This is a genomic window from Cellulosimicrobium sp. CUA-896 (assembly GCF_001942335.1).
Taxonomy (GTDB): Bacteria; Actinomycetota; Actinomycetes; order Actinomycetales; family Cellulomonadaceae; genus Cellulosimicrobium.
In genome coordinates this window covers 114,748-172,113 of sequence record NZ_MKKH01000011.1, presented here as the reverse complement: position 1 = coordinate 172,113, position 57,366 = coordinate 114,748, and the positions used below count along the sequence as shown (strand labels likewise).

The window sequence follows — 57,366 nt, the reverse complement described above, 5'->3', positions numbered from 1 at the left end:
AGACTCCGGCCGCACGGCCGCGACGGCCGCCGCACGACGCCGGCCGGCGGAGGAGCTCGCCACGCGCGGCCTCGACGACGCGCAGGTCGGTGCGCTGCGCGAGGCGCTCCTCGCGATGCTCGAGCACCTGCCCCGCGACCCGGACGCGCCCGGCGAGGGCTAGCCTGGCCCGGTGGACGTGCACACCCTGCCGGGCCTGACGGAGTACCACGACGCGTGGGCGCTCCAGCGCTCGACGCACGAGGCGGTCGCGGCCGGTACGCGCGAGGACACGCTGCTCCTCGTCGAGCACCCGGACGTGTACACCGCCGGGCGGCGGACCAACCGGACCGAGCGGCCGCACGACGGCACACCCGTCGTGGACGTCGACCGCGGCGGCAGGATCACGTGGCACGGGCCCGGACAGCTCGTCGCCTACCCGGTGCTGCGCCTCGCGGAGCCGGTGGACGTCGTGGCCTACGTCCGCGCGCTCGAGGACGCGGTCATGGCCGTGTGCGGCGGGCTCGGGCTCGCGACGGTGCGGGTCGAGGGGCGCAGCGGCGTCTGGCTGGAGGCCGACGCCACGCGGCGCGAGCGCAAGGTGTGCGCGATCGGCGTGCGCGTCGCCCGCGGCGTGACCATGCACGGTCTCGCCCTGAACTGCTGCCCCAACCTGTCGCGCTTCGAGCGCATCGTCCCGTGCGGCATCGACGACGCCGACGTGACGTCGCTCTCCGCCGAGCTGGGCCGGACCGTGTCGCCCGACGAGGTCGCCGCGTCCCTCGTCGCGGCGCTGGAGGCCGCGCTGGCACCGCTGCGCGCGGCGCCCGCTCCGGCGGCGACGGGGTAGCGCCGCACCGCGCGCTACGCTGGAGGCTCAGGGACGTCGCGCGCGCCGGAGTACGGGAGGGTCGGTGCGCGACCTGCCGACCCCTGGACCACGCATGACACCGACGACCTCCTCCTCCCCTGCCCCGGCGCCCACGGTGCCGCCGCACGACGCACCCGGCCCGCGCGCGGGCGCGCCGACGCCCTCGCCCGCACGGGCCGGCGTCTACGCCCGCCTCCCCCGTCTCGCCGGGCGGTGGTTCCTCCCGGTGGCGTTCCTCGCACGCCTGCCGTTCTCGATGCTGACGATCGGCACGCTGCTGCTCGTCACGTCCTCGACAGGGTCCGTCGCCCTCGGCGGACTCGCCTCGGCGGCGGCCGCGCTCGGCACGGCGGTCGGCGGGCCGGCCCAGGGTGCCGTCGCCGACCGGGTCGGCCAGCGGCGCGTCGTGCTCGTCTGCGCGCCGGCGTCGGCCCTCGCCGTCCTGGGCCTGCTCGCGGCGAGCACCGGGTCGTCGACCGCCGCGACGCTCGCCGCCGCCGCGGCGGTCGGCGCGAGCGTGCCGCAGGTGGGGCCCCTCGCCCGGGTGCGCTGGCTCGCCATGGCCCGCGACGAGCCGCGGACGCTCTTCGCCGCGATGAGCTACGAGAGCACCGCCGACGAGGTGAGCTTCGTGCTCGGACCGGCGCTCGTCGGGGTGCTCGCCGCCGCCGGGTCGCCCCAGGTGGCCGTGCTGGTGGCCGCCGCGCTGCTGGCGACCGCCGGCACCGCGTTCGCGCTCCACCCGAGCGCACGGGTCACGAGCCGCCCCGGCACCCCCGGCGCGGCGTCGACAGCGCCGACGGCGCCCGGCGGGCTGCGCGCGACGTGGCGGCTCGCGCGTCGCGAGGCGGTGACGGTCGTCGGCATGCTCGCCATGGGGCTGCTCTTCGGCGGCACCCAGGCCGCGCTGACGGCCCTGACGCGCGACGCGGGCGTCCCGGACCTCGCAGGACTCGTGTACGCGGTGATGGGCGTCGGCTCGGCGGCGACCGCGCTCGCCGTCGTCGCGCTGCCGGACCGCTGGTCCCTCGGCGCCCGCTGGACGACGTTCGCCGGGGGGCTCCTCGTCAGCACGGCGGCGCTCGTCGGCGCCGCCTCGACCGGATCGGTCGCGGCCGTGGTCGCGGCCGTCGCGGTCGCGGGCCTGTTCGTGGGCCCGGTCATGGTCACCGTGTTCACCGTGGCGGGCGAGCGGGCGCCCGCCGGCCGCACCGCCGCCGCGATGACCCTCGTCGCCAGCGCGAACGTCGTCGGCGTCGCGCTCGGCGCCTCGGGTGCGGGCCAGCTCGGGCAAGGGGTGTCGGCCGCCGCGTCGTTCGCGGTGCCCGTCGTCGCCGCCGCGGTGCTGCTCGCCGCCGGGGTGTCGCTGACGTCACGTCCACGGGCTGGTCGCCGCCCGGAGCGGGGCGCGCGCGCTGCCGTACGCTGACCGTAGTCCGGCGTCGTACCGGGCGCCCCGCCACCTGGCCGGACGCCCGCGGACCGCTCCCGCGGTCGGGCGTCGGCGACCAGCAGGCCACGACGACCGGGAGACCCCGTGACGATCGCACCAGAAGGCCGGCGCATGCTGCGCGTCGAGGCTCGCAACGCGGCGACGCCCATCGAGAAGAAGCCCGAGTGGATCAAGACCCGCGCGTCGATGGGCCCGGAGTACTCCGAGCTCAAGGGTCTCGTGCGGCGCGAGGGCCTGCACACGGTCTGCGAGGAGGCGGGCTGCCCCAACATCTTCGAGTGCTGGGAGGACCGCGAGGCGACGTTCCTCATCGGCGGCGACCAGTGCACGCGCCGCTGCGACTTCTGCCAGATCGACACGGGCAAGCCGGCGGACTTCGACGCCGACGAGCCGCGTCGCGTCGCCGAGTCCGTCCAGGCGATGGGCCTGCGCTACTCGACCGTCACCGGGGTCGCGCGCGACGACCTGGCCGACGGCGGCGCCTGGCTGTACGCCGAGACCGTGCGGCAGATCCACGCGCTGAACCCGGGCACCGGCGCGAGCTGCTCATCCCCGACTTCAACGCCGTCCCCGAGCTGCTCGACCAGGTGAACGCGTCGCGCCCGGAGGTCCTGGCGCACAACCTCGAGACCGTGCCGCGCATCTTCAAGCAGATCCGGCCGGGCTTCCGGTACGAGCGCTCCCTGTCGGTGCTCACCCGCGCGCGCGAGGCGGGGCTGGTCACGAAGTCGAACCTCATCCTCGGCATGGGCGAGACGACCGACGAGGCGCGCGCGGCCCTGCAGGACCTGCACGACGCGGGCTGCGACCTCGTGACGATCACGCAGTACCTGCGCCCGTCGCTGCGCCACCACCCCGTGGACCGCTGGGTCAAGCCGGAGGAGTTCGTCGAGCTGTCGGACGCGGCGGAGGAGATCGGCTTCCTCGGTGTCATGTCCGGGCCGCTCGTGCGCTCCTCCTACCGGGCGGGCCGCCTGTGGGGCCAGGCGATGACCCGCCGCGGCCTGCCCGTGCCGCCCGCGCTCGCCCACCTCGCGGAGCCGACGACGTCCCGGCAGGAGGCCGCAAGCCTGCTGGCCCGCGCGCCCTACTAGACTGACGACCATGGCCCGCAAGAACTCTGGCACCACCGGCGCGCCCGCCGCCGGCGAGCAGGTCGCCACGCAGAAGAAGCCCAAGAAGCAGCGCTGGTACCACCAGGTGTGGGCCGCCTACCAGATGACCCGCAAGCAGGACCCCGCGGTCACGTGGGTCATGCTCGGCGTGTTCGTCGGGATCCTCGTCGTCGCCCTCGCGATCGGCCTGTGGTGGGGCCAGTGGGTCTACACGCTCATCGTGGGCCTGCCGTTCGCCGCGCTGGGCGCCATGTTCGTGCTCACGCGTCGCGCCGAGCGCGCCGCGTACCAGCAGATCGAGGGCCAGCCCGGCGCCGCGCGCGCCGCGCTCGGCACCATCCGACGTGGCTGGACCTTCGACGAGGAGCCCGTCGCGGTCGACCCCCGCACCCAGGACCTCGTGTTCCGCGGCGTCGGCCGCGCGGGCGTCGTCCTCGTGAGCGAGGGACCGCCGCACCGGGCGAAGCGGCTGCTCGACAGCGAGCGCAAGCGTGTGACGCGCGTGCTGCCGAACGTGCCCGTCACGCTCGTGCAGGTCGGCAACGACGAGGGCCAGGTCGCTCTCCCGAAGCTCCCGCGGACCGTCCAGAAGCTCAAGCCGACGCTCACCAAGCCCGAGACCGCCGAGGTCTCCAAGCGGCTGCGCGCGCTCGGCGCCGCCCGCCTGCCCATCCCCAAGGGCGTCGACCCGTCGCGCGCACGCCCCGACCGCAAGGGGCTCAAGGGCCGCTGACCGTCCGGGCCCCGGGCGACGGTCAGGTCCGCACGAGCACCGTGCCGGCGGCGCGGTCGTGCAGGCCGCGGCCGTCGGCGTCCCACACGACGGCGGGGACGACGAGCAGGAGCAGCGCGGTCCGTAGCAGGGCGCGCCCGACGCCGACCATCCGCCGCGGCTCGGCGACCCGGCGCACGCGCATCCCGAGCAGGCGGTGCCCGACGGTGAAGCCCAGCGTGCTGACGAGCAGCACGTTCTCGACCGCGAACACGAGCGGCTGGGACCACGCGGGCAGCGCGGAGACGCTCTCGAAGAAGCCGTCCGCCGCGGGACGGAAGAACAGGAACGCCACGAGCGTGGCGAGCGTCCAGTCGACGACCAGCGCGACGAGCCGGCGGCCGAGCGTGGCGAGGGAACCGGGCCCGTCGGGCGGGAGCCCGAGGCGCGCGCCGCGCCCCTCCGGGCGTCCCCCGGGGGTGCCCTCGAGCCACGAACCCATGTCCTCGCGCGATACCACGGCCCCAGCCTACGTGCCGGGACGTGGACACCCGCGCCCCGCGCGGGCCCGACGACGATAGGGTCGGCCCGGCGCACCCGAGCGCCGAGGGCTGAACGCGCCCCCGTGTAGCACGACCGTCACACGGGGACGCCGGACGTAACACGGCCGAAACAACGGGTACACGGCGAGGAAACCGCTGCGCCCTAGGTTCGTGGGCGCCACGTCAGCGGTTCGTCGCCGCGCAGCCCGACGGCACCACCCGATCAAGGAGCAACGGATGTTCAACAACGCGGAGGAGGCAATCGCCTTCACGCGGAACGAGGGCGTCGAGTTCGTCGACGTCCGCTTCTGCGACCTGCCCGGCATCATGCAGCACTTCAACATCCCCGTCGCACAGTTCGACGAGGCCGCCTTCGAGGACGGCCTGATGTTCGACGGATCGTCGATCCGCGGCTTCCAGGCGATCCACGAGTCGGACATGAAGCTCGTGCCGGACGTCAAGACCGCGTTCGTGGACCCGTTCCGCAAGCGCAAGACGCTCGTCGTGAACTTCTCGATCGTCGACCCGTTCACGGGCGAGCCGTACTCGCGCGACCCCCGCAACATCGCCGCCAAGGCCGAGGCGTACCTCGCGTCGACCGGCATCGCCGACACGGCGTACTTCGCCCCCGAGGCCGAGTTCTACGTCTTCGACGAGGCCCGCTTCGCGACGAACCAGCACTCGAGCTTCTACCACCTCGACTCGGTCGAGGCCGCGTGGAACACCGGTCGCGAGGAGGAGGGTGGCAACCTCGCGTACAAGACGCGCTACAAGGGTGGCTACTTCCCCGTCTCCCCGTCGGACCGCTTCGCCGACCTGCGCGACGACATGGTCGCCGTCCTCGGCCAGGTGGGTCTCGACGTCGAGCGCGCGCACCACGAGGTGGGCACCGCCGGCCAGCAGGAGATCAACTACCGCTTCAACACGCTGCTGCACGCGGCCGACGACCTGATGAAGTTCAAGTACGTCATCCGCAACGTGGGCTTCGAGGCCGGCAAGTCGGTGACGTTCATGCCGAAGCCGATCTTCGGCGACAACGGCTCGGGCATGCACTCGCACCAGTCGCTGTGGCTGAACGGCGAGCCGCTGTTCTTCGACGAGAAGGGCTACGGCGGCCTGTCCGACACGGCCCGCTGGTACATCGGCGGCCTCCTCAAGCACGCGCCGTCGCTGCTGGCGTTCACGAACCCGTCGGTGAACTCCTACCACCGCCTGGTCCCCGGCTACGAGGCCCCGGTCAACCTCGTGTACTCGGCGCGCAACCGCTCCGCGTGCATCCGCATCCCCGTCACGGCTCCTCCGCCAAGGCGAAGCGCGTCGAGTTCCGCGTGCCCGACCCGTCGGCCAACCCGTACCTCGCCTTCGCCGCGCAGCTGCTCGCCGGCATCGACGGCGTGCGGAACCGCATCGAGCCGCCGGAGCCGATCGACAAGGACCTCTACGAGCTGCCGCCCGAGGAGCACGCGCAGATCGCGCAGGTCCCGGCGTCGCTCGGCGAGGCGCTCGACGCGCTCGAGGCCGACCACGACTACCTGACGCAGGGCGACGTGTTCACGCCCGACCTCATCCAGACGTGGATCGACTACAAGCGCACCAACGAGATCGACCCGATCCGTCTGCGCCCGCACCCGCACGAGTTCGAGCTCTACTACGACATCTGATCGGTAGCAGACGCCGCACCGAGAGCCCCGGAGTCCGACGGACTCCGGGGCTCTCGCGGGTCCACAGCCGGATTCCTGGTCCGGGCGGTCCTCCCGCCGAGGAGGTCGCCCCCGCCCCTGTCGACGCCGAACCCCGGGTTGTGCGGCAGATCGAGAGTGGTCTGCCGCACAACCCGAGGTTCGGCACGTTGAACCGCGCGCAACCCGGGGTTCGGCTCAGTCCTCGCCGTAGAACAGCCGCTCCATGACGGTGCGTGCCCGCCGCGCGGTGCGCAGGTACAGCTCCTCGAGCTCCGCGCCGGTCGTGACGTCGGGTAGGTCGAGCACGCGCGCGAGGCCGTAGAGCGCCTGCCGGTCGTGCGGCAGGACGTCGGCGGTCGATCCGCCCGTGCGCCCGGACCACAGCACGAGCGCGCTGCGCAGCCGCGACGCGAGGTGCCAGGCCTCCCCGAGCACCGCCGCGTCCTCGCCATCCACGAGCCCGGCTCCCACGGCGGCGTCGAGCGCCTCGACGGTCGACGTCGTGCGCAGACCTTCGACCGCGTGGGCGTGCTCGAGCTGGAGGAGCTGGACGGTCCACTCGACGTCCGACACTCCCCCGCGCCCCAGCTTGAGGTGCCGCGACGCCTCGACCCCGCGCGGCAGCCGCTCGGACTCCACACGCGCCTTGATCCGGCGCACCTCGCGCAGCTGCGCCGCGTCCAGCCCGCCCGCGGGGTACCGCACACGGTCCACGACGGTCCGGAACTCCTCGCCCAGCCCACCGACGTCGCCGGCGACCGGCCGGGCGCGCAGCAGCGCCTGCGCCTCCCAGACGCTCGCCCAGCGCTGGTAGTACTCGGCGTAGGAGGCGAGCGAGCGCACGAGCGGGCCGTTGCGGCCCTCCGGTCGCAGGTCGGCGTCCACGGGCAGAGCCGGTTCCGGGCCGACGGCGGACAGCAGCTGGCGCATCCGCGTCGCGACGGCCGTGGCGTACGCCTGGGCGTCGCGCTCCGACGCGCCGGGAGCCGGGTCGTGGACGAACATCACGTCGGCGTCGGAGCCGTAGCCCATCTCGCACCCGCCGAGGCGGCCCATCGCGACCACGAGCATGCGCGCGGGCGCGGACGCCGGGTCCTGCTCGACGTACCCGAGCTCGCCCCGCGAGACGAACTCGGCGATCCGGAGCGCGCCGACGAGCACGACGTCGGCCGCCTCGGAGACGCTGCGCGCAGCCGTGACCGCGTCGACCACCCCGAGCAGCTCGGCCGCCCCGGTGCGGGCGAGCTCGCGGCGCCGCACGGCCCGCAGGCTGACGGTGGCGGGCTGGACCTGGTCGGCGCGGGTGAGGATCGCGTCCGTCTCCGACGCGAGCCGCTCCGCGCCGCGGGGCAGCAGGTCGGCGTCGTCGGCGAGCCAGCGCACCGACTCGGGCGACCGCGCGAGCGCGTCGGCGAGGTAGCGCGAGCTCGCGAGGATCTGGGCGAGCCGGTGCGCGGCGGACCCGGAGTCGCGCAGGAGCTTGAGGTACCAGTGGGTGGCGCCGAGCGTCTCGGACAGCGTGCGGAAGGCGAGCAGGCCGGCGTCCGGGTCGGCTCCCTCGGCGAACCAGCCGAGCATCACCGGCAGGAGCTGGCGCTGGATCGCCGCGCGCCGGCTCACGCCCTCGGTGAGGGCGTTGACGTGACGCATCGCGCCAGCGGGGTCGCGGTACCCGATCGCGGCGAAGCGTGCCTTCGCGGCCTCGGGCGCGAGGCTGACCTCGTCGGGCGACAGCTGCGCCGTCGCGGGCAGCAGCGGGCGGTAGTAGAGCTCCTCGTGCAGCCCCCGCACCTCGCGCCGCGTCGCACGCCACCGGTCCACGAGGCCCTGCGCGCCCTCGCTGCGCATGCCGAGGGAGCGCGCGAGGCGGCGCAGCTCGTCGTCGGCGGTCGGGACGAGGTGCGTGCGGCGGAGCCGGAAGAGCTGGATGCGGTGCTCGAGGGCGCGCAGGAAGCGGTAGCAGACGCCGAGGCGCGCGGCGTGCTCACGGCCGACGTACCCCGCGGCGGCGAGCTCGGCGAGCGCGGTGAGCGTGCTGCGGCTGCGGATCGTGTCATCGGACCGCCCGTGCACGAGCTGGAGGAGCTGCACGGTGAACTCGACGTCGCGCAGCCCGCCCTTGCCGAGCTTGAGCTGGCGGTCCGCCTCGGCGGCGGGCACGTGGTCCTCGACGCGGCGACGCATCGCCTGGGAGTCCTCGACGAAGTTCTCCCGGCCCGCGGCCGACCACACGAACGGCGCCACCGCCTCCTCGTACGCGCGGCCGAGCGCCCGGTCGCCCGCGACGGCGCGCGCCTTGAGCAGCGCCTGGAACTCCCACGTCTTGGCCCAGCGCTCGTAGTACGCGACGTGGCTCGCGAGCGTGCGCACGAGCGGGCCCTGCTTGCCCTCGGGACGCAGCGCGGCGTCCACGGTCCACAGCGCGGGCTCGCCCGAGGTCCCCGAGCACACGCGCGCGAGCGCCGTCGCGAGGCGGGCGCCCACCCCCGTCGCGTACTCCTCGTCGGCGCCCTCGGCGGGCTCGACGACGTAGACGACGTCGACGTCGGAGACGTAGTTGAGCTCGCGCGCACCGCACTTGCCCATGGCGATCACGGCGAGGCGCACCCCGGCCCCGTGGTCGTCGAGCTCGGCACGCGCCACGGCCAGCGCTCCCTCGAGGGCGGCCCCGGCGAGGTCCGCGAGCGCCGCGCCGACCGCGGGCATCCGGGTCAGCGGCTCCGCGACCGTGAGGTCGGTCGCCGCGATGCGCAGCAGCCGCTCGCGGTACGCGCGCCGCAGCGCGTCGACGCGCTCCGGGCCGGGCTGGTCGGCGACGGGCACGGCCGCCTCCGGGTCAGCGCCCACCGCGCGCAGCAGCTCGGCCCGCACCGCACCGGCGTCCACCCCCGTCCCGGCCGCGGGGTCGGCGACCAGGCGCAGCAGCGCCGGACGCCGGACGACGTCGTCGCCGAGGGCGACCGACGCACCGAGCAGGGCGAGCAACCGCTCGCGCGCCGCGCCGGGCGCGAGGCACCGCCGTGCGAGCGCGAGGAGGTCCGGGTCGCCGTCGCGCAGCAGCGCGCTGGCGAGCCGGACGACCTGGAGCAGCGCGAGGTCGGGGTCCGCGCTCGCCCCGAGGGCGACGAGCAGGTCGTCGTCGACGGCGCCCCCGTCCGCGGGCCCGCCGGCGCGACCGGCGCTGCCGTCCAGCAGCCGGGCGAGGTCGGCGTCGTCGAGCAGGCCCGCCGACCGCGTGATGTCGGCGAAGCCGTACCGCGCGAGCCGGCCCGTGCGGGTCGGGCGCCGCGCGGGACCGGACGAGCCGGGCGTCGTCGTGCTCACAGGACCTGGAGGAACCGCTTCAGCTCGAACGGCGTGACCTGCGCGCGGTACTCGTCCCACTCCTGGCGCTTGTTGCGCAGCACGTAGTCGAAGACGTGCTCGCCCAGCGTCTCGGCGACCAGCTCCGACTTCTCCATGACGGCGACGGCCGCGTCGATCGACTGCGGGAGCGGCTTGATGCCGAGCGCGCGGCGCTCGCGTCCGTGAGCTCCCACACGTCGTCCTCGGTGGCCTCGGGCAGGTCGTAGCCCTCCTCGATGCCCTTGAGCCCCGCGGCGAGGATGACGGCGAACGCGAGGTAGGGGTTCGTGGCCGAGTCGAGCGCGCGGTACTCCACACGGCTCGAGTTGCCCTTGCCCGGCTTGTACATGGGCACACGCACGAGTGCGGAGCGGTTGTTGTGGCCCCAGCAGACGTAGCTCGGCGCCTCCGCGCCGCCCCACAGCCGCTTGTACGAGTTGACGTACTGGTTCGTGATCGCGGTGATCTCGGCGGCGTGGACCAGCAGCCCGGAGATGAACTGGCGTGCCGTCTTCGACAGCTCGAACTGCGCCCCGGGCTCGTGGAACGCGTTGCGGTCGCCCTCGAAGAGGGACAGGTGCGTGTGCATGCCGGAGCCCGGCTGGTCGGCGAGCGGCTTGGGCATGAACGACGCGAACACGCCCTGCTCGAGCGCGACCTCCTTGACGACCGTGCGGAACGTCATGAGGTTGTCGGCCGTCGTCAGGGCGTCGGCGTAGCGCAGGTCGATCTCGTTCTGGCCGGGACCGGCCTCGTGGTGGGAGAACTCGACCGAGATCCCCATCGACTCGAGCATCGTGATCGCCGCGCGGCGGAAGTCGTGCGTGGAGCCGCGCGCGAGGTGGTCGAAGTAGCCGCCCTGGTCGACGGGCACGAGCGGGGCGTCCGCCGTGGCCGGCTGGTTGAAGAGGTAGAACTCGACCTCGGGGTGCGTGTAGAAGGTGAAGCCCTTGTCGCTCGCCCGGGCGAGCGTGCGCTTGAGCACGTTGCGCGAGTCCGCGAGCGACGGTTCGCCGTCGGGCGTGAGGATGTCGCAGAACATGCGTGCCGTCCCGTGCCGGTCGCCGCGCCAGGGCAGGACCTGGAACGTCGTCGGGTCCGGCTTGGCGATCATGTCGGCCTCGTACACCCGGGTGAGGCCCTCGATCGAGCTGCCGTCGAACCCGATGCCCTCCGAGAAGGCGGACTCCAGCTCCGCCGGCGCGATCGCCACCGACTTGAGCATCCCGAGCACGTCGGTGAACCAGAGCCGGATGAAGCGGATGTCCCGTTCCTCGACCGTGCGGAGCACGAACTCCTGCTGCCTGTCCATGCGGTACATCCTGCCTGATCCGTGTGACGAACGAGTGACACGACCGGGTGGCGGACTCGGTGCCGGGCGGACGCCGGGCGGACGCCGGGCGCTCGTCTAGGCTGACGGCATGGCTGATCTGCGCGTCGCGCTGGCACAGGTCGACACGTGCGTCGGCGATCTCGACGGCAACGCCGCCCTCGTCCTCGAGCGCACCCGGCAGGCGGCCGCCGCCGGTGCCGACCTCGTGGCCTTCCCCGAGATGACGCTCACCGGATACCCCGTCGAGGACCTCGCCCTGCGCGCGTCCTTCCGCCGCGCCGCGTGGGCCGCGGCCGCGCGGGTCGCCGACCAGCTCGCCGCGGAGGGGCTCGGCGCGACGACCGTCGTGCTCGGCACCGTGGGCACCGCCGGCGCCCCGCGGGGCGCCGGCGGTGCGGAGCGCGAGGCGTCGGGCAGCCCGGCCGACCTCCCGACCAACCGCGCCGTCGTGCTGCGCGACGGCGTCGTGCAGGCCGCGTACGACAAGCACCACCTGCCGAACTACGGCGTGTTCGACGAGTTCCGCATCTTCGCGCCGGGGCGCACGACCACGGTCGTCGAGGTCGCGGGCCGGCGCGTCGGCCTCGCCATCTGCGAGGACATCTGGCAGGACGGCGGCCCCGTCGCGGAGATGGCCGCGCTCGACGAGACCGGCGACGGGCTCGACCTGCTCGTCGTCCTCAACGGCTCGCCGTTCGAGGAGGGCAAGGGCCACGTGCGCACCGACCTCGCCGCCCGGCGGGCGCGGGAGGTCGACGCCCCGGTCGTGTACGTCAACATGGTGGGCGGGCAGGACGACCTCGTGTTCGACGGCGGCTCCTTCGTCCTCGACCGTGCGGGCGACCTCCTCGCCCGCGCGCCGCAGTTCGTCGAGGACCTCCTGGTGTGGGACCTGCCCGACGGCGCCCCGCCGCGCCCGTCGACGGGCGCTGGCCCGTCGCGCCTCTGCTGCCGGCCGACGAGGAGGTGTACCGGGCCTGCGTGACCGGTCTCGCCGGCTACGTGCGCAAGAACGGCTTCCGCTCGGTCGTGCTCGGCGCGTCCGGCGGCATCGACTCGGCCCTCACCGCGACGATCGCGGCGGACGCGGTCGGCGGGGCGAACGTCGTCGCGGTCTCCATGCCGTCCGCGTACTCGTCCGAGCACAGCAAGGACGACGCCGCGGACCTCGCCAAGCGCCTCGGCGCGGACTACCGCGTCCAGCCCATCGGCCCGATGGTCGACGCGTTCCAGGGCGAGCTGCACCTGACGGGCGTGGCCGAGGAGAACCTGCAGGCGCGCGTGCGCGGCGTCGTGCTCATGGCGCTGTCCAACGCGGAGGGCCACCTCGTCGTCGCGCCGGGGAACAAGTCCGAGCTCGCCACCGGCTACGCGACGATCTACGACGCCGGCAGCATCGGCGGCTTCGCCCCGATCAAGGACGTGGACAAGTCGCGCGTGTGGCGGCTCGCGCGGTGGCGCAACGACCAGGCGCTGGACGCCGGCGAGATCCCGCCCATCCCCGAGTCGTCGATCACCAAGCCCCCGTCGGCCGAGCTCCGGCCCGGCCAGACCGACCAGGACTCGCTGCCCCCGTACGAGCTGCTCGACGAGGTGCTCGACGCGTACATCGAGCACGCGGAGGGACGGGCCGAGCTCCTCGCGCGCGGTTTCGACCCCGAGGTCGTCGACACGGTCGTGCGGCTCGTCGACCGCGCCGAGTGGAAGCGCCGCCAGTACCCGCCGGGCACCAAGGTCACCGCGCTCGCGTTCGGACGCGACCGCCGTCTGCCGATCACGTCCCGCTGGCGCGAGCCGCTCGGCTGAGCCGCGTCGCCGCCGGCGGGAGACGCGCCCGCCGTGCCGCCCGAAACCCACCCGAGAAAGGCCCCCATGTCCGCACACACCGCCCCCGAGCCGTCGTCGCCGGACTGGGGCACCGCGCCCCGGCGCGTGCGCGTCCACCACCTCGCCGAGGCGAAGGCGCGCGGCGAGCGGATCACGATGCTCACGGCGTACGACGCGGTCACCGCGCACCTGTTCGACGAGGCGGGCATCGACGTGCTGCTCGTCGGAGACTCGATCGGCAACACGATGCACGGCCACGCCACCACGCTCCCCGTCACCGTTGACGACCTGGTCCCGGCCGCCCGCGCGGTCGCCCGTGCGGCGCGTCGCGCCCTCGTGGTCGTCGACCTGCCGTTCGGGTCCTACGAGGCCGGGCCGGAGCAGGCGCTCGCCACGGGCGTGCGCTTCCTCAAGGAGACGGGGGTCAGCGCCGTCAAGCTCGAGGGCGGCCGTCGCGTCGTCCCGCAGGTCCGCGCGCTCACCGAGGCGGGCATCCCCGTCGTCGGCCACGTCGGGTACACGCCGCAGTCGGAGCACGCGCTGGGCGGCCCGCGGGTGCAGGGGCGCGGGGACGACGCCGCGGAGCGGCTCAGCGAGGACGCGCTCGCCGTCGCCGAGGCCGGTGCGGTCGCGGTCGTCCTCGAGATGGTCCCGGTCGAGGTCGCGGCGCGCGTCACCGAGATCCTCGCCGTGCCGACCATCGGCATCGGCGCCGGGCCGCAGTGCGACGGCCAGGTGCTGGTCTGGACCGACATGGCGGGGATGACCGAGTGGTCCCCGCGGTTCGCGCGACGCTACGCGGAGCTGGGGCAGGCGCTGCGCGGCGCCGCCGAGGCGTACGCCGCCGACGTGCGCGCCGGCACGTTCCCCGACGAGGGCCACAGCTTCGCGCGCTGACCGGCGCGCGGCCTAGTCCTGGGGCGGGCCGGGAACGCCGCGGTCGGCCGCCCACGCGCGCAGGCCCGCCGCGACGGCGTCGGCGTAGCGCTGCCGGCCGGCCTCGGACTCCATGAGCGCACCCTCGGCCGGGTGGCGCATCTGCCCGAGCTCGAGCAGCACCGCGGGGCGCTCGGCGTGGTTGAGCGTCGCGAGGTCGGCCCGGCGGGAGATCGCGCCGTCGTACCGGTCGGACGGCACGAACCCTGCGGCGCCCAGCGCGCCGACGAGGTCCTGCGCGAGCGCGACGCTGGGCGCTCCCTGCGCCTCGTGCACCGGCGGGTCGGCCACGATCACGAAGAAGCCGTCCACCCCGCGGTCCTCGGCGCCGTCGGCGTGCAGCGACACGAGCACGTCGGCGCCGTGCTCCTGCGGGAAGCGACCGCGGGCGTCGACGCACGGACCGACGCCGGCGTCGTCGGGCCGGGTGAGCACCACCGTGGCGCCGAGAGCGGTGAGCCGGTCGGTCAGGCGCGCGGCGACGTCCCACGCGAACGCGTGCTCCGGGTACCCGGCGGCGGTCGCCGTCCCGACGGTGTTGCACGCCTTGGTGCCACCGCGCCCGTCCGGCACGGGCGCGTTCACCGTGAGCGGTTTCTCGGCGTTCGCGCCGTTGTGACCCGGGTCGACGGCGACCGTCAGCCCCGCGAGCGGGGCCCCGCCGGCTTCGCCCGCCCCGTCGGTCCCGCCGGCCCCGTCGACCCCGCCGTCGTCGTCGGCCGCGGGCGGCCCGGGCGACCCCGCCGTCCCGGGCGCCTCCTGCGCCGGCGCGGCGGGGGTCGCCGTCGGCACCGGGCCCGTGGAGGTCCCCGCCCGCACCTGGAGCACGAGGAGGAACGTCAGCCCGCCGACCGCCAGCCCTGCGAGGAGCAGCCCGAGCCGGCCGGCCCAGGCACGGCGCGGTGGTCCCGGTGCGTGCGTCACTCCCCGCGCTCTCGGCGGTCCTCCTCGTCCCAGGCCTCGGAGCGCGCGCGGGCCGTCTCCAGGGCGTGCTGGGCCTCCTCCCGCGTCGCGTACGGGCCCATGCGGTGCGACCACGAGCCCGTCGGCCCCCGGTGCACCTCACCCGTGCGCGTGTCGTAGTAGTACTGGTCGCGGCCCGCCGGGTCGCCGTCGTCGCTGAAGGTCGTCATGGTCCCGATCCTCCCGCAGATCCGCACGCCGCACACGCCTTCGTAGACTGGCGCCCATGACCTCGACGTCGCCCGCCGCTCCCCCGGGCCCGGCGCGCCCCGCAGCGGCTCGTCCGCCCGGTCGCCGACCGCCGCTGACGCCCGGGACCGTCGGCCCGCCGCGCACCGTCCCGGCGTCCGTCGCCCGGCCGGAGTACGTCGGGCGGCCGGCCCCGCAGCCCTTCACCGGCAGCGAGGTCAACGACCCCGGCACGGTCGAGCGCATCCGGGCCGCGTCGCGGATCGCGGCGCAGGCCCTCGCCGAGGTCGGCCGGCACGTGGCACCGGGCGTGACGACGGACGAGCTCGACCGCGTCGGCCACGAGTTCCTGCTCGACCACGGCGCCTACCCGTCCACGCTCGGGTACCGCGGGTTCCCGAAGTCGCTGTGCACGTCCGTCAACGAGGTCGTGTGCCACGGCATCCCCGACTCCACGGCGCTCGTCGAGGGCGACATCGTCAACGTCGACGTCACGGCCTTCATCGGCGGCGTGCACGGCGACACGAACGCGACCTTCGCCGTCGGCGAGGTCGACGAGGAGTCGGCGCTGCTCGTGGAACGCACGCGCGAGGCCCTCGCCCGCGGGATCAGGGCCGTCGCGCCCGGTCGCCAGGTCAACGTCGTGGGCCGGGTGATCGAGCGCTACGCCGCCCGGTTCGGCTACGGCGTCGTGCGCGAGTACACCGGCCACGGCGTCGGCCGGGCCTTCCACTCCGGCCTCGTGATCCCCCACTACGACGCCGCACCGCTGCACGACACGGTGATCGAGCCCGGGATGGTCTTCACCATCGAGCCCATGCTCACCCTCGGCACGTCCGAGTGGCGGATGTGGGACGACGGGTGGACGGTAGTCACCGCAGACACCTCACGGACGGCTCAGTTCGAGCACACGCTGCTGGTGACCGACGACGGAGCGGAGATCCTCACACTCCCATGAACGCGCACACCTCCTCCCACCACGACGACGGCTCCGCCGGTCCCGCCCTCGCGTTCGGCGTCGACGTGGGGGGCAGCGGCGTCAAGGGCGCGCCCGTCGACCTGGCGACGGGCGAGCTCGCCCAGGACCGTCACCGCATCCCCACGCCGCAGCCCTCGACGCCGCAGGCCGTCGCGGAGGTGATCGGGCGCCTCGTCGACGAGTACGACCTCCCGACGGACGTCCCGCTCGGCGTCGCGTTCCCGGCCCCGCTCCAGCGCGGTGTCGTGCGCTCCATGGCGAACCTCGACCAGTCCTGGACGGGTGTGGACGTCCCGGCGCTGCTCGGGCGCGAGACCGGTCGGCACGTCGTGGCCGTCAACGACGCCGACGCGGCGGGCGTCGCCGAGGTGCGCTACGGCGCGGCACGCGACACGGACGGCGTCGTGCTCGTCGCGACGCTCGGCACGGGCATCGGCAGCGCGCTGATCGTCGACGGGATCCTGCTGCCGAACAGCGAGCTCGGCCACCTCGAGATCGACGGGTACGACGCCGAGACCCGGGCGTCCGAGGCCGCGCGCGACCGCGAGGACCTCAGCTGGGAGCAGTGGGCCGAACGACTCCAGCGGTACTTCGGCGTCGTCGAGGACCTGCTCTCGCCCGACCTCGTCGTCGTCGGCGGGGGCGTCAGCAAGAAGCACGAGAAGTTCCTGCCGCTGCTGCACCTGCGCGCTCCGGTCGTCCCGGCGCGGCTGCGCAACGCGGCGGGCATCGTCGGGGCCGCGGCGCTCGCGGCGGAGGACGCCCGGCGCGCCGCTGCTGCTCGCTGAGGTCCCGCCGGCTCGGGCTCGCGCTGCGGTCCCGCCGGCCCGCGGAGTCGTCCCGCGGGGTCAGCCGGCAGCGACCTCGTGGCTCGAGGAGACCTCGTGCCGGTCCGTGCCGAACATCTCGATGACGCCGAGCATCTCCAGCACGTCGGTCACGACGCTCGGCGGGTTCCGGAGCGTCACCGACAGCCCCTCCTCGGAGCCGATCGTGTAGAACTGCACGAGGAACGCGATCCCGGTCGAGTCCATGAACGTCACCTTCGACGTGTCGATGACCACCGGGACGTCGCGCTCGAGCGCGTTCGCCAGGGCGGCGCTCGCCTCGCTGCGCAGGGCGACGTCGATCTCGCCCCACATGTCCACGACACTCGCACCGGGCTCCTCGATCAGGCGGATGCCGCCCGTCTCGACGGCTGCTCCCCTGGTCCCTGTCTCCTGCATCGGTACCGCCCGCCTCTCCTGCCCTGCCCCCGCCCGCCCCGACGGGGTCGACGCCGCCTGCCCGGCGTCACGACCGGCCGGTCCGGCTCGCGCGCACCCTCGCGCACGAGCGAGGCCCACGCTGCCGATCCGTCGCCAGACTAGCCCATGGATGCCGCCGAGTGGGAGCCCTCTGGCAAGACCTTTACCTTCGACACCGATCTGGCGCCGAGTGCGGACGACGGTTGACGATTCATTCACCAGATGGACGCTTGTCCAGAAAGCGGACGGCCGCCGGGTGCGGGCGTGTGCCCGCTCCCGACGGCGTCGCGACCGTGAGCCCGAGGGTCAGCCGGTGTTCTGCAGACCGGCGGCGACGCCGTTGACGGTCAGGAGCAGCAGGTGCTGCAGCTCGTCCTTGGCGGGGCCCTCGCGCCCGCCCGCAGCCCGCGCAGCGCGCGGACCTGCAGCAGCGACAGCGCGTCCACGTAGGGGCTGCGCAGCTGCACGGCGCGCCCGAGCACCCGACGGCCGGCGAGCGGCCACGCGTTGCCGGTCACCGCGAGCACCTGCTCGCGCGTCAGGCGCAGCTCGTCGAGCACGGCCGCGGCGAGGTCGTCGCGGTCCCCGAGCGCGAGGTAGCGCTCGGCGATGCGCTCGTCCGTCTTGGCGAGCGACATCTCGACGTTGTCCAGGAGCGTGGCGAACAGCGGCCACTCGCGGTGCGCCTCGCGCAGCAGCTCGAGGTCGCCGAACTCGGCGAGCGCCGTGCCGAGCCCGTACCACCCCGCGAGGTTGATGCGCGCCTGCGACCAGGAGAACACCCACGGGATCGCGCGCAGGTCCTCGAGCGACTCCACGGACAGGCCGCGGCGGGCCGGGCGGGACCCGATGGGCAGGAGCCCGACCTCCTCCAGCGGGGTCACCTCGGAGAACCACTGCGGGAACCCCTCGGCGCGCACGAGCTCGTGGAACCGGCGGCGCGACGAGGCGTCGAGCGCGTCCGCGAGGCCGCGGTAGCGCTCGGTCGCCTCGGCGTTGCGACGCTCCGTCGACGGCGCGGACGCGAGCAGCGTGGCCGCGGCGACCTGCTCGATGTGCCGCGAGGCGATCGTCGGGTCGCCGTAGCGGGCGAGGATGACCTCGCCCTGCTCGGTGAGCTTGAAGCGCCCGTCGACCGAGCCCGGGGGCTGGGCGAGCACCGCGCGGTTCGCGGGACCGCCGCCGCGGCCGAGCGCGCCGCCGCGCCCGTGGAACAGCGTGAGCGTGATGTCGTGGCGCTGCGCCCACTGGGCGATGCGGCGCTGGGCGTCGTGCAGGGCCAGGGTCGCGGACACCGGGCCGACGTCCTTGGACGAGTCCGAGTAGCCGAGCATGACCTCCACCCGGCGCCCGTTCTCGGCCAGCCGACGCTGGACCTGCGGCTGCGTGAGCATCGCCTCGAGGATGTCGACGCTCGCCGCGAGGTCGGCGAAGGTCTCGAAGAGCGGGATCGCGTCCACGACGGGCACGTCCGCGCCCTCGAACGCGAGCTCGGCGAGCTCGTAGACCGCCGCCAGGTGCTCGGGCTTCTGCGTGAACGACACGATGTAGCGGCGTGCGGCGCGCTGGCCGTAGCGCTGCTGGACGGCGCCGAGCGCGCGGAACGTGTCGAGCACCTCGCGCGTGCGGTCCGACAGCTCGCCGTGCAGGCCCTTCTCGGCGATCTCCGCCAGGGCGGCCTCGTGCACCTGAGAGTGCTGGCGCACCTCGAGCTCGGCGAGGTGGAAGCCGAACGTCTCCACCTGCCACACGAGCTGCTGGAGGTCGCCGTACGCGGCGCGGGGCGCGCCGGCGGCCACGAGGGAGTGCTGGACGACGCGCAGGTCCTCCTCGAGCTGCTCGGGCTCGGCGTACGCGAGGTCGGCGTCGCGGGCGCGCGTGGCCGCGATGCGGTCGGCGACGACGAGCAGCACCGCGCGGTGCGGCTCGCGCGGCGACGCCTCGGCGGCCGTCGCGGTGACGACCTCCGAGAGCTGGCGCTGGCGCTGCCAGAGCGCGCGGAGCCCGTCCGACGGCGGCGTGCCGTCCTCGTCGAGCGTCAGCTTGCGGCCGACGCGCCGCGCCTGCTGCTCGAGCGCGACGAGCGCGTGCTCCGAGGCGATCGCCGCGGCCTGGCGCGTGACCTCCGCCGTGACGTTCGGGTTGCCGTCGCGGTCGCCGCCGATCCACGTGCCGAGCTGACGAACGGGCGCACGAGGGGCTCCTCGCGGCCGGCGTCGTCGCCGAGGAGCCAGTCGTCGAGCCGGCGGTACACCGCGGGGAACGTGTCGAACATCGTCGCGTCGAACACGCCGAGGGCGGTCCTGACCTCGTCGAGCACGGACGGCTTGTGCTCGCGGATCGGCGCGGTGCGCCACATCGTGTCGATCTCGGCGAGCAGGCGGCGCTCGTTCTCCGCGAGCGACGTGCCGCCGAGGTGCTGGGCGTCGCGCTCGTCGAGGAGAGTGGCGATGCGCCGCACGGCTCCGGACACGGCGCGCCGACGCGCCTCCGTGGGGTGCGCCGTCAGCACGGGGCGGAACTCGAGGCGGCGCAGCCGGTGCAGCGCCTCCTCGCGACCCACCTCGGACGTGAGCTCCTCGAACGCCTCGGGCAGCGAGTCGTCCTGGGTCACGGCGTCGTGCGCGAAGGCGGCCTCGCGCTCGCGCAGCACGCGCACGCGGTGGTACTCCTCGGCGAGGTTGGCCAGGTGGAAGTAGCACGTGAACGCGCGGGCCACCTGCTCGGCGCGCTCCATCGTGAGGCCGTCGACGAGCGCCTCGGCCTCGGCGAGCACCGCGCCCGTCGAGTCGTCGTAGGCACGGATCGCGAGCTCGCGCAGGCGCTCGACGTCGTCGAGCAGTCCCTGCCCTCCCGTCTCGCGCAGGACGGTGCCGAGCAGGCCGCCGAGGAGGCGGACGTCGTCGCGGAGCGGGGCAGGGACGTCGTGGCGGGCGAGCCCACGACCCGTGCCCGGGGACAGTTCCGGTGGGGAGAGGTCGTTCACGGGGACGAGGGTATTCCTTGACCGGCACCCGACGCGCGCCGCGTCCGCTGGATGATCGTCCCTGCGGACGCGACGTGCGTCACGTGCGCGGCTCCCCGGCGGCCGCTCAGCGCCGGTACGCGCCCTGCCAGACCGTGTCGAACGGGGTCGCGGCGGGCACGCGCGCGGCGATCCCCTGCGTCACGACCTCCTTGGCGACCTGCACCGCCGAGCGCACGTCCGCGCCCTGGGCGAGCTCGGCGGTGATGGCGGCGGCGAAGGTGCACCCGGCGCCCGAGACCCGCTCGTCGCCGACCTTCGGCCGGGTGAGCACGACGACGTCGTCGCCGTCCACGAGCACGTCCACCGCGTCCGGGCCGGGGAGCTCGACGCCGCCCTTGGCGACGACGTAGCGCGGCCCGAGGTCGCGGATGCGGCGCGCGGCGTCGACGAGCTCGTCGACCGTCCCGATCGCGTCCACGCCGGCGAGCGTGCGCGTCTCGAAGAGGTTCGGCGTGACGACGGTCGCGAGCGGCAGCACCTTCTCGCGCAGCGCGGTGTCGGTGTCGAGCGCGGCACCCGGCTCCTGGCCCTTGCAGATGAGCACGGGGTCGACCACGACGTGCTCCCACGGGCGCGAGGCGAGCGACGACGCGACCACGTCGATCGTCGCGGGCGTGCCGAGCATGCCGACCTTGACGACCGACGGCGCGTGCGTGGCGACCGCGGCCTCGAACTGGTCGGCGATCACCTGCGGCTCGACCGGGACGAAGCGGTGCCCCCAGTCGTTCGCCGGGTCGAACGAGACGATGCACGTGAGCGTCCCGACGCCGTACGCGCCGAGCTGCTGGAACGTCTTGAGGTCGGCCTGGATGCCGGCCCCGCCGGTCGCCTCGGAACCGGCGATCACGTACGCGATGGGCGGCTGCTGCGTCATGGGTCTCCTGAGCACGGGTGCGTGCTGGTCGTCGGCACGGCCGCGCCGTGGCGCGGCCGTCCAGGTGCGGACGGCTCGTGTGCGGACGAGCCGGTCTGTACGCCGGGTTCTGTTCCCGCGCGCGGTCACCCCCGCGCGGGCGACGGTCATCCATCTACGACGCACGTTGCCGTACGCCTCCAGCGGTCTACCCGACTGTGCTTCTCGACAGAGAATCGGGCGGGCCGCCCTCGAACACAGTCTGTCTGACCTTGCTCCAGGTGGGGTTTACCGAGCCGGACCGGTCACCCGGCCCGCTGGTGGTCTCTTACACCACCGTTTCACCCTTACCGCACCTGCCGGGGCCTCGGCCTCGGCGGGCGCGGGCGGTCTGTTCTCTGTGGCACTGTCCCGCGGGTCACCCCGGGTGGGCGTTACCCACCACCTCGCCCTGTGGAGCCCGGACGTTCCTCGGCGGGAGACCTGAAGGCCTCCCGACGCGACCGTCCGACCGACTCGTCCGCAGGACCAGGCTACCGTCCGGACGGCGGCGCCCCCGTCGCACGCGCGCCCGCTTCGCCACCGGCGCAACCGCGGGCGCCTCAGACGTCGACGCGGTACGCCAGCGCGAGCTCGTCGCCGCTCACCCCGCGGATCCCCCAGCTCTCGCGCGGCGCCTCGAGGACGACGAGCTCAAGGTCGTCGGGCGCGAGCCCGAGCGCGGGCGCGACGTCGTCGTACAGCGCGCGGACGAGAGCCCGCTTCGCCGCGCGCGAGCGCCCCGAGAAGCACACGACCTCGACGACGAGGTACGCGGGCGAGCGCGGGGCGACCAGGTCGTCGTCGTCCAGCAGCAGGAAGCGGTGGAACCGCTTGTCCGCGGGGATCTGCCACGCGTCGACGAGCGCGCCGTGCAGCGCGTCCGACAGCTCCCTCCGCCGCTCGCCCCACACGCTGCGCCGTCCGTAGACCTTCACCTGCGCCATCGCGCGAGCGTAGCGCCCGGTGTCCGGGTCCGGCGTACGGAGGCGTGACGTCACCCCACCCCGGCGGGCCGCGCCCGGAGCCCGGAGGCGCGGGCGCGCCCGTACAGTGACCCGGTGCTCGTGCTGCTCCCCCCGTCCGAGGGCAAGACCCCCGCGTCCGACGCGCCCGACCCGTCGGCCTCGCGGCGCTCACCGCCCCCGGCCTCACCCCGCAGCGCGAGCGTGTGCTCGACGCGCTCGCCGCCGCGAGCGCCCGGCCCGACGCCGTCGACGTGCTCGGCGTGAGCCCCGGGCTCGAGCCCGAGGTGCGGCGCAACACCGCGCTGCGCTCCGCGCCGGCGGCGCCCGCCGCGGAGGTCTACACCGGCGTGCTGTTCGCGGCCGCGGACCTCGCCGGCGCGCTCGCGGAGAGCGGGGAGACCGCACGCCGGGCCGCTGACGACGTGCGCGTGATGTCGGGGCTGTGGGGCGTGCTGTCCCCCGGCGACCGGGTGCCGGCCTACCGGCTGTCGATGGGCGTGACGCTGCCGGACGTCGGCCGGCTCGCCGCGGCCTGGCGGCCCCACCTCGCCACGGTGCTCGACGCGCGGGCCGCGGGCGACGTCGTGGTCGACTGCCGCTCCGCCACGTACGCCGCGGCGTGGAAGCCGCGGACCTCGGGCGAGGACGCGGCGCACCACGTCGCGGTGCGCGTCCTGCGCGAGACCGGCGGCCGCCGTTCCGTGGTGTCGCACCACGCGAAGCACACGCGCGGCGTGCTGACCGGGCACCTCCTGCGGCGCCCCGGCGCCGTCGCCTCCGTCGACGACCTCGCGAAGGCCGCCGACGAGCTCGTCGGGTCGGCGCTGCTCGACGCCGCGCTGCACGACGACGGCCGCGGGCGCTTCACGCTCGAGCTCGTCGTCGCCTGAGCGCGCGTCGCCGCCGGGCTGCGACGCGCGTCAGAGATCGCTCGGGACGCCCTGCGCGACGAGCTCGCTCGTCCCGTCGGCCCACAGCCGCAGCAGGCTGACCGACGCGTCGGGACGCGCAGCCGCGACCACTGGTCCGGAGGCGCCTGGATGCTCGCACCGATGGCGGCGCGCACCTGCACGGCGTGCCCCACGACGACGACCGTGCGCCCGGCCGCAGGCGCGTCCGCGAGGTGCGTGCGGACGAGGTCGTCGAGCGCGCCGCGCACGCGCGCCCGACGTCGGCGACCGACTCGCCGTCCGGCGCCGCGACCGTGCCCGTCGTGTACCACTCCTCGCGCAGCCCGGGCCAGCGACCGTCGATCTCGGCGGCCGTGAGGCCGTCCCACTCCCCGAAGTCCACCTCGGCGACGCGGTCGTCGGTCGTCACGGGCACGCCGAGGCGTCGCCCGATCGCGGCGGCCGTCTCCTGCGCCCGCCGCAGCCGGCGACGCGACGACCGCCGTCGGGCGCGGCACGTCCGTCCACGCCCGCCGCAGCGGCGACGCGACGACCGCCGTCGGGCGCGGCACGTCCGTCCACGCCGTCCGCCCGACCCGGAAGACGAGGTCGGCGGCCTGCGCCGCCTGGGTCCGCCCCCGCGCGGTCAGCGCCGGTCCGGGGGCCGTCGAGCCGCTGAACGCCCCCGCGACCGTGTGGTCGGTCTGGCCGTGCCGGACGAGCACGACGGTCAGCGCCGGGGAGTCGTCGAAGCGGACCGCCGCCCCGGACGGCCGGGCGCCTGCCCCTGGCGCGGCGTCCGGCGTCGGGCCTGCGGAGCCCGCTCCGGGCGCGGACTCGAGCGGGACGTGGGCGGCGCCGCCCGCGCGCACGGCTCCCGGGGCGGACGGCGCGACGTCCGGCCCGCCGTGGTCGCGCGCGACGGCGGCGCGGCCGTCCATCGCCTCGTTCGCGAGCCGGTCGGCGTCCGCGTTGCGCGCCCGCGGGATCCACTCGTACGTCACGCGCCCGGGGGGCAGGACCGCGGCCGCCTCGGCGGCCAGCCGCCGCATGTCGTCGTGCTTGACCTGCCAGCGCCCCGACATCTGCTCGACGACGAGGCGCGAGTCCATCCGCACGGTCACGCGCGCGTCCGGGTCGATCTCCACCGCGGCGCGCAACCCGGCGACGAGCCCCGAGTACTCGGCGACGTTGTTGGTCGCGACGCCGAGGAAGCCGGCGCGCTCGGCGAGGAGCCGGCCCGTGCCCCCGTCCCGCACGACCGCGCCGTACCCGGCCGGTCCCGGGTTGCCCCGCGAGCCCCCGTCGGCCTCGACGACGAGGTGGCGCTCCGACGTCCCGTCCCCGCGCTCCGCCCCGCCGCTCACGCGCTCGCGGCCTCCGGGCGCACGACGATGTGCCCGTAGTCCTCGAGGCGCACCACCTGGTCCGGCGCCGCGGAGGTGATCGCCACGAGCTCGGCGCGGCTCAGGTCGACGTTGAGCCCCTCGACGTGCTGGCCCCGCAGCGCGACGACGCCGCGTCCGCCGTTCTGGTCGCGCACGCGCTCGTAGAGGGCGAGCAGCGTGGCGTCGAGCCCGGCGACGGCGCCGCGACGGCGTTCGGCGACCTGTCCCGCCTCCTCGTCGAGCTCGGCGAACCGCGCGTCACGCTCCGCGACGACGTCGGCGCGCGCCGCCTCCAGCTCCGCGTGCGCGGACTCGAGGCGCGCGAGCGCCTCCTCGTGGGCCTCGAGGCGCTCCATGACGTCGAGCTCGACCTCCTCGAGCGCGGCCTGGCGGCGCGCGAGCGACTCGAGCTCCCCGACGAGCGCCTGGGCGTCCTTCGCACCGACCTGTCCGGCGTCGAGCCGCGCCTGGTCGCGCGCCGCCCGGGACCGGACCTGCTCGACGTCGCCCTCGGCCTTCGTCAGCTCCCGCCGCAGGTCCGACGCCGCGGTGCGGGACTCGACGAGGGAGGACGTGAGGTCCTCGAGCTGGGCGTCCAGCTCGGCGATGCGCGCGAGCTCGGGCAGGTTGCGGCGCCGGTGGGCGAGCTGCTGGGCGCGGGTGTCGAGCTCCTGGACGTCCAGCAGGCGGAGCTGGTCGGCCGGTGGTGCGGTGGCCACGTGGTGTTCCTCTCGTCGGACCCGGGCGGGTCAGGGCGTCGGTGGGGGGCCGGCGGTCGGTGCCGACGGGATGCGGGCCGTCCACGGGTCGGTGGAGGTCGTGCTGACCCGCGCCTCGACGTGCTCGCCGCGCTCGGCGAGCGCCCGCACGAGGTCCTCGGCAGCGTAGCGGAGCCACGGCCACTCGGACGCGAAGTGCGGGACGTCGACGAGGAAGGGCGTGGCCCGTCCGCCGGTCCACGCGGCCTCCTGGCGTGCCCGCTCGCGCAGCTCGGAGACCGGGTGGTGGCGCAGGTCGGAGGTGAGGTAGACGTCGGCGGCGCTCGCGCGCACGGCGTCGAACAGGGAGTCCCCGGAACCGCCCACCACGGCGACCGACTCGACCGTCGCGTCGAGGTCGCCCGCCACGCGCACGCCCTGCGCGGTCGCGGGCAGGACCGCGGCGACCCGCTCGGCGAAGCCGCGCAGCGTCGTCGGCGCGGCGAGACGGCCCAGTCGTCCCGTTCCCGTGGTGACGGCCCGGGGCGGGCCGCCGGCCGCGCGCTCGGCGGCGTGCGGCACGAGCGGCACCCGGTGCAGGAGGTCGAGCGCGTCCGCGAGCGCGTCCGCGACGCCCCGCTCGGCGGCGTCGGCGTTGGTGTGCGCGACGTACAGCCCGCACCCGCCCCGGATGAGACGGTGCACGAGCGAGCCCTTGAACGTCGTCGCGGCGACGGAGTGGACGGGTCGCAGGAACAGCGGGTGGTGGGTCACCAGCAGGTCCGCGCCCCAGGCGAGCGCCTCGTCCGCGACGTCCTCGACGGGGTCGACGGCGAGCAGCACCTTGCGCATGGGCGCGCCCGGGTCGCCGGCGACGAGCCCGACGCGTCCCAGTCCTCCGCCGTGGACGGCGGGTAGAGCCCGTCGAGCGTGCGCACGACCTCGGCGAGCGTCGGCGGGTGAGCTTCCGTGGTCGGTCGCGTGTCGGGCGCATGGCGGCAGGCTAACGTCGCCTCCGGGCGCCCGCGTAGTCGCCGGCGGCCCGCGCGGGACGTCCCCCGTGGTCACTTCGCCTGCGCGTAGTCGTCCACGACGCGACGCTCAGCGGGAAGTCGACGGGGAAGTCGCCGAAGAGCAGCCGCCCGCTCCGCGGCGGCGTCGCGCACCGCCTCGGCCGCCGCGTCGGCGAGCGCCGCCGGGGCGTGGACGATCACCTCGTCGTGGAGGAAGAACACGAGGTGCGGACGACCGGCGAACGGCTCCGGTGCGCTGCCCGCGTCGTCGGCCGCCCCGAGCTCCCACAGCCGCCGCCGTATCGACGCGAGCCAGCACAGCGCCCACTCGGCCGCCGTGCCCTGCACGACGAAGTTGCGCGTGAACCGCCCCCACGCGCGCGCCTGCGACCGTGCGCGTGCCGCGCTCGCCTCGCCCTGCGCCGGCTCGTCCCCGGCCGCGTACGCGCCCTGCTGCGCGGCGCGCCACGCGTCGTCCGGCGGCGGAGAGCTCCGGCCGAGCCGCGTCGTGACGACCTCGCCGCGCTCGCCCGCCCCGGCCGCGCGCTCGACGAGAGCGATCGCCGCGGGGAAGGCACGCGCGAGGCGGGGCAGCACGGCCGCGCTGTCCCCCGTCGTCCCCCCGTACATCGCGCCGAGCATCCCGACCTTCGCGTGCTCGCGGGAGGCGACCGCCCCCGACGCGACGATGCCCGCGTAGAGGTCGACGCCGCGCCCGGCGTCCGCCATGCGCTCGTCCCGCGCGAGCCCCGCGAGCACGCGCGGCTCGAGCTGGGCGGCGTCGGCGACGACGAGCCGCCATCCCAGGTCGGCCACCACCGCCCGCCGCACCTGGCGCGGCAGCTGCAGCGCTCCCCCGCCGCTCGTCGCCCACCGGCCCGTGACGACGCCGCCCACCACCCACTCCGTGCGGAACCGGCCGTCGCGCACCCAGGCGTCCAGCCACGCCCACCCGTTGGCCGTGAGCAGCCGTTGCATCGCCTTGTACTCGAGCAGCGGCGCGACGACCGGGTGGTCGAGGCGCTCGAGCTCCCCCTTGCGCAGCGAGCGTGCGCCGACGCCGGCGTACTCCATCGCCCGCAGGAGGTCGGGGTGGGAGTCGGGGTTGAGGGTCGGCGGGGCGTCGAGGGCCTGCCGGACCGCGTGCGCGAGCTCCTCCATGCGGGCGGGCCGCTCCCCCGGACGGGGCCGGGGGCCGAGGACGCCCGACAGGATCGCGTCGTGCACGTCGGCCCGCCACGGCAGGCCCGCGTGGTGCATCTCGGCGGCGACGAGCGCGCCCGCGCTCTCGGCGGCGAGCAGGAGGCGCAGACGCCCCGGCGCGTCCGGTCCCGCCGCCGCGGCCACCGCCTCGAGCTGCGCACGCAGCTCGCGGACGGGGTCCAGGGCCGACGACGCGTCGCGCGCCGGTCGTGCGGCGTCCGCGAGGTCGAACAGCCCCTCGGGCAGCGGCGCCGACGGGCTGTTCGCGCCCGCGGTCACGAGGGCGAGCGCGTCCCAGGGCCCGCGCGGCGCGCGCGCGTACGGGGTCGCGGCCGTCAGCGCGGAGCGGCGCAGGACCGCGCGGGCGAGGCGCAGGTCGTGGGCCCGCTCGACGCGCGTCCCGGCCGCGAGGAGCTCGGGGTACCAGGCGTTGGTGTCGCCCCACGTCCACCGGGCGGAGCGGGCACCGTCGCGGACGAGGTCCACCGGCCGGCCCCGCCGTGCCCGCTGCGGCGTCCCGTCGTCGCCGTCGTCCGGCACAGGCGTCGACGTCGCCCCGGTGTCGTCGGCGGACAGGACCAGGTGCACGGCGCCAGTGTGCCGCGAGCCACCGACGCGCGCGGTCCCCCGTTCCGGCCGTCCCGACCGGCGCACCCGACCGCCGGGGCGTCAGGCCCTGGCGGCCCGCGGGTCCTGCGCCCGTTCGAGGTCGAGCTCGGCCGTCAGCACGCCGCCCACCAGGACGGCGATGCTCGTGAGCCACAGCCACAGCACACCGGCGAGGACGAGACCCAGCATCTGCCCGGCGGCCTGCACGACAGCCGCCGCAGCGGGGTCGACGCCCGGCGTGGACGGCACGGCGAGGGCGAGGTAGACGCTGAAGCCGGAGGAGACGAGCAGCACGCCGAGCGTGCCGACCACGGCGCCCGGGACGCACCGTCGCCAGCTGGTGTCCGCGTTGGGCGCGTACCGGTAGAGCAGCGTGAGGTACGCCGCGCAGACGGCGACGACGACCGGCCAGCGCAGCACGTCCCACGTCACGCGGAACACCGCCCCGAGGCCGAACCGGTCGGCGAGCGCCGCCCCGTCCCCGAGCAGCGGCCCGACGACGACCATCCCGAGCACCGCGACGACCGTCGCGACCGCGCCGAGGGCCAGGGAGAGGCCGAGCACGTACTGGCCCACGACGGTCCGCCGGTTCTCGACCCGGTACGCGTCGTCGAGCGCGCGGACGGCGGCACGGAACACGCGGCTCGCGAGCCACAGCGCGACGACGAACGCGCCGAGCGCGAAGCCGGCGCGCTGGTCGGCGAGCAGCCCGTCCACGAGCGGCGCCAGCACGTCGCTCGCCACCTGCTCCGCGAACACCGTCGTCAGGCCGTCGACGACGGTCGTGCGGATCTGGTCGACCCGCGCGTCCCCGAGCAGCGGGCGCAGGAACCCGAGGCTGGCCCCGAGCGCGGTGGTGAGGGGCACGAGCGAGACGAGGCCGTAGTAAGACATCTCGGCCGCCAGCCCGGTGACGCGCACGTCGACGGAGCGGTACGCGGCGCGCAGCGCCACCTCGGCGACGGGCACGCCGCGCACGCGCACACCGGTGCGCGAGGCACGCGCCAGCAGCCGGTCCCGCAGGTCGGGAGTGCTCTCGGCACGTTCCCGCCGGCGGGCCTGCAGCGGGTGCACGACGTGCACGGCGGCCCATGCTCCCGCCGCGACGGCCCCGGTCGAGAGCACGAGCGTCGCGACCGTGCCGAGCACGGCGCGCAGCCCTTCCCCGTCCACGGTCGTCCCGGCCAGCAGGACGGCTGCCGACGCCCCCAGGAGCACGAGGATCGTCGAGGTCGCCGTGCTCGTGGCCCGGCGCACCCGCGGCACGCGGCGCGCGGCGACGGCCAGGACGAAGGCGGCGACGGTCACGGCGACGAGCACGCTGGGGTGTCTCCCCCCGGGTCGGCACGGGCGGGTGGGTCGCGCCGGCGGTGCCGGCGCGCGGTCCGAGCGGTGCGCCGTGGACGACCGTCGTGGTGGGCCCGGAGGGACTCGAACCCCCGACATCCACGGTGTAAGCGTGGCGCTCTGACCAGCTGAGCTACAGGCCCCGGAAACGCGGTGCACAGCCTACCGGCTCGCGCGCACGCCGGGTTCGCGGGCGCGCGGTCCCGCGGCGCTCAAAGGCTCTCGAGAGCGCGCCGGTAGCCGTCGAGGTCGCGCCGCCGGCCGCGCGGGTTGACGACCGACCAGCGCACGATGCCGTCCGCGTCCACGAGGAACGACCCGCGCAGGGCGATCCCGGCCTCCTCGTCGAGGACGCCGTACGACCGCGCGACCTCGCCGTGCGGCCAGAAGTCGGACAGGAGGTCGAACCCGAACCCCTCCTGCTCGGCCCACGCCTTCTGCGCGAACACGGAGTCGCACGAGACGGCGAGCAGGGTCACGCCCGCGGCCTCGAAGTCCTCGACGTTGTCGCGCAGCTCGCACAGCTCGCCGGTGCAGATGCCCGAGAACGCGAACGGGTAGAAGACGACGAGCACGGGCCCGCCGCGCAGGTCCGCCAGGTGGACCGGCGTGCCGTGCGTGTCCGGGAGCGTGAAGTCGGGGGCGGGGTCGCCGGGGCCCGGCCGCGCCGGGGCCGGGGCGCCCGCTGTGGCGGGCGCCTCAGCGCCCGCGGCCACGCGTCCCCAGCCGCGTCGCCGACCAGTCCGGCGCGATCGCGAACGTGCTCGTCGCGTGCAGCCCCGCGGTGGTCGCGGCCTCCTGGATCTCGTTGTGCCCGACGTGCCCGGGCCGGCCGGGCTTGAGGGTCAGCACCCAGATGAGGCCGCCGTCGTCGAGCACGGTCTGGACGTCCACGAGCGTGTCGGTGAGGTCGCCGTCGCCCTCGCGCCACCACACGACCACGCCGTCCGTGACGTCGTCGTAGTCCTCGTCGACGAGCTCGCCGCCGACGAGCTCCTCGAGGTCGGCGCGCAGGTCGTCGTCGACGTCCTCCGACCAGCCGAACTCCTGGACCACGTTCCCGGGCGCGAACCCCAGGCGGTCCACCCCGCGGGATCCTGCGGTGTCCGTCACAGTCGTGCCGTTCCTTTCCTCGTCCGTCCACGTCGGCAGGTGGCGGGACCACCGTGTGCCGTGTCTGGCAAAGGTAGCCCACCGGACGACGCGCTGCTTGGCAACGCGCGCACCGTGGACGCACGCGGCGAATAGTCCCGCCCCCCGCGTCGCCCACGGTGTTCCGCGCGCGCACGTGTCGCCCAGATCACGCCGTCTTGACCACTCGTTGGTGTGACTTCGAGCCCGGATGAGAACACAATGGGAGGACCCACCCTGGTCTCGTGACGAGGCACGGTCGCCACCAGCGTCCGCCGCCGCACGTCCGGAGTGGCTCCGAGACGGACGTCCGGGCGCGTCACCGCGCGGCCGCGTCCGGCATCCGACGAGATATGAGGTTGCTGGTGGCTTCGTACGACGAGACCGGACCGCTGATCAACGGCCTGCTCAGCCAGGTACCGGACATCGACCCCGCCGAGACCGGTGAGTGGGTCGAGTCCCTCGACGGTCTGATCGACGACCGCGGGGGCCCGCGCGCCCGCTACGTCCTGCTGAACCTGCTCAAGAGGGCCCGGGAGCGCAACGTCGCCGTCCCCACCTCGCTGACCACGCCCTACGTGAACTCGATCGGCGTCCACGAGGAGCCGTACTTCCCCGGCGACGAGGCGCTCGAGCGGCGCTACCGCTCGTGGATCCGCTGGAACGCCGCCGTCATGGTGACGCGCGCGCAGCGTCCCGGCATCGGCGTCGGCGGTCACATCTCCTCCTACGCCTCGGTCGCGACGCTGTACGAGGTGGGGCTCAACCACTTCTTCCGCGGCAAGGACCACCCGGGCGGCGGCGACCAGGTCTACTTCCAGGGCCACGCCTCCCCGGGCGTGTACGCGCGCGCGTTCCTCGAGGGCCGCCTCTCGGCCGACCAGCTCGACGGGTTCCGCCAGGAGAAGTCGCACCCGGCCGGCGGCCTGCCGTCCTACCCGCACCCGCGCCTCATGCCGGACTTCTGGGAGTACCCGACGGTCTCCATGGGACTCGGCCCGGCCAGCGCCATCTACCAGGCGTGGACGGACAAGTACCTGACGAACCGCGGCATCAAGGACACCACCCAGCAGGACGTGTGGGCGTTCCTCGGCGACGGCGAGATGGACGAGCCCGAGTCGCGCGGGATGCTCCAGCTCGCCGCGCAGCAGCAGCTCGACAACCTCACGTTCGTCGTCAACTGCAACCTGCAGCGCCTCGACGGCCCGGTGCGCGGCAACGGCAAGATCATCCAGGAGCTCGAGGCGCAGTTCCGCGGCGCCGGCTGGAACGTCATCAAGGTCATCTGGGGCCGCGAGTGGGACGTCCTGCTCAACGCCGACAAGGACCGCGCGCTCGTCAACCTCATGAACGAGACGCCCGACGGCGACTACCAGACCTACCGCGCGGAGAACGGTGCGTTCATCCGCGAGCACTTCTTCGGCCGCGACCCGCGCACGAAGGCGCTCGTCGAGAACATGACCGACGACGACATCTGGAACCTCAAGCGCGGCGGCCACGACTACCGCAAGATCTACGCGGCCTACCACGCCGCCCGCTCTCACACGGGCCAGCCGACGGTGATCCTCGCGCACACCGTCAAGGGCTACGGCCTCGGGTCGAAGTTCGCCGGCCGCAACGCGACGCACCAGATGAAGAAGGTCGCGCTCGACGACCTCAAGGTCCTGCGCGACTCGCTGCGCATCCCGATCAGCGACGCCGAGCTCGAGGCCAACCCCTACGAGCCGCCGTACTTCCACCCGGGGGCCGACGCGCCGGAGATCCAGTACCTCCTCGACCGCCGCCGCCAGCTCGGCGGGTTCGTCCCCGAGCGCCGCGCGAACCCGGCTCCGGTGACGCTGCCGGGCGAGAAGGCGTACGAGGTCCTCAAGAAGGGGTCGGGGCAGCAGGAGGTCGCCTCCACGATGGCCTTCGTGCGCCTGCTCAAGGACCTCATCAAGGACAAGGAGTTCGGCAAGCGCATCGTGCCGATCATCCCGGACGAGGCGCGCACGTTCGGCCTGGACTCGATCTTCCCGTCGGCGAAGATCTTCAACACCCAGGGCCAGCACTACCTCGCCGTGGACCGCGAGCTCATGCTGAGCTACAAGGAGTCCGAGGCCGGGCAGATCATGCACACCGGCATCAACGAGGCCGGCTCCGCGGCCGCGTTCCAGTCGGTCGGCACGTCCTACGCCACGCAGGGCGAGGTCATGGTGCCGGTCTACATCTTCTACTCGATGTTCGGCTTCCAGCGCACCGGCGACCAGTTCTGGGCCGCGGGCGACCAGCTCACGCGCGGGTTCATCATCGGCGCCACCGCCGGCCGCACGACCCTGACGGGCGAGGGCCTGCAGCACGCCGACGGCCACTCGCCCATCCTCGCCGGCACCAACACCGCGATGGTCCAGTACGACCCCGCGTACGGCTACGAGATCCGCCACATCGTGCGCGACGGCCTCCAGCGCATGTACGGCGACGGGTCCGACGGCCGGGACCAGAACGTCATGTACTACCTGACGGTCTACAACGAGCCGATGGTCCAGCCGGCCGAGCCGGAGGACGTCGACGTCGAGGGGATCCTGCGCGGCATCCACCGCGTCGCCCGGTCCGACATGGCCTCGGACGGCGACACCCCGAAGGCCCAGCTCCTCGCCTCCGGCGTGGGCGTGCCGTGGGCGCTCGAGGCGCAGCAGCTCCTCAAGGAGGACTGGGGCGTGTCCGCCGACGTCTGGAGCGTGACCAGCTGGAACGAGCTGCGTCGCGACGCGCTCGCCGCGGACCAGGCCGCGTTCCTCGACCCGGCGTCCGACGCGCGCACGCCGTACGTCACCGCGAAGCTGCAGGGCTCCGAGGGCCCGTTCGTCGCCACCAGCGACTACGACCACCTGGTCCCCGACCAGATCCGCAAGTGGGTCCCCGGCGACTACGAGGTGCTCGGCGCGGACGGCTTCGGCTTCTCCGACACGCGCGCCGCGGCCCGCCGCCACTTCAAGATCGACGGTCCCTCGGTCGTGGTCCGCACCCTGCAGGCGCTCGCGCGCCAGGGCAAGGTGCCCGCGGACGCGTCCGCGAAGGCGATCGAGAAGTACCGCCTCATGGACGTCACCGCCGGCACGTCCGGCAACGCGGGCGGGGAGTCCTGACGGCTCCCCCGGTCCGGCCGACGGCCTGACCCGGCCCTGACCCCGGCACGACGACGCCGGTCGCCTCCTGCGAGAGGTGACCGGCCGTCGTCGTGCCGCGGGCGCGCGGCGCGCGCCGACGGCGTGGTGGTGTCAGGTGCCGGAGCGGTGCTGCTCGGCCTGCGCGACGGCGCGCTCGAGCTCCGCGTGCAGGGCCGCCACGGCGTCCGGGTCCTGGTAGGACGTCAGCGACTCCAGGTGCTGACGCGCCTCGAGCGGCCGGTCCGCCTCGATCGCGGCGAGGACGAGCTGGCGCCCCACCTCGGGCTCGTGCTCGCGCGCTCGCCAGTGACCGACGCCGAGGCCGAGCGCCTCGTTCGGCAGCCCCGCCTCGCGCAGCACCTCCATCGCCTGCGCGAGGGCCCGACCGGTGTGGTCGCGCTCCGCCGCGGTGGCGAACCGACGCTGGGCCGACTCCGGGTCGTCGTCGATGGACAGTCGTCCGAGCTCGATGAGCGGGTACCACCCCTTCGGGTGCCCGGCGAGCTCCTCCGCGAGCGCCCAGACGGCGAGGTCCGCGGCCCGCTGCTTCTCGGACTCGTCGACGGGCGCCGCGAGGGGGTCGTCGACGGGCGGGCCCTCGGCGGCGCGCCGGCGGACGAGCTCGGCGAGCGCGCGGAAGGCGCGCTCGTCGTTCGGGTCGTCGACGAGCATCGCGCGCAGCGCGTCCTCGTGGACGGTGTCACCGCGCTTCTCGCCCGACCTGGGACGGCGCGTGCCGACGGTCGACGCGGAGGTCGGGCGTCGCATGAGCTGGCGCAGACGGGGCATGAGAGCCATGCCACGACCCTAACGGTTCCCCGGGAGCCTCACCCGGTCGGCGTCCGCGTGGGCGGCGTCCCGCCGCGCCGAGCCCTCCCCCTTTGTGGACTGTCCACAAGCACGACCCGTATGCTCGGCGCGTGACGGCGACCCCCACGCCCGCCTCCGGGCGGCCCGGCACCCCCGGGACGACGGGCAACGCCGACAACCTCCAGCGGCTGCGCGACGGCAGCGGCCTCCTCATGGCGGCCGCGCTGCGGCGCCTCGACGAGGAGATCCGCTGGTACCGCGAGCTGCCCGCGGAGGACCGCTCGTACGTCGGTCTCGTCGCGCAGTCGGGCATCACGGCGTTCGTCTCGTGGTACGCCGACCCCAAGCCGCCGCCGCACGGCGTGAGCGAGATCTTCGCCGCGGCGCCGCCCGAGCTCACCCGATCCATCTCGCTGCAGAACACGCTCCAGCTCGTGCGCATCGTCGTCGAGGTGGTGGAGGCGCACTCCGACCAGCTCGCGGCACCGGGCGGCGAGCGCGACCTGCGCGAGGCGGTGCTGCGCTACTCGCGCGAGGTCGCCTTCTCGGCCGCCGAGGTCTACGCGCGCGCCGCCGAGGTCCGCGGCGCGTGGGACGCCCGGCTGGAGGCGCTCGTCGTGGACGCGCTGGTCCGCGGCGACGGGGACGACTCCCTGCGCTCGCGCGTGTCCGCGCTGGGCTGGGGCGGGCGCGGCTCGACGGTCGTCATGGCAGGGACGACGACGGCGGCGCTGGACGAGGTCCGCACCGCCGAGCTGCGGCGCGCCACCCGGCGCGCGGCGGGCGACGCGCTCGTCGGCATCCACGGGGACCGGCTCGTCCTGGTGCTCGGCGGGGAGGGCGACCTGCAGGCCGCGGCGGCGTCCCTGCTGCCCCGGTTCGGGCCCGGGCCGGTCGTCATCGGCCCCACCGTGCCGGGCCTGGAGGAGGCGGGGCGGTCCGCGCAGGCGGCGCTCGCCGGCCTGCGCGCCGCCCCGGCGTGGCCGCAGGCACCGCGGCCGGTGCTCGCCGACGACCTGCTCCCCGAGCGGGTGCTGACCGGGGACACGACGGCGCGCCGCACGCTGGTCGCGCAGGCCTTCCAGCCGCTGGCGCAGGCCACCGGCTCCGTGCTCGAGACGCTCTCGGCCTACCTCGGCACGGGCCGCTCGCTCGAGGCCGCCGCCCGGTCGCTGTACGTGCACCCCAACACCGTCCGGTACCGCCTGCGCAAGGTGTCGGAGATCACGGGGTGGGACCCGCTCGACGCGCGCGAGTCGTTCGTCCTGCAGGTCGCGCTGGCCCTCGGGCAGCTCTCGGCGGGTCGCTGACCAGCTCGTTGTAGGTTCGACACAAAGGCCTTCGCGAAGGTTCGTGCGCGCCGTGACGGCCCGCGGGCGTGCCGCGTTGGCACAGTTGACGGGTGCTCGCCGTCGTCTGCCCTGGACAGGGCTCCCAGTCCCCCGGAATGCTCACCCCCTGGCTCGAGCTGCCGGGCGCGCCGACGCCCTCGCGGCCGCCGGCGAGGCCGCGGGCACCGACCTGCTCGCGCACGGCACGACGTCGGACGCGGACACGATCCGCGACACCGCCGTCGCCCAGCCGCTCATCGTGGCGTCCTCGCTCGTGGCGCTGCGCGCGGTCCTCGGCGACCGGGACGCGGCGGACGTCGTCGACGTGACGGCCGGGCACTCGGTCGGCGAGCTGGCCGCGGCCGCGGTCGCGGGCGTGCTCGACGACGCGGGCGCGTCGGTCTCGTGTCCCACCGGGCGCGCGCCATGGCGCAGGCCGCCGCGGCGAGCCCGAGCGGCATGAGCGCCGTCGTGGGCGGCGCCCCGGACGAGGTCCTCGCCGCGATCGAGGCCGCCGGGCTGTGGCCCGCGAACGTCAACGGCGGTGGCCAGGTCGTCGCCGCGGGTGCGCACGAGCACCTCGCGGTGCTCGCCGAGAACCCGCCGGCGAAGGCGCGGGTCGTGCCGCTCCAGGTCGCCGGCGCGTTCCACACGCCGTTCATGCAGCCCGCGCTCGAGGCGTTCGAGCCCGTCGCGGCGGGCTGGCCGGTCGCCGACCCGCGGCTGCCCCTCCTGTCGAACGCCGACGGCGAGCCCTACGGCCGCATCGACGTCTCCGGCAGCGCGCACGGCACCGCGCGCGACGTCGTGCGCCGCCTCGTCGCGCAGATCGCCGCCCCGGTGCGCTGGGACCTGTGCCAGGAGACTCTCACCGAGATGGGCGTCACCGCGCTGCTCGAGCTCGCGCCCGGCGGCGTGCTGACCGGTCTCGCGCGCCGCGCGCTGCCCGGCGTCGAGACCGTCGCCGTGAAGTCGCCGGCAGACCTCGACAAGGCCCGCGACCTCGTCGCGCGCACTCCGTGGCGGCCGGCACCGCGTCGGCCGGGGTCGACGCGTGAGCGCGGCGCTGCGCCAGGCCACGGGCCCGGCCCACTCGCGCATCCTCGCGATCGGCGGCGTGCGCGGCGAGAACGTGGTCACGAACGACGACCTCGCCGGGCCCATCGACTCGTCCGACGAGTGGATCCGCCAGCGCACGGGCATCGTCACGCGGCGGCGCGCCGGCGCGGACGTGGACGTCCTCGATCTCTCCGAGGCCGCGGCACGGGACGCGCTCGCGCGCGCCGGGCTCCAGGGAGCCGACGTCGACGCCGTCATCGTCTCGACGGTCACGTACTTCCACCAGACCCCGGCCGCCGCGGCCGTGCTCGCCGAGCGCCTCGGCGCCACGCCGGCCGCCGCGTTCGACGTGTCCGCGGCCTGCGCGGGGTACGCCTACGCCATCGCCCAGGCCGACGCGCTCGTGCGCGCCGGGACCGCCCGGCACGTGCTGGTCGTCGGGGCCGAGAAGATGAGCGACTTCGTCGACCCCACCGACCGGTCGATCTCGTTCCTCCTGGGCGACGGGGCCGGAGCGGCGATCGTCGGCCCGTCGGACACGCCCGGCATCGGCCCCACCGTGTGGGGCTCCGACGGCGGCAAGGCCCAGGCCATCCGGCAGACGCACGCCTGGTCGGACCTGCGCGAGGACCCGTCGCTCGGCTGGCCGACGCTGCGCCAGGACGGGCAGAGCGTGTTCAAGTGGGCCAGCTTCCAGATGGCCCCGGTCGCCGCCAAGGCGATGGCGGAGGCGGGCGTCGCGCCGGGAGACATCCAGGCGTTCGTCCCCCACCAGGCGAACATGCGCATCATCGACCAGATGATCAAGCAGCTCCAGCTGCCCGACACGGTCGCCGTCGCGCGCGACATCGCGGAGACGGGCAACACGTCCGCCGCGTCGATCCCCCTCGCGACACGGCGGCTCCTCGACGAGGGACAGGTGCGCTCCGGCGACCTGGCCCTGCAGATCGGTTTCGGGGCGGGCCTCGTCTACGCCGCGCAGGTCGTCGTCCTCCCGTAGGGGAGAATCACCCGGGACGGTCCCCGTCGACCGACGGATCACGTCCTCGCCAAGTACCGCAGCACCGTTCGGGCCCGCCCGAGCACCCGCCACCGGGGCCGGTCGTCCGGTCCCACGACAAGGAGAAACCATGGCTTACACCGAGCAGGAAGTCCTCGCCGGCCTCGCGGAGATCGTCGCCGAGGAGACGGGTCTGCCCACCGACGCCGTCGCGCTCGAGAAGTCCTTCACCGACGACCTCGACATCGACTCCCTCTCGATGATGACGATCGTCACGCACGCCGAGGACAAGTTCGGGGTCCGCATCCCCGACGAGGAGGTCAAGAACCTCACGACGGTCGGCGACGCCGTGTCGTACATCACGGGCGCCCAGGCCTGAAGCACCCGGCCTGCACCAGCAGGCCCGCGGGCGGGCCGGCGCGAACCGCCGGCCCGCCCGACCCCCCGCCGCACCACTCGAGGAGCCCTCATGCCCGCCGTCCGTGAAGTCGTCGTCACCGGTCTCGGTGCCACCACGCCGCTCGGTGGGGACGTGCCCTCGACCTGGGCCGCCGCGCTCGCCGGCGAGTCCGGCGCCCGCACCCTCGACAACGACTGGTCCGAGCGCTACGAGATCCCCGTGACGTTCGCCGCGACGATCAAGGTCAAGCCGGAGGAGGTCCTCCCGCGACCCGAGATCAAGCGCATGGACCCCTCGACGCAGTACGCGATCATCGCCGCGCGCGAGGCCTGGGCCGACGCCGGCTCCCCCGAGGTCGACGGGGAGCGGCTCGGGTCGGTCGTGTCCTCGGGCATCGGCGGGATCTGGACCACGCTCGACGGCTGGGACACGCTGCGCGAGCGCGGCGCGCGCCGCATGCTGCCGATGACGGTGCCGATGCTCATGCCGAACTCCCCCACCGCGTACGTCTCGCTCGAGCTCGGGGCCCGCGCGGGCGCGCACGCCCTGGTCTCGGCCTGCGCGTCGGGCGCGGAGGCGATCGGGTACGGCGTCGACATGATCCGCACCGGCCGCGCGGACGTCGTCGTCGCCGGCGGTACCGAGGCGACGATCCACCCGATGCCGATCGCCGCGTTCGCGGCCTCGCGCACGCTGTCCCTGCGCAACGACGACCCGCAGGGCGCGTCACGCCCCTACGACGTCGACCGCGACGGGTTCGTCCTCGGCGAGGGCGCGGCCGTCGTCGTGCTGGAGAGCGCCGAGCACGCCGCCGCCCGTGGCGCACGCGTGTACGCACGGCTCGCCGGCGTCGGCCTGTCGGCGGACGCCTACCACATCACCTCCCCCGACCCGGAGGGCCGCGGCCAGGTGTCCGCGATGCGCCGGGCGCTCGAGGAGGCCGGGGCGAGCGGCCGCGACGTCGTGCACGTCAACGCCCACGCGACCTCCACCAAGGTCGGCGACCTCACCGAGACGCGCTCGATCCGCGCACTGCTCGGCGACGACGCCGACCACGTCCAGCTGTCCGCGACGAAGTCGATGACCGGCCACCTGCTCGGCGGCGCCGGCGCGCTCGAGTCGATCTTCACGATCAAGGCCGTCGCGGAGCGGCTCGCCCCGCCGACGATCAACGTCGCCAACCCCGACCCGGAGCTGCAGGTACCGCTCGTGCGCGACACGCCGTCGGCGCTGCCCGAGGGCGACGTCCTCGCCATCAACAACTCGTTCGGATTCGGTGGGCACAACGTCGCCCTCGCGGTGACGAACGCCTGACGCGTCGGCGCACCGCACGACGTCACGAGGCCGCCTCCCGAACGGGAGGCGGCCTCGTCGTGCGAGAGGGGCAGGCCGACCCGCGGGGCCCAGGCCACGGGGGTCAGCCCCGCGGATCAGCCCACGAGGGTCAGCCCACGCGGTGCAGCCAGCGCACGGGCGCGCCGGCCCCCGCGTACCGGAACGGCTCGAGCTCGTCGTCCCACGCCTGCCCGAGCGCCAGGTGGAGGGCCTCACGCATCGCCCAGGTGTCGTGGGACTGCTCGAGCGCCGCGCGGATGCGGTCCTCGGGCACGACGACGTTGCCGTGCACGTCGGTCGCGGCGTGGAAGATGCCGAGGTCCGGGGTGTGGGACCAGCGCGCGCCGTCCACGCCGTGGCTCGGCTCCTCGGTCACCTCGTACCGCAGGTGCGACCACCCGCGCAGCGCGGAGGCGAGCTTGGCGCCCGTGCCCTGGGCACCCTGCCACGAGTGCTCGGCACGGAAGAGCCCGCGTGCGGCGGGCTGCTCCGTCCAGTCCATGGACACGCGCGTGCCCAGCACGTTGCCTGCGCCCCACTCGATGTGCGGGCACAGAGCGCGCGGTGCTGAGTGCACGTAAAGAACACCGCGGGTGATGGCACCGGCCATGTCTGCCTCCCTGGTCGAGGTTTCGTCTTCCCCAACGTCCTCACCAGAGCGGTGCTATGACCCGGCACCCGTACGTCGCGGCGTGCTCGTGCCCCATCTTGCACGACGACGCGCGGTTGCGCGAGGGATCGCGCGCGGCGCGCCGCCGCGTCCACCCGGCGGCGCGGGTCACAGGTGCGCGCGCAGCTCCCGCATCGCCTTCTTGCGCACGGAGCGGTCGAGGCGGTCGAGGTAGAGCATCCCGTCGAGGTGGTCGCACTCGTGCTGCAGGCAGCGCGCCATGAGCTCGGTGCCCTCGACGACGACCTCGTTGCCGTCGAGGTCGGTGCCCACGACGCGCGCGTACCAGGCACGTCGCGTCGGGAACCACAGCTCGGGCACCGAGAGACATCCCTCGTCGCCGTCCTGGTAGTCGTCGGACAGCTCGACGATGCGGGGGTTGAGCACGTACCCGATCTCGTCGTCGATGTTCCACGAGAAGGCGCGGAGGTTGACCCCGATCTGGTTGGCGGCGAGACCCGCGCGACCCTCGTGGTCCACCGTCTCGACGAGGTCGGCGACCAGGGAGCGCACGCGGTCGTCGACCGTGGTGATCTCGTCGCACGGCGTCCGGAGCACGGGGTCGGGGATGGTGCGGATCTCTCTCATCGCCATGCCCCGCATTCTTCCACGGTCGGCCCGCCGGACGGCGTCCGGCGGGCGCGGCCGGACCGGGGTGCGCGTCACATGCGCGCGTAGCGCGCGCGGGCGAACGAGTACAGGCCGTAGGCGGCGAAGCCGACGCCGACCGCGACGAGCAGGACCGCGCCGTAGGGCTGCGACGCCATGGTCGCGAAGGCGGCGTCGAGGCCGCCCGCCTGCTGCGGGTCGGACTGCACCGCGGCCACGACGAAGAGCGCGCCGAGCACGCCGAGGGCGACGCCCTTGGCGACGTAGCCCGCGCGGCCGAGGACGACGACCGCGCGGCCGAGGTGCCCGCTCGTGCCGCCCTTCAGGTCCTCGAGGAACTTCTCCCGCCAGCCCTTGACGACGTGGTAGACGCCCCCGGCGACGATCCCGACGCCGACCGCCCCGACGAGCAGCTTGCCCGCCGGGTTCTGCATGAGCGTCGCCGTCATGCTCTGCTCCTGGCCCGAGCCGCCGGACGAGCCGCTGACCACCTGGAGGGCCAGGACGCCGAGGGCGACGTAGAGCACGGCCTTGCCGGCGGCCTTGAGGCGGTCGGCGGTCTCGGACGCGCCGCTGACCGCCACCGTGAGCTGCCAGATCCCGAGCGCGGCGAACGCCACGACGGCGAACCACAGGAGCGCCGTACCGCCGGGCGTCCCGGCGATGGCCGAGAGCGCGCCCGTCTGGTCGGCCTGCTCGCTCGACGCCGAGCCGGTGGCGACCTGCACGGCGATGACCCCGACGACGAGGTGCAGCAGCCCGCTCACCGCGTACCCGCCTCGCGCGAGCAGCTCCAGGGTCCTGCTGCTGCGGGCGGACCGGGCCGCTCCCCTGCCTGCCGAGCTCGCCGTGGCCGCCATGGTGCTCCTTCGGGTCGGGTGCCGTGGGCGCCGCCGGGTTCTCCGGGGGCCGCTGTGCCCGGCCACTGTGCCAGCCCGGCGGGCGGCGTGCATGTCGGACATCGGCGCCCGGGGAACGCACATCACGATTTGGTAACGTGCGGCGGATGCCCCGCACCTCTCCGCGTCTCGCCGCGCTCGACGGACTCCGGTTCGCCGCCGCGGCAGCCGTGCTCCTCTACCACTTCGTCGCCGTCAACCACCACGCCTGGGGGCTCCGGACGGACGAGGCGATGCCGGGGGTGCAGCAGGTGGCGGCGTTCGGGTCGTTCGGCGTCCAACTGTTCTTCGTCATCAGCGGCTTCGTCATCCTCATGACGGCATGGGGGCGCGACGTGCAGGCCTTCGTCGCCTCGCGGGCAGGGCGGCTGCTCCCCGCGTACTGGGCGTCGGTCCTGCTGGTGCTCGTGCTGCTCGTGCTCGTCGTGCCCGGTCGGCGCGACATCGACGTGCCCCAGGCGGTCCTCAACCTCACGATGGTGCAACGGGCGTTCGGCGTCGAGGACGTCGAGGCCGTCTACTGGACGCTCTGGTCGGAGCTGCGGTTCTACGTCCTCGTCGGCGTCCTCGTCGGCGTGGGTCTGACGCGCGGTCGCCTGCTCGCGTTCGTCACGCTCTGGCCGGTCGCGGGCGCGATCGCCACGCAGAGCGGCTCGCACGTCGTCGCGAACGTCCTCGTCGCCGCGGACGCGCCGCTCTTCGCCGGCGGGATGGTGCTGTACCTGCTCGCGCGCGCGCCGCGCTCACCGGTCCTGTGGCTCGCGCTCGGGCTGAACATGGCGCTCGCCGCGGCGCACTCCGGGCGGATCCAGGCGGTGCGGATCGAGAACAGCACGGACCTCGTGCTCGGCCCGGCGACGTACTGGGTGGCGATCGTCGCGTGCTTCGCGCTCGTCGCTGCCGTGACGCTCACGCCGCTCGCCCGGGTCCCGTGGGGATGGCTCACCACGCTCGGGGCGCTCACGTACCCGTTGTACCTCGTGCACTCGTCGTGGGGCCGGTGGGTCATCGAGTCCCTGCACCCCTACCTGCCCGCCTGGGCGACGCTCGCCGTCGCCACGGCGGTGTGCCTCGGGCTCGCGGTCGCGCTCCACCGCTTCGTCGAGCGCCCGCTCGGTCCGCGGCTGCGCCGGGCGGTCGAGCGCGACCTGAGGCGTGGCGCGGAGTCCGGGACGGTCGACGGCGCTCAGCCGGCACCCGCGGTGCCGGCAGCCTCGCCCGTCAGGTAGTCGCGCAGCACGACGGCCTGGTTCTCGGTCGCGTCCCGCGCGCCGTACAGGAGGGTCACGACGGCGTGCCCGGCCACGGCGTGGCGCAGCTCCGCGACCGCCGGGTTGTCGTCGAGCTGGGCTCGGTAGCGGCGCGCGAACTCGGCGAAGGGCGGGCTCTCGTGGTGGAACCAGCGCCGCAGCTCGTCCGACGGCGCGACCTCCTTGAGCCACAGGTCCGCCCGGGCGCGCTCCTTGCTCACCCCGCGCGGCCACAGGCGGTCGACGAGCACGCGGAACCCGTCGTCGGCGGCGGCGTCGTCGTAGACACGCTTGGTGCGGACCTCCATGGCCCCATGACACCGCGCCGCCCGACCCGGCGCACCCGGACCGCCACGGGCCGGGCGATATGCTCTCGGCGCGCCCCGTTAGCTCAGCTGGTCAGAGCAGGAGACTCATAATCTCTCGGTCGCGGGTTCAAGTCCTGCACGGGGCACCACGCCGTCCGCGCCTCGGCAGCGGCTACCGTGGGGCCGTGTCCTGGTTCCGTCGCCCGTCGCTGCCCGACGACGTCCGTCGCGCACTCCACCTGCCCGCCGGCGATCGCGTCCTCGCGTCGGCGGAGCTCCGGGACGGCTCCTGGGCGGTGGCCACGCGCGGGTCGCTCGTGACGAGCGACCCGACCGGGCGGGCCGTCGTCGCGCGCCCGTGGTCCGACGTCGACCGCGCCTCCTACGCGCCCGAAGCGTCGACGATCACGGTCACGTGGGTCGACGGCACCCCGCCCCTGGCGCTGCACCTCGTCGACCCGCGCCGCAGCGGGCTCGTGCCGACCCTGCGCGAGCGGGTGCAGTCCTCGGTGGTGCTCGCGGAGACCGTGACGTTCGCCGCAGGACGGACCGCTCGCGTCGCCGTGCGGCGCGACCGGGACGGCGCGCTGTTCTCCCAGGTGGTCGCCGAGCCCGGCGTCGACCTGCACGACCCCGAGGTCGCCGCGCGTGTCGACGCGGCCGAGGGCCGGGTGCGGTCGCGTCCGGACTACCCCTCTGAGCCTGCTAGAGTTCTTCCCGGCCGCCACGGTGACGCCGTGGCCGATCCCGCGTAGCTCAGCTGGCAGAGCATCCGACTGTTAATCGGACGGTCGTAGGTTCAAGTCCTACCGCGGGAGCCCGCTGACGAAGAGCCCGGAACCACTGGTTCCGGGCTCTTCGCATGTCCGGAGTCCCGTCGCGCTCCCGCCGCGGCTCGGCGTCAGGCGACGTCGCCCTCGCGCAGCGTGCGCCGCTCGGCCTCGAGCGCGAGCAGATGCGCGAACGCCGCCTGGTACCCGTCGGTGTCGGCGGACGGGTCGAGACGCTGCAGGCGGCTCTTCGCGTCGGCGATGCGCCGCGTGAGGCCCAGGTCGACGAGCCCGCGCACCACGCCGGCCACGTAGCCGCCGACGACGTTCTCGCGGTCCTCGGGCAACGGCGCCACGGCGAGCTGCGTGACGAGCGCGCGGACCGGCTCGGCAGCCTGCTCGGCGACGGCCTCGACCCAGCGGCTCGCGCCGAGCGGGACGCCCTCCCGCACTCCCCCGGCCGCGCGGATCGCGGCGTGGACGGCCTGCCACGCGGGTACGGAGAACGCGTCCTCGCCGAGCGTGTCGAACAGCGCCGGGACGTGCTGCGGGTACTGCAGGACCGCGACGAGCGCGAGCCGCTCGCGCCGCGCGACCGGATCGCGGGGGTCGGGCGCGGGGAGCGCCGGGGCGGACGGGGCGTCGTCCGCCGGACCGGTCCGGGCGTCGTCGGACCCGGGTCGCGAGGACCGCACGGGCCCCGGTGTCGTCCGACGGCTCGCGGCCGCGATCTCCTTGCGGACGCGGTCCGTGTCCATCCCGATCCAGCCGGCGAGCAGGCGCGCGTACTCGGGCCGCAGCGCCGCGTCCCGGATCCCCGCGACGATCGGCGCGGCGGCGCGCAGCGCACCGACGCGTCCCTCGGCGGTGTCCAGGTCGAACGAGTCCAGGGTCGTGCGGACCACGAACTCGAACAGCGGCTGGCGCCCGTCGACGAGCGCGCGCACCGCCTCCGGGCCGCGCGCCATGCGCAGGTCGCACGGGTCCATGCCGCTCGGCTCGACGGCGACGAACGTCTGCGCGTAGAAGCGCTGGTCCTCGCCGAACGCGCGCACGGCGGCCTTCTGCCCGGCGGCGTCGCCGTCGAACGTGAAGATGACCTCGCCGCCCACCGACGCGCCGGACGCGAGCTGCAGCCCGCCCCCCGCGGTCGTGTCGCCGAGGAGCCGCCGGACGATGCGGGCGTGGTCGGTGCCGAACGCGGTGCCGCACGTCGCGACGGCGGTCGTCACGCCGGACAGGTGGGCCGCCATGACGTCGGTGTACCCCTCGACGACGACGACCCGCTTCTGCTTCGCGATCTCCCGCTTGGCCTGGTCGATGCCGTAGAGCACCTGCGACTTCTTGTAGAGCGACGTCTCGGGGGTGTTGAGGTACTTCGGGCCCTGGTCCTCGTCGTACAGGCGGCGCGCGCCGAACCCGACGATCTCGCCCGTCACGTCGCGGATCGGCCACATCAGCCGGCCGCGGAACCGGTCGTAGATCCCCCGCTGGCCCTGGCTCATCAGGCCCGACGCGACGAGCTCGGCCTGCGTGAACCCGCGGCCCTGGAGATGGCGCTGCAGGTTGTCCCACCCGGTGGGCGCGTATCCCACCCCGAAGCGTTCGGCGTCCGCCCGGTCAAAGCTGCGCTCGGCGAGGAAGGCGCGCGCGGCGCCCGCCCCCGGGGCCACGAGCTGCTCGGCGTAGTACTGCGCGGCGACGCGGTGCGCCTCGAGCAGCCGCTGGCGCCGCCCGGGCTCCTCGCGCGGGCGCGGCGCACCGCCACCGCGACCCGACTCCTCGTAGCGCAGCTGGATGCCGACCCGGTCCGCGAGGTACTCGACGGCGTCGGTGAACGTCAGGCCGTCGACCTTCTGCACGAACGAGATGACGTCGCCGCCCTCGCCGCAGCCGAAGCAGTGCCACCGGCCGACGCCGGGCCGGACGTGGAACGACGGCGTGCGCTCGTCGTGGAAGGGGCACAGGCCCTTCATCGACCCGACGCCCGCCGGCTTGAGGGTGACGTGCGCGGAGACGATCTCGTCGATCCGTGCGCGGTCGCGGACGGCGTCCACGTCCTCACGTCGGATCAGGCCAGCCACGAGCCGAGTCTATGCGTCCGCGCCACCTCCGGCGGGCGCCCTGTGCAGGGCCGTCAGCAGCGCGTCGCGCGACGCGGCGCACCGGCGCGCGTAGGCGCCGGGAGTGGTCCCCGTGGCGCGGAGGAAGTCGGTGCCGAGGTGCGCCTGGTCGTAGTAGCCGACCGCCGTCGCGAGCGCCGCGAGGTCCTGGCCCGGGTCGGCGGCCAGCAGGTCCGCCGCGAGGTGCACCCGGTGGCGCTGCAGCACCCACTTGGGGCTCACGCCGACGTAGCGGGCGAACAGCCGCTGCAGCGAGCGCGGCGAGGAGCCCGTCACCGCGGCGAGGTCGCCGACCCCGCCACCGGGGCCGACCTCGCCGGCGACGAGCGCGGCGAACGTGGCACGCACCTGACCCAGGTCGCGGACCGCGCGCGAGGTGCGCGCGGCCGCGGCGCGCGCACGCAACGGGTGCTCGACGACCTCCACCGCGGCTCGGAGGTCGCCGGCGCCCGCGAGGGCGAGCGCGCGTCGTCCTGCCTCGCCCGCCGCGGGGCCGAGGAAGACCGAGGCGGCGACCCGCACACCCGGCCGCACCGCGTCGGGCGACCCGAGCAGCACGCGGAACGCGCCGGGCCGCAGCTTGGTGCCGACGACGGCGCCGGAACCGCCCAGCGTGCGCTCGAACAGGCCGGGCGGGATCCCGTGCGCCGCGTAGCCGGACGTCTCGGCGACGACGTTGGCGACCGGGTGCGGCACGAGCACCTGGGTGAAGGTCTCGCCCGGCGGCAGGTCCCAGCGCACCACCCAGTGACGCTCGACGACGTCGGCGAGGTCGGGCGACGGGTCGAGGCGCTCGAGCGCGAAGCCGCGCCGGGCGCCGGCCGGGTCCACGATCCCGCGCAGCGAGGTGGTCGCGCCGTCCGAGCCGCCCGTCCTGTCCGTGCCGCCCGTGCCGCCGCCCGCACCGCTCCCGCGTTCGAACACCTGTCGCATTCCTCCAAGACTGGCACCGGGTGCCGACACGAGCATGGTGCCACCCGGGACGGACCCGGGCGCGCGCGGACCGGGACGGACCGGGCGCCCGTGGACACCGGAGGACACCATGGAGATGTCGGCGCTGCACCCCAACGTCACGGTCAGCGGGGCGCGACAGGCGATCGCGTTCTACGAGGCGGCGCTCGGCGCCGAGGTGATCGACACGATCACCTCGGGCGACGCCGTGATCCACTCGGACCTGCGCCTGCGGTCGGCCGCGGGGACGTCGACGTTCACGGTCGCGGAGGCCTTCCCCCCGGACTCGGCCGCGCCCGAGCCGGGCGAGCCCACGCACGCGTCGTTCACCGTGCCCGTCGCGGACACCGACGCCGCGTGGCGGCGGGCGGTCGACGCCGGGGCGACCTCGCTCACGGAGCCGGCCGACTGGTTCGAGGGCTTCCGGCAGGCCGCCGTCCGCGACCCGTTCGGCCACCGCTGGTACTTCGCGACGGTCGCCGACTCGGTGACGCCGGCGGACGTGCAGCGGGCGAGCGACGCGTGGGCGGCCGAGCGCGCCGACGCCTGAGCGGTCAGGCCGGTGGCCGCACGAGGCGCGCGTGCAGCTGCATCGCGGACACGTCGGTGAGCGACGCGACCTGGTCGACCACCACGCGCAGGCGCGCGGCGTCGTCGGCCGCCTCGTCCCAGTCCGCCGCGAACGACGGCTCGAGCGCGATCGGCGCCCGGTCGGCCAGCACGTGCACGAGGTCGGCGATCACCTCGCGCTGCCGCTGGTAGAGCGGCTCCTGCTCGCGCGGCGCCATGACGTACGCCACGGCGATCCCTTTGAGCACGAGGATCTCCGCGACCGTCTCGTCGGGGACCACGAGGCGTGCGGCGTAGCGCGTGAGCGGCCCGTCGCCGTACACGTCGCGCGTCGCCTCCTGGGCGGCACCGGTGAACCGGCCGATGAGCTGGCTCGTCGCGTCCTTGAGGGCCGACAGCGCGCGGCGCGACCCGTCGAACCCCGTCACGAGGTGGCCGGTCTTCTGCAGGCGCTCGATCGCGCCCTCGAGCGCGGCCTCGTCCTGCGCGGCGCCGTACCAGGCGTGGACGGCGCGCACGACGCGGTCGCGCTCGTCCGCGTCGTCGAGCACCGCGAGCTCGAGGCGCCCGCCGACGACCGCGTCCTCGACGTCGTGGACCGAGTACGACACGTCGTCGGCCAGGTCCATGACCTGCGCCTCGAGACACTTGACCTGGCGGGGTGCGCCGGCGCGCAGCCAGTCGAACGCCGGTCGGTCGTCCTCGTAGACGCCGAACTTGTGGGTCGCGCGCCCGTCGGCCCGGGTCGGCCCCTCCCCCGCGCCCCACGGGTACTTCACGCTCGCGTCGAGGCTCGCGCGCGTGAGGTTGAGCCCGACGGCGCGCCCGTCGTCGGTCACGACCTTCGGTTCCAGACGGGTCAGCAGACGCAGCGTCTGGGCGTTGCCCTCGAACCCGCCGATGTCGACGGACAGGTCCGCGAGCGCGCGCTCGCCGTTGTGGCCGAAGGGCGGGTGCCCGAGGTCGTGCGCGAGGCACGCGGTGTCGACGACGTCCGGGTCGCAGCCGAGGGCCTTGCCGATCTCGCGTCCGACCTGCGCGACCTCGAGCGTGTGGGTCAGCCGGGTGCGGACGAAGTCGTCGCTGCCCGGCCCCAGCACCTGGGTCTTGGCGCCGAGACGTCGCAGCGCCGACGAGTGCACGATGCGGGCGCGGTCGCGCTCGAACGGGCTGCGCGCGCGGGACTTGGGCGCCTCGACGTACCACCGCTCGGTGTCGGCGTCGGTGTAGGACGCCGTCCCCTCCTCGCCCGGGGCCGGCCGCGGGACCGTCCCGACCACGGCGGCGTCGAACGAACCCTGCTCGAAGGTCTGCACGGGCTCAGCGTAGCGAGACGGTGGGGGCCGCCGGTCCCCCGCGCGCGCCGCGGACCGTCGACGGGTGCACGGACCGTGGCGGGCGTACTCTCGCGGCATGAGCGCCACGCACGCGCTGGAGCTGCGGGTCGTCAGCGTCGACGACGTCGTGGAGGTCGTCCCGTACGTCGACGGTCGCTCGCTGGTGGCGCTCGTCGGAGCGGTGGAGTCGGCCCACGGGTACACGCCGGCCGGCGGGTACGGGGGCGTCGTCCCGGCGCTGTTCCGGTACGGTCCGGCGGAGCACCAGTGGTACGGGCTCGGACACGGGCCGTCGGGCGGACGGGCGTGGGTGCTCGCGTGCGACTGCCACGAGGCGGGCTGCTGGCCGTTCGAGGTGACGGTCCGCGCGGACGAGCGGACGGTCCGCTGGGAGGACCCGACGCAGCCCTACCGGCCGGAGTGGGACTACTCGTCGCTCGGGACCCTCACGTTCGACCGCGCCCGGTACGACGAGGCGGTCGCCCGCGTGACCCACCTCTTCCGGTGACTCGCGCCGCCGTCGGCGCCGCCACGCTCAGCCCTTGACGGAGCCGGCGGTCAGCCCGCCCACGATGTACTTCTGGAGGTACAGGAACAGGGCGAGCACGGGCAGTGCCGAGATGACCGCGCCGGCCGTGAACAGGCCCCAGTTCGCCTCGCGCAACGACGACACCCAGCCGTACAGGCCGACGGCGAGCGTCCACCGGCTCTCCGACGACAGCACGACGCGCGCGACGATGAACTCGCCGAACGTGCTGATGAACGACAGCAGGGCCACGACCGCGAGGATCGGCGCGACGAGGCGCAGGATGATCGTCCAGTAGATCTGGGCGTGCGTGGCGCCGTCGAGCTTGGCGGCCTCGTCGAGCTCGCGCGGCACGGTGTTGAAGAACCCGTACATGAGGAACGTGTTCACGCCGAGCGCGCCGCCGAGGTACACGGCGACGAGCGCGACCTTGCTGTCGAGCCCGAGGGCGGGGACGACGTCGCCGAGACCGAGCAGGAGCAGGAAGATCGCCACGAAGGCGAGCATCTGCGGGAACATCTGCAGCACGAGCAGGGACGTGAGACCGGCACGACGGCCGGTGAACCGGAAGCGCGAGAACGCGTAGGCCGCAGCGGCTCCCATGAGCACGGTACCCACGGACGTGGCGACCGCGACGACGATCGTGTTGACGGTCCACGTCCAGAACATCGTTGCGCCGAGCTGGGCGTAGTTCGCCGTGCTCACGTCGGCGAACAGCGTGTTCGAGCCCGTCAGCGTGCCGTTCTCGGACAGCGAGGCCGAGAGCACGTACACGAGCGGGAACGCGGCGTAGACGACCGCGACGACGCCGACGACGTGGCGCCAGCCGAGCTCGGAGAACCAGCGGCCGGGGCTGCGGCGGCGCCGTTCCGTCGCGGCCGCCGGGAGACGCCCGCCGAGGGCGGGAGGTGCTGCGGTGGTCGCCATGTCAGCTGATCTCCTCGAACGAGCGGGTGGCGCGGAACGCGAGGGCGGAGATGGTCCCGACGATGAGGAACACGACGATCGACAGCGCGCTCGCGAGACCGAAGCCTTCGGCGCCGACCCGTCGACGCCGGAGACGGAGTAGACCATCGAGATGAGGATGTCGGTGTGCCCCAGCGGCACCGACGCGTCGTCGAAGCGCGGTCCGCCCCCGGTGAGCATGTAGATGAGCGTGAAGTTGTTGAAGTTGAAGGCGAACGACGAGATGAGCAGCGGCGCCGTCGCGACGAGGAGCAGCGGCAGCGTGATCGACCGCCAGGTGCGCCATCGCCCCGCGCCGTCGATCCGCGCCGCCTCCATGCGTCCGACGGCAGCGACTGGAGCGCACCCGTGCAGATGAGGAACATGTACGGGAAGCCGAGCCAGAGGTTCACGCCCAGCACCGCGAGCTTGGCGAGCCACGGGTCGGTGAGCCACGGGATCTCCGCGCCACCGAGCAGCACGTCGTTGACGAACCCGAACCGGGTGTTGAGCAGCCCGGACCACAGCAGCGCGGCCAGGAACCCGGGGATCGCGTACGGCAGGATCATGAGCGTCCGGTAGAACCGGCGGCCGCGCAGGCGCACGTCGAACGTGATCGCGAGGAAGAGCCCGAGCAGGAACGTCGTCGCGACGGACCCGACGGCGAACACGAACGTCCACACGAGGATCGCCAGGAACGGCTCCGCGTAGCGGCTGTCGCCGAACGCCGTCGTGAAGTTGTCGAACCCGACGGGCACGCGCCAGCCGACCGCGAGCGTCGTGCCGTCCTGCGCCTCGAACTGACCCTCGTCGTTCGGTGCGTAGACCGTGCCGGTCGTCGTGTCGGTCAGGGTGTCCGCCGCGGCGTCGTGCTCGAGCGTCGACAGGTAGACGTACCCCGTCCGGGCGTCGGTGGTGCGGACCGAGCCGTCCTCCGGGTCGTCGGAGACGGGGACCCGCAGGTCGGTGACCTCGCCCTGGCGCTGGAGCACCTGGTCGCGCGGCAGCACCTCGTACCCGGGCACGGCGGTGACGCGGTCGTCCTCGACGGTCGCGCCGTCGGCGGCCGCGAGCGGGTCGTCCGCGGTGCCGACCTCGACGCCGTCCTCGGTGACGACGGCGAACCCGAGCTCGTCGCCGTCGGCCACGACGGTCAGGGGCACGGACGCCGACCCCTCGACGCGGCGCTCGTTCTGGACCAGGAGCGCGGAGACCGCCTGCTCCTTCGTGGTGTTGTGCCCCGTGCCGTAGTTCGTGAACGCGACGTAGCCGGTGTAGGCGACCACGAAGACCTGGTACACGAGGAGGAAGACCAGCCCGGGCAGGACGTACTTCAGGGGCAGGGCGCGCCGCGAGAAGTACGCCCAGTTGGCCACGAGGAGCAGCACGAGGGTCGCGGCCAGGACGCCGTACGACGACGACTGCCACGCCGACCACACGACGTACACGCCGAACGCGTCGACGACGGCCATGAGCACGAGCTTGGCGACGAAGCCCGGTCCGTAGTCGCGGGCGTGCGACGCGTCCCGCGCACGGGGCGGGCGTCCTCGCCCGGGTCCCGGGCCCGGGCGGCCCGGGGCGTCGACGCCCGTGGCGTCGGCCGTGGTCTGAGGGGCGGACATCGTGGTGCCTCCGTGGTGGTCCGACGCGGCGGCGGCGCCGCGTCACGAGGGTCGTGCGCCGCCCCGGTCGAGGAGCGGCAGGCCGCGGCGTCGCCGGGGGCGGGGCTGGGCCCGCCCCCGACGACGCGCGCCCGCGGTCAGGACTCGATCGCGCCCTGGATGTCCGCGATCATCTTGTCCCACGTCGCCACGGGGTCGGCCCCGCTGACGATCGCGGCCTCGGTCACGCCCCAGAAGCTCCAGACGGACGCCATCTCCGGGATCGACGGCATCGGCACCGCCTCGGCCCCGACCTCGCGGAAGCCGGCCACGATCTCGTCCTCCGCGGACGCCGCGTCGGCGGCGGCCGTCAGCGCCGGCGGACGGTTGCCCGCCTCGTAGAGCGCGAGCTGCGCCTCCTCGGTCGACAGGAAGTTGACGAGGAAGTCGTTCGCGACGATCGCGTTCTCGCTCTCGGCGCTGAGGTAGAAGCCCTGCACGCCGACGAACGGCTGCGCGGGCTGGTCACCGGCTGCCGGGACCGGGTCGATCGCCAGGTCGAGGCCCTCGAACGACTCGATCATCCACGGACCGCCGACGATGAACGGCGACTGGCCGTTCGCGAACGCCTCGACGGCGATGTCGTACGTGGTGTCCTGGCTGAGGACACCCGCGGCGCCTGCGCGGCGAGCCACTGCGCGTACGCCTGGCCCTCCGGACCGCCCATCGCGAGCTCGGACGAGTAGCTGCCGTCCTCGTTCTGCGTGAACACGGGCGCGCCGAACGACGTCTGGAACGGGTAGTGCGTGTACGGGTCGCCCTTGTCGCCGTCGGACTGCACGAGGACGGGGAACTGCGTGCCGGCCGCCTGACCGGCCGCGACGGCGTCGTCCCACGTCGCGGGCGCCTCGGGCGCGAGGGCGGTGTTGCGGATGAGCGCGATGTTCTCGATCGCGTAGGGCAGGCCGTAGACCTGCCCGTCCTGGGTGAAGGCCTCGATCGAGACGTCCTCGAAGTCGCCGGCCGTGTCGCCGAGCTCGAGCGGCGCGACGACGCCGTTCGTCGTCAGCTCACCGAGCCAGTCGTGCGCGCCGACCGTGATGTCGGGGCCCTCGCCGGTGGGGACCTGGGCGAGGAAGTCGGCCCGGATGTCCTCGAAGTTCTTGAGGACGACGTCGACGGCCGTCCCCGTCTCGTCCTCGAAGGACGCTGCCGCCGCGGTCACGGCGTCCTGGCGGGTCTCGTCGACCCAGACGGTGAGGGAGCCGCCGGCAGGAGCGCTCTCCTGCGGGTCCGTCGTGGTCTCCTCGCCGGTCTCGCCGGACGAGCAGGCCGCGAGGGCGAGCGTCGTGGTCAGCGCGGCGGCAAGAACGATGCTCCGTCGCATCAGGGGCACTCCAAGCGTGTGAGGTGGGCGGCCCGCGTCGGTGCCGGGCCCTGGTGGGGATGACCGTAGAGCGGTGGGTAGCCATCGTGCAAGCCGTTGCGGTAACTTTCATGCAACGCGTTTCCACGGGCGCCGGTGCGCCCATCCGCCTCCCCCGTGCGGTTCCGGCGCGCTCGCCCGCGAGCGCGCCCATCGCCCGGACGACCAGGACGAGGAGGTCCGGTGTCACCTACGCTTCCCTCCGTGCGCACCCGTCTCAGCGATCTCGCCACCCAGGCCGGCGTCTCCACGGCGACGGTCTCGCGCGTCCTCAACGGGAAGCCGGGGGTCGCGAGCGAGACCCGCCAGGCCGTGCTCGCCGCGCTCGACGTGCTCGGCTACGAGCGCCCCTCGACGTTGCGCACCCGCTCGGCAGGCCTCGTCGGCCTCGTCGTGCCGGAGCTCACCAACCCCGTCTTCCCCGCGTTCGCGCAGACCATCGAGTCGCTGCTGTCCGAGCACGGGTACACGCCGCTGCTGTGCACGCAGTCCCCGGGCGGCACGACGGAGGACGACTACGTCGAGATGCTCATGGACCACGGGGTCGACGGCATCGTCTTCGTCTCCGGCCTCCACGCCGACACGCAGGCCGGCCACGAGCGCTACGAGCGGCTGCGCGACCGCGGCATCCCGATCGTGCTCGTCAACGGGTACGCGGCCGGCATCGACGCACCGTTCGTCTCGCCCGACGACGCGGCGAGCGTCGAGCTGTCGGTGCGCCACCTCGTGTCCCTCGGGCACCGCCGGATCGGCCTGGCGATCGGCCCGCAGCGCTTCGTCCCGGCGCGGCGCAAGGTCGACGGCTTCGTCGAGGCGCTCGTGCGTCACGGCCTCGCCGAGGACGCCGAGCGCGCGCGCGAGCACCTCGTGACCACGCTGTACACGGTCGAGGGCGGCCAGGCGGCGGGCGGCGAGCTCATCGACGCCGGCCACACCGCCATCGTGTGCGGCTCGGACCTCATGGCGCTCGGCGCGATCCGCGCCGCACGGGCCCGCGGGCTGCGCGTGCCCGACGACGTCTCGGTGGTGGGGTACGACGACTCGCCGCTGATCGGGTTCACCGACCCGCCGCTCACGACGGTCCGCCAGCCGGTGGCCGCCATGGCGCACGCGGCGATCAGCGCCCTGCTCACCGAGATCCAGGGCGGTCGCGCGCCGCGCACGGAGCTGCTGTTCCAGACCGAGCTCATCGTCCGGGACTCGACGGGGGCCGCCCCCACGAGCCCCGGCGACGGCGCGCCGCGTCCCGCCACCGCCTGACCGCTCACCGCCTGCGCCCGAACCGCCTGACCCGCCTGACCCGCCACCACGTGACCCGCGCCGCCCGGGCGCGGCATCCTGGACGTGGGTGCGCATCCCCACCCGCGCCGGCACCGGCCCCGGAGCCGCGCCCCCGACCGCACCATCCCGACGAACGACGTGAGGACCTCAGCCCCGATGTCTCGTAACGATTCGACCCTGCTCGCGACCCCCGCGGACGCCGGCGCGCTCCTCACCGCGGGCGAGCTCGTGCACGCCGGACCGGGCGAGGCGCCCGAGTGGTGGCGCGACGCGGTGATCTACCAGGTCTACCCGCGCTCCTTCGCCGACGGCGACGGCGACGGCATCGGCGACCTGCCGGGCATCACCTCGAAGCTCGACCACCTGGCGGAGCTCGGCGTCGACGCCGTGTGGCTGAGCCCGTTCTACCGCTCGCCCCAGAAGGACGCCGGCTACGACGTCGCCGACTACCGCGACGTGGACCCGCTGTTCGGCACGCTCGACGACTTCGACGAGCTGCTCGCCCAGGCCCATGCCCGGGGCATCCGCGTGATCGTCGACCTCGTGCCCAACCACACCTCCGACCAGCACGCCTGGTTCCAGGCTGCCCTCGCCGCCCCGGAGGATCGGCCGAGCGCGCCCGGTACGTCTTCCGTGAGGGCGAGGGCGAGCACGGCGAGCTGCCGCCGAACAACTGGCAGTCGATCTTCGGCGGGCCCGCGTGGACGCGCGTGACCGCCGGGCCGGGCGCGCGCCCCGTCACCGGCGCGGACGGCGAGGTCGGCGGCCAGTGGTACCTCCACCTGTTCGACTCGACGCAGCCCGACCTCGACTGGGAGAACCCCGAGGTGCGCGCCGAGTTCGAGGACGTCCTGCGCTTCTGGCTCGACAAGGGCGTGGACGGCTTCCGCATCGACGTCGCGCACGGCATGGTCAAGGCCCCCGGGCTGCCCGACTGGGACGGCAAGGTCGCGATGGTCGAGGGCACCGACGCGGGGGCGCCCGAGGACGGGTCGACCGGCGCGGGCAACTCGGGCCCGATGTTCGACCAGGACGGCGTCCACGAGATCTACCGGGCGTGGCACCGCGTGCTCGCGGGGTACGACGGCGACCGCGCCCTGGTCGCGGAGGCGTGGGTCGAGCCGTTGTCCCGTCTCGCACGGTACGTGCGCCCCGACGAGATGCACCAGGCCTTCAACTTCTCGTTCCTCACCACGCCGTGGTCGGCCGCTCCCCTGCGCACCGTGGTCGCCGCGTCGCTGCAGGCGAACGACGAGGTCGGCGCGCCGACCACGTGGGTGCTGTCGAACCACGACGTCGTGCGTCACGCCTCGCGCCTCGGGCTCGCAGACCCGGGCCTGCGGCCGAACGGGATCTTCGCGCACGAGCCGCAGCCCGACGAGGAGCTCGGTCTGCGGCGCGCCCGCGCCGCGTCGCTGCTCATGCTCGGCCTGCCCGGGTCGTCGTACCTGTACCAGGGCGAGGAGCTCGGGCTGCCCGAGCACACGACCTTGCCCGACGACGTCCGCGAGGACCCGGCGTTCTTCCGCACCCGGGGCGCCGAGGCGGGCCGCGACGGCTGCCGCGTGCCGCTCCCGTGGGAGGCCGAGGCGCCGGGCCACGGCTTCGGCCCGAGCGGGCGGACGTGGCTGCCGCAGCCGGAGTCGTACGCGCGCTACGCCGCGGACGCGCAGCGGGGCGTCGCCGGGTCGACGTACGAGACGTACCGCGCCGCGCTCGCGACGCGCCGTGCCGAGCGGCTCGGCAGCGGCACGCTCGCCTGGCTCGACGCGTACGCCGGCTCGCCGAACGTGGTCGCGTTCCGCAACCGCGACGTCGTGGTGCTCGCCAACCTCGGCACCGAGCCGGTCGTCCTGCCGCGCGGCGTCGAGGTGCTCGTCGAGTCGGGCCCGGTCGTCACCGACCGCTCGGCCGAGCCGCAGGTCCGCGTCCCGTCCGACACGACGGTCTGGCTGCGCGCCCTCTGACGTTGGTGCTCGACGGCCGGTCGCCCGCGCGGGCGGCCGGCCGTCATGGCGCGTTCGGGCCCGACGCGGGCCGGGTCGGGTCAGCCGCCCGAGACGCTCAGCTCGGCCTCGCGCAGGCGCTCGGCGAACTCGCCGTCGAGGTCGCGCGAGTCGAGCCAGCCGTACGGCAGGTGCGGCGTCTTGGGCGACCCGGCCCGGCCGCGCTGCCCCTCGGCCGGCTCGCCCGGGTAGGGCGCGTCGAGGTCGAGGTCGTCGAGCAGCGCACGCAGCTCGGCCAGCGTGGACACCATCGCGAGCGCGCGGCGCGCGTCGCCGCCGACGGGGTAGCCCTTGAGGTACCAGGCCATGTGCTTGCGCAGGTCGCGCATGCCCTTGCCCTCGTCGCCGTCGAAGTACTCGATCATCAGCTCCCCGTGGCGGTAGATCGTGTCGGCGACCTCCCGCATCCCGGGCCGCACGCGCTCCGGCCGCCCCGCGAACGCCGCGGCGAGGTCGGCGAACAGCCACGGGCGCCCCTGACAGCCGCGTCCGACGACGACGCCGTCGCACCCGGTCTCGCGGACCATCCGGACGGCGTCCTCGGCCGCCCAGATGTCGCCGTTGCCGAGCACCGGGATGCTCGTCACCGCCTCCTTGAGCCGCGCGATCGCGGACCAGTCGGCGGTGCCCGAGTAGTGCTGGGCGGCGGTGCGCGCGTGCAGCGCGACGGCGG

The 57,366-nt window shown here is 74.7% G+C and carries 43 protein-coding genes, 3 tRNA genes, 1 other RNA gene and 10 pseudogenes (2 of these 57 cut by a window edge); 26 read left to right on the top strand and 31 right to left on the bottom strand.

The genetic code is table 11. The annotated features are described in order from the left end of the window. The 5 genes and pseudogenes from BJF88_RS05365 to BJF88_RS05345 form a co-directional block, all read left to right on the top strand. On the top strand, positions 1–163 hold the 3' end of the coding sequence (locus BJF88_RS05365; RefSeq protein WP_255371771.1) for a MarR family winged helix-turn-helix transcriptional regulator. It extends 350 nt beyond the left edge of the window; 163 of the gene's 513 nt are visible here — the last part of the coding sequence; the start codon falls outside the window, past its left edge; the stop codon is at positions 161–163. 9 nt (positions 164–172) lie between these two features. Beyond that, a complete protein-coding gene (lipB, locus tag BJF88_RS05360; protein WP_075828030.1) occupies positions 173–829 on the top strand; it encodes a lipoyl(octanoyl) transferase LipB in 657 nt (218 codons plus the stop codon). Between the two features lie 94 nt (positions 830–923). After that, a complete protein-coding gene (locus BJF88_RS05355; RefSeq protein ID WP_075828029.1) occupies positions 924–2,279 on the top strand; it encodes an MFS transporter in 1,356 nt (451 codons plus the stop codon). Positions 2,280–2,387: 108 nt separating this feature from the next. Further along, positions 2,388–3,397: pseudogene (lipA, locus tag BJF88_RS05350) on the top strand (lipoyl synthase). 10 nt (positions 3,398–3,407) lie between these two features. Next, positions 3,408–4,151, top strand: coding sequence for a DUF4191 domain-containing protein (locus BJF88_RS05345; protein ID WP_075828028.1), 744 nt, complete (start codon positions 3,408–3,410; stop codon positions 4,149–4,151). 22 nt (positions 4,152–4,173) lie between these two features. Here BJF88_RS05345 and BJF88_RS05340 read toward each other — a convergent pair whose 3' ends face one another. Beyond that, positions 4,174–4,650, bottom strand: a complete 477-nt coding sequence (locus tag BJF88_RS05340; protein ID WP_075828027.1) for an RDD family protein — start codon at positions 4,648–4,650, stop codon at positions 4,174–4,176. A 259-nt stretch (positions 4,651–4,909) separates the two neighbouring features. Between BJF88_RS05340 and glnA (BJF88_RS05335) the strand changes: the two are divergent. Next, positions 4,910–6,333: pseudogene (gene glnA / locus BJF88_RS05335) on the top strand (type I glutamate--ammonia ligase). 216 nt (positions 6,334–6,549) lie between these two features. Here the strand turns inward: glnA (BJF88_RS05335) and BJF88_RS05330 are convergent. After that, a complete protein-coding gene (locus tag BJF88_RS05330; protein WP_075828026.1) occupies positions 6,550–9,678 on the bottom strand; it encodes a bifunctional [glutamine synthetase] adenylyltransferase/[glutamine synthetase]-adenylyl-L-tyrosine phosphorylase in 3,129 nt (1,042 codons plus the stop codon). Then, positions 9,675–11,011 (bottom strand): annotated as a pseudogene (gene glnA, locus BJF88_RS05325) (type I glutamate--ammonia ligase). Before glnA (BJF88_RS05325) ends, BJF88_RS05330 begins: the two are co-directional and overlap by 4 nt. A gap of 109 nt (positions 11,012–11,120) precedes the next feature. Here glnA (BJF88_RS05325) and BJF88_RS21310 point away from each other — a divergent pair. The 3 genes from BJF88_RS21310 to panB all read left to right on the top strand — a co-directional run bounded on the left by BJF88_RS21310 (position 11,121) and on the right by panB (position 13,756). Beyond that, positions 11,121–12,017, top strand: a complete 897-nt coding sequence (locus BJF88_RS21310; protein WP_255371770.1) for a nitrilase-related carbon-nitrogen hydrolase — start codon at positions 11,121–11,123, stop codon at positions 12,015–12,017. Further along, a complete protein-coding gene (gene nadE / locus BJF88_RS21305; RefSeq protein ID WP_255371769.1) occupies positions 12,014–12,838 on the top strand; it encodes an NAD(+) synthase in 825 nt (274 codons plus the stop codon). Before BJF88_RS21310 ends, nadE begins: the two co-directional genes overlap by 4 nt. 66 nt (positions 12,839–12,904) lie before the next feature. After that, positions 12,905–13,756 (top strand): 3-methyl-2-oxobutanoate hydroxymethyltransferase, encoded by an 852-nt coding sequence (gene panB, locus BJF88_RS05315; RefSeq protein WP_075828025.1) that lies wholly within the window; start codon positions 12,905–12,907, stop codon positions 13,754–13,756. 12 nt (positions 13,757–13,768) lie between these two features. Here panB and BJF88_RS05310 read toward each other — a convergent pair whose 3' ends face one another. Both BJF88_RS05310 and BJF88_RS05305 read right to left on the bottom strand, forming a co-directional pair. Beyond that, positions 13,769–14,719 carry an N-acetylmuramoyl-L-alanine amidase gene (locus BJF88_RS05310; protein WP_075828024.1) on the bottom strand — a complete coding sequence of 317 codons (951 nt, stop codon included), beginning with the start codon at positions 14,717–14,719 and terminating at the stop codon, positions 13,769–13,771. Beyond that, complete coding sequence (locus BJF88_RS05305; protein ID WP_075828063.1) at positions 14,716–14,928, bottom strand: hypothetical protein; 213 nt, start codon at positions 14,926–14,928, stop codon at positions 14,716–14,718. Before BJF88_RS05305 ends, BJF88_RS05310 begins: the two co-directional genes overlap by 4 nt. A gap of 56 nt (positions 14,929–14,984) precedes the next feature. Between BJF88_RS05305 and map the strand changes: the two genes are divergently transcribed. Further along, positions 14,985–15,905 carry a type I methionyl aminopeptidase gene (gene map, locus BJF88_RS05300; protein ID WP_083648870.1) on the top strand — a complete coding sequence of 307 codons (921 nt, stop codon included), beginning with the start codon at positions 14,985–14,987 and terminating at the stop codon, positions 15,903–15,905. Next, a complete protein-coding gene (gene ppgK, locus BJF88_RS05295; protein ID WP_075828023.1) occupies positions 15,902–16,714 on the top strand; it encodes a polyphosphate--glucose phosphotransferase in 813 nt (270 codons plus the stop codon). The genes map and ppgK overlap by 4 nt, the downstream gene beginning before the upstream one ends. A 60-nt stretch (positions 16,715–16,774) precedes the next feature. On the opposite strand, the gene BJF88_RS05290 is transcribed toward ppgK, so the two are convergent. From BJF88_RS05290 to BJF88_RS05270, 5 genes and pseudogenes are all read right to left on the bottom strand, one after another. Then, positions 16,775–17,152: an STAS domain-containing protein gene (locus tag BJF88_RS05290; protein WP_075828022.1), complete on the bottom strand. Its 378-nt coding sequence runs from the start codon at positions 17,150–17,152 to the stop codon at positions 16,775–16,777. Between the two features lie 327 nt (positions 17,153–17,479). Continuing rightward, positions 17,480–20,159, bottom strand: a pseudogene (locus tag BJF88_RS05285) (phosphoenolpyruvate carboxylase). A 106-nt stretch (positions 20,160–20,265) separates the two neighbouring features. Continuing rightward, on the bottom strand, positions 20,266–21,075 hold the full coding sequence (locus BJF88_RS05280; protein ID WP_075828021.1) for a hydroxymethylpyrimidine/phosphomethylpyrimidine kinase: 810 nt from the start codon (positions 21,073–21,075) through the stop codon (positions 20,266–20,268). A gap of 82 nt (positions 21,076–21,157) precedes the next feature. Further along, positions 21,158–21,573, bottom strand: an RNA gene (gene rnpB / locus BJF88_RS05275) — RNase P RNA component class A. A gap of 83 nt (positions 21,574–21,656) precedes the next feature. Then, a complete protein-coding gene (locus BJF88_RS05270) occupies positions 21,657–22,040 on the bottom strand; it encodes a tautomerase family protein (protein ID WP_075828020.1) in 384 nt (127 codons plus the stop codon). 224 nt (positions 22,041–22,264) lie between these two features. Between BJF88_RS05270 and BJF88_RS20250 the strand changes: the two genes are divergently transcribed. Next, entirely contained in the window at positions 22,265–22,951 is a 687-nt protein-coding gene (locus BJF88_RS20250; protein ID WP_369824491.1) for a YaaA family protein, read from the top strand. On the opposite strand, the gene BJF88_RS20245 is transcribed toward BJF88_RS20250, so the two are convergent. From BJF88_RS20245 to BJF88_RS05225, 9 genes and pseudogenes are all read right to left on the bottom strand, one after another. Next, positions 22,926–23,381, bottom strand: a complete 456-nt coding sequence (locus tag BJF88_RS20245; protein ID WP_255371768.1) for a histidine phosphatase family protein — start codon at positions 23,379–23,381, stop codon at positions 22,926–22,928. The two genes, BJF88_RS20250 and BJF88_RS20245, sit on opposite strands and share 26 nt — an antisense overlap. A gap of 169 nt (positions 23,382–23,550) precedes the next feature. Then, positions 23,551–24,318 (bottom strand): annotated as a pseudogene (locus BJF88_RS22715) (reverse transcriptase-like protein); the annotation flags it as partial. Next, positions 24,315–25,058 (bottom strand): zinc ribbon domain-containing protein, encoded by a 744-nt coding sequence (locus BJF88_RS05255; protein ID WP_075828019.1) that lies wholly within the window; start codon positions 25,056–25,058, stop codon positions 24,315–24,317. The gene BJF88_RS05255 and the pseudogene BJF88_RS22715, both read right to left, overlap by 4 nt. Before the next feature lie 30 nt (positions 25,059–25,088). After that, positions 25,089–25,975: pseudogene (locus BJF88_RS05250) on the bottom strand (Nif3-like dinuclear metal center hexameric protein). A 126-nt stretch (positions 25,976–26,101) separates the two neighbouring features. Continuing rightward, positions 26,102–27,841 (bottom strand): bifunctional 3'-5' exonuclease/DNA polymerase, encoded by a 1,740-nt coding sequence (locus BJF88_RS05245; RefSeq protein ID WP_255371767.1) that lies wholly within the window; start codon positions 27,839–27,841, stop codon positions 26,102–26,104. A gap of 81 nt (positions 27,842–27,922) precedes the next feature. Continuing rightward, the gene (locus tag BJF88_RS05240) at positions 27,923–29,170 is read right to left on the bottom strand and encodes a YihY/virulence factor BrkB family protein (protein ID WP_158068881.1); all 1,248 of its coding nucleotides are present in this window, start codon (positions 29,168–29,170) and stop codon (positions 27,923–27,925) included. A 105-nt stretch (positions 29,171–29,275) separates the two neighbouring features. After that, a tRNA-Val gene (locus tag BJF88_RS05235) sits at positions 29,276–29,352 on the bottom strand. 69 nt (positions 29,353–29,421) lie between these two features. Beyond that, the gene (locus BJF88_RS05230) at positions 29,422–29,925 is read right to left on the bottom strand and encodes a peroxiredoxin (protein ID WP_075828017.1); all 504 of its coding nucleotides are present in this window, start codon (positions 29,923–29,925) and stop codon (positions 29,422–29,424) included. Continuing rightward, positions 29,909–30,322 carry a DUF3052 domain-containing protein gene (locus BJF88_RS05225; RefSeq protein ID WP_075828016.1) on the bottom strand — a complete coding sequence of 138 codons (414 nt, stop codon included), beginning with the start codon at positions 30,320–30,322 and terminating at the stop codon, positions 29,909–29,911. Before BJF88_RS05225 ends, BJF88_RS05230 begins: the two co-directional genes overlap by 17 nt. Positions 30,323–30,705: 383 nt before the next feature. On the opposite strand from BJF88_RS05225, the gene aceE reads away from it, so the two are divergent. After that, complete coding sequence (aceE, locus tag BJF88_RS05220; protein ID WP_075828015.1) at positions 30,706–33,465, top strand: pyruvate dehydrogenase (acetyl-transferring), homodimeric type; 2,760 nt, start codon at positions 30,706–30,708, stop codon at positions 33,463–33,465. A gap of 132 nt (positions 33,466–33,597) precedes the next feature. On the opposite strand, the gene BJF88_RS05215 is transcribed toward aceE, so the two are convergent. Next, on the bottom strand, positions 33,598–34,284 hold the full coding sequence (locus tag BJF88_RS05215; protein WP_075828014.1) for a hypothetical protein: 687 nt from the start codon (positions 34,282–34,284) through the stop codon (positions 33,598–33,600). A gap of 122 nt (positions 34,285–34,406) precedes the next feature. Here BJF88_RS05215 and BJF88_RS05210 point away from each other — a divergent pair, with 122 nt between their 5' ends. The 5 genes and pseudogenes from BJF88_RS05210 to BJF88_RS05190 all read left to right on the top strand — a co-directional run bounded on the left by BJF88_RS05210 (position 34,407) and on the right by BJF88_RS05190 (position 39,400). After that, positions 34,407–35,606: a CdaR family transcriptional regulator gene (locus tag BJF88_RS05210; RefSeq protein WP_075828013.1), complete on the top strand. Its 1,200-nt coding sequence runs from the start codon at positions 34,407–34,409 to the stop codon at positions 35,604–35,606. Positions 35,607–35,698: 92 nt separating this feature from the next. After that, positions 35,699–36,641, top strand: a pseudogene (locus BJF88_RS05205) (ACP S-malonyltransferase); the annotation flags it as partial. A 40-nt stretch (positions 36,642–36,681) separates the two neighbouring features. Beyond that, positions 36,682–37,686 carry a beta-ketoacyl-ACP synthase III gene (locus tag BJF88_RS05200; protein WP_075828012.1) on the top strand — a complete coding sequence of 335 codons (1,005 nt, stop codon included), beginning with the start codon at positions 36,682–36,684 and terminating at the stop codon, positions 37,684–37,686. Positions 37,687–37,816: 130 nt separating this feature from the next. Then, complete coding sequence (locus BJF88_RS05195) at positions 37,817–38,065, top strand: acyl carrier protein (RefSeq protein WP_069387563.1); 249 nt, start codon at positions 37,817–37,819, stop codon at positions 38,063–38,065. 90 nt (positions 38,066–38,155) lie between these two features. Beyond that, on the top strand, positions 38,156–39,400 hold the full coding sequence (locus tag BJF88_RS05190) for a beta-ketoacyl synthase (RefSeq protein WP_075828011.1): 1,245 nt from the start codon (positions 38,156–38,158) through the stop codon (positions 39,398–39,400). Between the two features lie 130 nt (positions 39,401–39,530). Here the strand turns inward: BJF88_RS05190 and BJF88_RS05185 are convergent, their stop codons facing one another. From BJF88_RS05185 to BJF88_RS05175, 3 genes are all read right to left on the bottom strand, one after another. Continuing rightward, positions 39,531–40,031: a DUF3145 domain-containing protein gene (locus BJF88_RS05185; protein ID WP_075828010.1), complete on the bottom strand. Its 501-nt coding sequence runs from the start codon at positions 40,029–40,031 to the stop codon at positions 39,531–39,533. Between the two features lie 168 nt (positions 40,032–40,199). Further along, complete coding sequence (gene def, locus BJF88_RS05180) at positions 40,200–40,685, bottom strand: peptide deformylase (RefSeq protein ID WP_075828009.1); 486 nt, start codon at positions 40,683–40,685, stop codon at positions 40,200–40,202. Between the two features lie 68 nt (positions 40,686–40,753). After that, positions 40,754–41,560, bottom strand: a complete 807-nt coding sequence (locus BJF88_RS05175; RefSeq protein ID WP_075828008.1) for a DUF1206 domain-containing protein — start codon at positions 41,558–41,560, stop codon at positions 40,754–40,756. Between the two features lie 146 nt (positions 41,561–41,706). Here BJF88_RS05175 and BJF88_RS05170 point away from each other — a divergent pair, with 146 nt between their 5' ends. Beyond that, positions 41,707–42,828, top strand: coding sequence for an acyltransferase (locus tag BJF88_RS05170; RefSeq protein ID WP_075828007.1), 1,122 nt, complete (start codon positions 41,707–41,709; stop codon positions 42,826–42,828). Here BJF88_RS05170 and BJF88_RS05165 read toward each other — a convergent pair. Further along, positions 42,786–43,157, bottom strand: coding sequence for a DUF488 domain-containing protein (locus BJF88_RS05165; protein ID WP_075828006.1), 372 nt, complete (start codon positions 43,155–43,157; stop codon positions 42,786–42,788). The two genes, BJF88_RS05170 and BJF88_RS05165, sit on opposite strands and share 43 nt — an antisense overlap. A 72-nt stretch (positions 43,158–43,229) precedes the next feature. On the opposite strand from BJF88_RS05165, the gene BJF88_RS05160 reads away from it, so the two are divergent. The 3 genes from BJF88_RS05160 (at position 43,230) to BJF88_RS05150 (ending at position 43,975) form a co-directional block, all read left to right on the top strand. Then, positions 43,230–43,306: transfer RNA gene (locus tag BJF88_RS05160), tRNA-Ile, on the top strand. A 36-nt stretch (positions 43,307–43,342) separates the two neighbouring features. After that, positions 43,343–43,912: a hypothetical protein gene (locus tag BJF88_RS05155; protein WP_075828005.1), complete on the top strand. Its 570-nt coding sequence runs from the start codon at positions 43,343–43,345 to the stop codon at positions 43,910–43,912. Beyond that, positions 43,903–43,975, top strand: a tRNA-Asn gene (locus tag BJF88_RS05150). The genes BJF88_RS05155 and BJF88_RS05150 overlap by 10 nt, the downstream gene beginning before the upstream one ends. Positions 43,976–44,058: 83 nt before the next feature. Here BJF88_RS05150 and dnaG read toward each other — a convergent pair. After that, the gene (dnaG, locus tag BJF88_RS05145; protein ID WP_075828004.1) at positions 44,059–46,011 is read right to left on the bottom strand and encodes a DNA primase; all 1,953 of its coding nucleotides are present in this window, start codon (positions 46,009–46,011) and stop codon (positions 44,059–44,061) included. Between the two features lie 9 nt (positions 46,012–46,020). Further along, the gene (locus BJF88_RS05140) at positions 46,021–46,974 is read right to left on the bottom strand and encodes a helix-turn-helix domain-containing protein (RefSeq protein WP_139315918.1); all 954 of its coding nucleotides are present in this window, start codon (positions 46,972–46,974) and stop codon (positions 46,021–46,023) included. Between the two features lie 118 nt (positions 46,975–47,092). Here BJF88_RS05140 and BJF88_RS05135 point away from each other — a divergent pair, with 118 nt between their 5' ends. Continuing rightward, on the top strand, positions 47,093–47,551 hold the full coding sequence (locus BJF88_RS05135; RefSeq protein WP_075828003.1) for a VOC family protein: 459 nt from the start codon (positions 47,093–47,095) through the stop codon (positions 47,549–47,551). Between the two features lie 4 nt (positions 47,552–47,555). On the opposite strand, the gene BJF88_RS05130 is transcribed toward BJF88_RS05135, so the two are convergent. Beyond that, a complete protein-coding gene (locus tag BJF88_RS05130) occupies positions 47,556–48,851 on the bottom strand; it encodes a deoxyguanosinetriphosphate triphosphohydrolase (protein ID WP_075828060.1) in 1,296 nt (431 codons plus the stop codon). Between the two features lie 133 nt (positions 48,852–48,984). Between BJF88_RS05130 and BJF88_RS05125 the strand changes: the two genes are divergently transcribed. Beyond that, positions 48,985–49,416: a hypothetical protein gene (locus tag BJF88_RS05125; RefSeq protein WP_075828059.1), complete on the top strand. Its 432-nt coding sequence runs from the start codon at positions 48,985–48,987 to the stop codon at positions 49,414–49,416. 27 nt (positions 49,417–49,443) lie between these two features. On the opposite strand, the gene BJF88_RS05120 is transcribed toward BJF88_RS05125, so the two are convergent. The 3 genes and pseudogenes from BJF88_RS05120 to BJF88_RS05110 form a co-directional block, all read right to left on the bottom strand. Next, on the bottom strand, positions 49,444–50,361 hold the full coding sequence (locus BJF88_RS05120; RefSeq protein WP_075828002.1) for a sugar ABC transporter permease: 918 nt from the start codon (positions 50,359–50,361) through the stop codon (positions 49,444–49,446). A gap of 1 nt (position 50,362) precedes the next feature. Continuing rightward, positions 50,363–52,001: pseudogene (locus tag BJF88_RS05115) on the bottom strand (ABC transporter permease subunit). A 137-nt stretch (positions 52,002–52,138) separates the two neighbouring features. Beyond that, positions 52,139–53,205, bottom strand: a pseudogene (locus tag BJF88_RS05110) (extracellular solute-binding protein). A gap of 405 nt (positions 53,206–53,610) precedes the next feature. Between BJF88_RS05110 and BJF88_RS05105 the strand changes: the two are divergent. Continuing rightward, positions 53,611–54,666 carry a LacI family DNA-binding transcriptional regulator gene (locus BJF88_RS05105; protein WP_369824490.1) on the top strand — a complete coding sequence of 352 codons (1,056 nt, stop codon included), beginning with the start codon at positions 53,611–53,613 and terminating at the stop codon, positions 54,664–54,666. A 177-nt stretch (positions 54,667–54,843) separates the two neighbouring features. Next, positions 54,844–56,654 (top strand): annotated as a pseudogene (locus BJF88_RS05100) (alpha-amylase family glycosyl hydrolase). Positions 56,655–56,734: 80 nt separating this feature from the next. On the opposite strand, the gene dusB reads toward BJF88_RS05100, so the two are convergent. After that, positions 56,735–57,366: the 3' portion of a tRNA dihydrouridine synthase DusB gene (gene dusB, locus BJF88_RS05095; protein WP_075828000.1), read on the bottom strand. 541 nt of this gene lie beyond the right edge of the window; the window shows 632 of its 1,173 coding nt (coding positions 542–1,173); its start codon lies off the right edge, out of view — the gene reads right to left on this strand; its stop codon occupies positions 56,735–56,737.

What these genes read in the sequence shown, in the direction of transcription:
- map (WP_083648870.1), top strand. Translation starts at nt 14,985, where the DNA reads ATGACCTCGACGTCGCCCGCCGCTCCCCCGGGCCCGGCGCGCCCCGCA.
- def (WP_075828009.1), bottom strand. Translation starts at nt 40,685, where the DNA reads ATGGCGATGAGAGAGATCCGCACCATCCCCGACCCCGTGCTCCGGACG.
- BJF88_RS21310 (WP_255371770.1), top strand. Translation starts at nt 11,121, where the DNA reads ATGGCTGATCTGCGCGTCGCGCTGGCACAGGTCGACACGTGCGTCGGC.
- BJF88_RS05280 (WP_075828021.1), bottom strand. Translation starts at nt 21,075, where the DNA reads ATGACGCAGCAGCCGCCCATCGCGTACGTGATCGCCGGTTCCGAGGCG.
- BJF88_RS05120 (WP_075828002.1), bottom strand. Translation starts at nt 50,361, where the DNA reads ATGGCGACCACCGCAGCACCTCCCGCCCTCGGCGGGCGTCTCCCGGCG.
- BJF88_RS05290 (WP_075828022.1), bottom strand. Translation starts at nt 17,152, where the DNA reads ATGCAGGAGACAGGGACCAGGGGAGCAGCCGTCGAGACGGGCGGCATC.
- BJF88_RS05135 (WP_075828003.1), top strand. Translation starts at nt 47,093, where the DNA reads ATGGAGATGTCGGCGCTGCACCCCAACGTCACGGTCAGCGGGGCGCGA.
- ppgK (WP_075828023.1), top strand. Translation starts at nt 15,902, where the DNA reads ATGAACGCGCACACCTCCTCCCACCACGACGACGGCTCCGCCGGTCCC.
- BJF88_RS05170 (WP_075828007.1), top strand. Translation starts at nt 41,707, where the DNA reads ATGCCCCGCACCTCTCCGCGTCTCGCCGCGCTCGACGGACTCCGGTTC.
- BJF88_RS05165 (WP_075828006.1), bottom strand. Translation starts at nt 43,157, where the DNA reads ATGGAGGTCCGCACCAAGCGTGTCTACGACGACGCCGCCGCCGACGAC.
- BJF88_RS05125 (WP_075828059.1), top strand. Translation starts at nt 48,985, where the DNA reads ATGAGCGCCACGCACGCGCTGGAGCTGCGGGTCGTCAGCGTCGACGAC.
- BJF88_RS05345 (WP_075828028.1), top strand. Translation starts at nt 3,408, where the DNA reads ATGGCCCGCAAGAACTCTGGCACCACCGGCGCGCCCGCCGCCGGCGAG.
- BJF88_RS05270 (WP_075828020.1), bottom strand. Translation starts at nt 22,040, where the DNA reads ATGGCGCAGGTGAAGGTCTACGGACGGCGCAGCGTGTGGGGCGAGCGG.
- BJF88_RS05305 (WP_075828063.1), bottom strand. Translation starts at nt 14,928, where the DNA reads ATGACGACCTTCAGCGACGACGGCGACCCGGCGGGCCGCGACCAGTAC.
- BJF88_RS05175 (WP_075828008.1), bottom strand. Translation starts at nt 41,560, where the DNA reads ATGGCGGCCACGGCGAGCTCGGCAGGCAGGGGAGCGGCCCGGTCCGCC.
- BJF88_RS05195 (WP_069387563.1), top strand. Translation starts at nt 37,817, where the DNA reads ATGGCTTACACCGAGCAGGAAGTCCTCGCCGGCCTCGCGGAGATCGTC.
- BJF88_RS05355 (WP_075828029.1), top strand. Translation starts at nt 924, where the DNA reads ATGACACCGACGACCTCCTCCTCCCCTGCCCCGGCGCCCACGGTGCCG.
- panB (WP_075828025.1), top strand. Translation starts at nt 12,905, where the DNA reads ATGTCCGCACACACCGCCCCCGAGCCGTCGTCGCCGGACTGGGGCACC.
- BJF88_RS05215 (WP_075828014.1), bottom strand. Translation starts at nt 34,284, where the DNA reads ATGGCTCTCATGCCCCGTCTGCGCCAGCTCATGCGACGCCCGACCTCC.
- BJF88_RS05185 (WP_075828010.1), bottom strand. Translation starts at nt 40,031, where the DNA reads ATGGCCGGTGCCATCACCCGCGGTGTTCTTTACGTGCACTCAGCACCG.
- BJF88_RS05190 (WP_075828011.1), top strand. Translation starts at nt 38,156, where the DNA reads ATGCCCGCCGTCCGTGAAGTCGTCGTCACCGGTCTCGGTGCCACCACG.